This is a genomic window from Pseudomonas nitroreducens NBRC 12694, from assembly GCF_002091755.1.
Taxonomy (GTDB): domain Bacteria; phylum Pseudomonadota; class Gammaproteobacteria; order Pseudomonadales; family Pseudomonadaceae; genus Pseudomonas; species Pseudomonas nitroreducens.
The window spans coordinates 1-56775 of the sequence record NZ_BDAI01000004.1; the positions used below are offsets into that span (position 1 = coordinate 1).

The window sequence follows — 56775 nt, forward strand, 5'->3', positions numbered from 1 at the left end:
CGCGCAGAAGCAACTGGCCGGCAACGGCTTCAGCAACCTGCTGTTACAGCAGCGCCAGACCCGCTGATTCCAAGGCCCGCACCGACGAGTGGCGCGTGAAATGCGCACTGCTCGTCCGGTGCAGGACTTGAACCCCGCCGACCGAGTCCCCATCTGACTCTGCATTCGGGCACATCGCCCCGCTAGTGTGGAGTAAGACCCTTGACCACCATCGTATCTGTCCGCCGCAATGGCAAAGTCGTCATGGGCGGCGACGGCCAGGTTTCCCTGGGCAACACCGTGATGAAAGGCAACGCGAAGAAAGTCCGCCGCCTGTACCACGGTGAAGTACTGGCCGGCTTCGCCGGCGCCACCGCCGATGCCTTCACCCTCTTCGAACGCTTCGAGCAACAGCTGGAAAAACACCAGGGCCACCTGGTGCGCGCTGCCGTCGAGCTGGCCAAGGACTGGCGTACCGACCGTTCCCTGAGCCGCCTGGAGGCCATGCTGGCGGTGGCCAACAAGGATGCCTCGCTGATCATCACCGGCAACGGCGACGTGGTCGAACCCGAGCATGGCCTGATCGCCATGGGTTCGGGCGGTGGCTTCGCCCAGGCGGCCGCCATGGCGCTGCTGCAGAAAGCCAACGACGAGATGAGCGCCCGCGAAATCGCCGAGACCGCGCTGAACATCGCCGGCTCGATCTGCGTGTTCACCAACCAGAACCTGACCATCGAGGAGCTCGACAGCGCCCTCTGAGGCGTTGTCGCTCCGGAGTAACCCGTCAAATGTCCATGACTCCCCGCGAGATCGTCCACGAACTCAACCGCCACATCATCGGCCAGGACGACGCCAAGCGCGCCGTCGCCATCGCCCTGCGCAACCGCTGGCGGCGCATGCAGCTGCCGACCGAACTGCGCGCCGAGGTGACGCCGAAGAACATCCTGATGATCGGCCCGACCGGCGTCGGCAAGACCGAGATCGCCCGTCGCCTGGCCAAGCTGGCCAACGCGCCTTTCATCAAGGTGGAAGCGACCAAGTTCACCGAGGTCGGCTACGTCGGCCGTGACGTCGAGTCGATCATCCGCGACCTCGCCGATGCCGCGATCAAGATGCTCCGCGAGCAGGAAGTGCAGAAGGTCAAGTACCGCGCCGAAGACGCCGCCGAAGAGCGCATCCTCGACGCCCTGCTGCCGCCGGCGCGTACCGCCGGTTTCGGTGACGAGCCGGCCCGCGAGGACTCCAACACCCGCCAGCTGTTCCGCAAGCGCCTGCGCGAAGGCCAGCTGGACGACAAGGAAATCGACATCGAGGTCGCCGACATTCCTTCGGGCGTGGAAATCATGGCCCCGCCCGGCATGGAGGAGATGACCAACCAGCTGCAGAGCCTGTTCTCCAACATGGGCAAGGGCAAGCGCAAGAGCCGCAAGCTGAAGGTCGCCGAGGCCATGAAGCTGATCCGCGACGAGGAAGCGCAGCGCCTGGTCAATGAAGAAGACCTCAAGGCCCGCGCCCTGGAAGCGGTGGAGCAGAACGGCATCGTCTTCATCGACGAGATCGACAAGATCGCCAAGCGCGGCAATGTCGGCGGCGCCGACGTCTCCCGCGAGGGCGTGCAGCGTGACCTGCTGCCGCTGATCGAGGGTTGCACCGTGAACACCAAGCTGGGCATGGTGAAGACCGACCACATCCTGTTCATCGCCTCGGGCGCCTTCCACCTGTCCAAGCCTAGCGACCTGGTGCCGGAACTGCAGGGCCGCCTGCCGATCCGCGTCGAGCTCAAAGCCCTGAGCCCGAGCGACTTCGAGCGTATCCTCAGCGAGCCGCATGCGTCGCTGACCGAGCAGTACACCGCGCTGCTGAAGACCGAAGGGCTGGACATCGAGTTCGCCGCCGACGGCATCAAACGCCTCGCGGAGATCGCCTTCCAGGTCAACGAGAAGACCGAGAATATCGGTGCCCGGCGCCTGCACACCCTGCTCGAGCGCCTGCTCGAAGAGGTGTCCTTCGACGCCGCCGACCTCGCCAGCGAACACAGCGACAAGGCCATCGTGATCGACGCGGCCTACGTCAACGGCCACCTGGGTGAACTGGCCCAGGACGAGGACCTGTCGCGCTACATCCTGTAAGCGGATCGACGCCACAGCGACGGGGCGCCTCAGGGCGCCCCGTTTATTTTCAGCCGGCGCTACAATGCCGGGATCGTCGCTCAGGAGCCGTCCATGCGCATTCCTTCCGCCATCAAGCTGCACAAGGCCTCGAAGAAGCTTTCGCTGACCTATGGCGACCAATCCTACGATCTGCCCGCCGAGTTCCTGCGCGTGCATTCGCCATCGGCGGAAGTCCAGGGCCACGGCAACCCGGTGCTGCAGGTGGGCAAGCTGAATGTCGGCCTGAGCAACCTGGAGCCGGCCGGTCAGTACGCGCTCAAGCTGACTTTCGACGACGGCCACGACAGCGGACTGTTCACCTGGGACTACCTCTATGAGCTGTGCGTGCGCCACGACGAGATGTGGGCCGACTACCTGGCGCAGCTGGAGAAAGCCGGCAAGTCGCGAGACCCGTCGGAGTCCGTGGTCAAGCTGATGCTCTGAGCCTCCCCGCGCCACTGCTCTTCTGCAGGAAGGGGAACGTCCAGTCCTCGTTCGCGAATAGCGCCGCTGCGGAATCGGTTCGCGAGCAAGCTCACTCCTACAGGTCGTTCGCCCCGTTCCCGCTCCACCCTTCGTACCAACCTTCGTCGGGCAATCGCCCAGGGCACGCCATTTGCAACATTCCTCCGGCAGACTGCTGTTCGCGTGGCCGCTGTCAGGGAGTTGGCGAGATCCCCCCGCTCTAGGGCGCGTTTTCTAACTTTTCCCGACATACTTCCAAGAGAAGGCCCACGCTGCACCAGCTTGCGCGGCGAAGGAAACTCGGGTAACCAAGGCAGTGCAATGTACGGAGTTACAGTGCACAGAGCGTGGTCACCTGAAGTTCCAGTGATGCCGCCAAGTAGATGAATCGCGTGGAGCTGTCTCCACGTTCCGCAACCCCGAGCAGTACCTGGCCTCATGTCACGAAGGTGAGCCCCGCCAGTATGCGTCTCAGGACAATGGAGCGTCGCCGATGACCCAGAAGAACAACAGCGATCTACCCCAGCAAGCCGCGGAAAACACACTTGCCCTGAACCCGGTGATCGGGATTCGCGGCAAGGATCTGCTCACCTCTGCCCGCATGGTGCTGCTGCAAGCGATCAAGCAGCCCTTCCACAGCGCCAAGCACGTGACCCACTTCGGCCTCGAACTGAAGAACGTGCTGCTCGGCAAATCCGAACTGAAGCCGTCGGACGACGACCGCCGTTTCAACGACCCGGCCTGGAGCCAGAACCCGCTCTACCGCCGCTACCTGCAGACCTACCTGGCGTGGCGCAAGGAGCTGCACACCTGGATGGGCGAGAGCGACCTGTCGCCCCAGGACATCAGCCGCGGCCAGTTCGTCATCAACCTGATGACCGAGGCCATGGCACCGACCAACACGCTGTCCAACCCGGCAGCGGTCAAACGCTTCTTCGAGACCGGCGGCAAGAGCCTGCTCGACGGTCTCACCCACCTGGCCAAGGACCTGGTGCACAATGGCGGCATGCCCAGCCAGGTGAACATGGACGCCTTCGAGGTCGGCAAGAACCTGGCCGTGACCGAAGGCGCCGTGGTGTTCCGCAACGACGTGCTGGAGCTGATCCAGTACAAGCCGATCACCGAGAGCGTGCACGAGCGCCCCTTGCTGGTAGTGCCGCCGCAGATCAACAAGTTCTACGTCTTCGACCTGTCGCCGGAGAAGAGCCTGGCGCGCTTCAGCCTGCGCAACCAGATCCAGACCTTCATCGTCAGCTGGCGCAACCCGACCAAGGCGCAGCGCGAGTGGGGCCTGACCACCTACATCGAGGCGCTCAAGGAAGCCATCGACGTGGTCCTGAAGATCACCGGCAGCAAGGACCTGAACATGCTCGGGGCCTGCTCCGGCGGCATCACCACCGTCACCCTGCTGGGCCACTACGCGGCGCTGGGCGAGAACAAGGTGCACGCCTTTACCCAGATGGTCAGTGTGCTCGACTTCGAACTGGACACCCAGGTCGCCCTGTTCGCCGACGAGAAGACCCTGGAAGCCGCCAAGCGCCGCTCGTACCAGTCCGGCGTGCTGGAAGGCAAGGACATGGCCAAGGTGTTCGCCTGGATGCGCCCCAACGACCTGATCTGGAACTACTGGGTCAACAACTACCTGCTGGGCAACGAGCCGCCGGCCTTCGACATCCTGTTCTGGAACAACGACACCACGCGCCTGCCGGCCGCGCTGCACGGCGAGCTGGTGGAGATGTTCAAGACCAACCCGCTGACCCGCCCCGGCGCGCTGGAAGTCTCCGGCACGCCGATCGACCTCAAGCAGGTCACCTGCGATTTCTACTGCGTGGCCGGCCTGTCCGACCACATCACGCCGTGGGAAGCCTGCTACCGCTCCGCCCGCCTGCTGGGCGGCAAGTGCGAGTTCATCCTGTCCAACAGCGGGCACATCCAGAGCATCCTCAACCCGCCGGGCAACCCCAAGGCACGCTTTATGACCGGCCCCGACCTCTCCGTCGACTCCAAGACCTGGCAGGAAAACTCCAGCAAGCACGCCGACTCCTGGTGGCTGCACTGGCAACAATGGCTGGCCGAGCGCGCAGGCAAGCTGAAAAAGGCACCGACCGTCCTGGGCAACAAGGCCCACCCGGCTGGCGAAGCCTCCCCCGGAACCTACGTACACGAACGATGAAAACAGAACTCCTCCCGCAAGCCGGCGCCGTGGACGACGCCAACTCCTCAGAATCGTCGACGGCCGTGGAAGTGGCCGCGCCGACGAGCCGGCGCGCACGCAGCAAACGCAGCGGCGAGGAGATCCTGCCGAGCAAGGCGCCGGCGGCGCAGCCCTTCGAGTTCCGCACCATCGAACTCGACGGGCAGACCATCCGCACCGCCGTGCGCCCGGGCAAGAAGCACATGACGCCGCTGCTGATCTTCAACGGCATCGGCGCCAACCTCGAACTGGTGTTCCCCTTCGTCGCCGCGCTCGACCCGGACCTGGAGGTGATCGCCTTCGACGTTCCCGGCGTCGGCGGCTCGTCCACACCCAGCACGCCGTACCGCTTCCCCGGCCTGGCCAAGCTGGCCGCGCGGATGCTCGATTACCTGGACTACGGCCAGGTGACCGCCATCGGCGTGTCCTGGGGCGGTGCCCTGGCGCAGCAGTTCGCCCATGACTATCCCGAGCGCTGCAAGAAGCTGATCCTCGCCGCCACTGCCGCTGGCGCGGTGATGGTGCCGGGCAAGCCCAAGGTGCTCTGGCGCATGGCCAGCCCGCGGCGCTACATCCAGCCGTCCTACGGTGTGCACATCGCGCCGGACATCTACGGCGGCGCCTTCCGCCGCGATCCCAAGCTGGCCATGGCCTTCGCCAGCAAGGTCCGCTCATCCGGCAAGATGGGCTACTACTGGCAGCTGTTCGCCGGCCTCGGCTGGACCAGCATCCACTGGCTGCACAAGATCCGTCAGCCGACGCTGATCCTCGCCGGCGACGACGACCCGATCATCCCGCTGATCAACATGCGCATGCTGGCCTGGCGCATCCCCAACGCCGAGCTCCACGTGATCGACGACGGCCACCTGTTCCTGGTGACCCGTGCCGAAACCGTGGCGCCGATCATCATGAAGTTCCTCCAGGAGGAACGGCAGCGCGCTGTCATCCACCCCCGGCCATTCACTCCCAAGGCCAGCTGACGGATCACGGCTTCGTCACAGTTCGAGGTCATCCTGCCTTGACCGATCGCTGCGCAGGCACTTTTTTTAAAGAGCCGAACAACAAACAGGCGTGTTCACGGGTATCGACACGTAGCGCCTGAATCGGGACAGCGCTGCGGCCACCCTCACCGGTGTCCGCAGGGCAACCCGGCTGCTGATCCGCTGCCCTGTTTTCGGGCAGTTTCCTCTCGCGTCGATACCCGTGCACATCCCTCGAACCGGCGACAAGCGTCTGGAACGGGCTCCTCGCGAGTCCGGTACAGCCCTTGCTTCGCCTTTGGCAGGTCGGACCCTTTACGGAGTGCTGTTCATGCGAGAGAAAGCTGAGCCTGGTAGCGTCCCCGTTCCCACCCAATACATGAATGCGCAGAGTGCGATAGTCGGCCTGCGCGGCAAGGACATGCTGTCCACCCTGCGCATGCTGGCGCTGCAGGGCGTGCGCCAGCCGATGCATTCGGCGAAGCACCTGGCGGCGTTCGGCAAGCAGGTGGGCAAGGTGCTGATCGGCGACTCGCCGCTGCAACCCAACCCGCAGGACGCGCGCTTCCAGGACCCGTCCTGGCGGCTGAACCCGCTGTACCGGCGTACCGTGCAGGCCTACCTGGCCTGGCAGAAGCAGTTGCTGGCGTGGGTCGACGAGAGCGATCTGAAGCCCGACGACCGCGCCCGCGCTCGGTTCCTGCTGTCGATCCTCTCCGACGCCGCCTCGCCGTCCAACACACTGCTCAACCCCCTGGCGGTGAAAGAGCTGTTCAATACCGGCGGACAGAGCGTCCTCAAGGGCGTGCAGCATCTGCTCGACGACCTGATGCACAACGGCGGCATGCCCAGCCAGGTCAACCGCAGCGCCTTCGAGATCGGCCAGAACCTGGCCACCACGCACGGTGCCGTGGTGTTCCGCAACGAGGTACTGGAGCTGATCCAGTACAAGCCGATGGGCGAACACCTGCATGCCAAGCCGCTGCTGATCGTGCCGCCGCAGATCAACAAGTTCTACATCTTCGACCTGTCGCCGGAGAAGAGCTTCGTCCAGTACGCCCTGAAGAATAACCTGCAGGTATTCATGGTCAGCTGGCGCAACCCCGACGCGCGTCATCGCGAATGGGGGCTGTCGACCTACGTCACGGCGCTGGATGAAGCCATCGAGGCGTGCCGCTCCATCAGCGGCAGCCGCAGCGTCAACCTGATGGGCGCCTGCTCCGGCGGCCTGACCATCGCAGCCCTGCAGGGCCACCTGCAGGCGCGCCGGCAACTGCGCAAGATCGCCAGCGCGACCTACCTGGTCAGCCTGCTGGACAGCCAGGTGGAAACTCCCGCCGCGCTGTTCGCCGACGAGCAGACCCTGGAGAGCAGCAAGCGCCGCTCCTACCAGCACGGCGTTCTCGACGGCCGTGACATGGCCAAGGTGTTCGCCTGGATGCGCCCCAACGACCTGATCTGGAACTACTGGGTCAACAACTACCTGCTGGGCAAGCAGCCGCCGGCCTTCGACATCCTCTACTGGAACAACGACAACACCCGCCTGCCCGCCGCGCTGCACGGCGACTTCCTCGACTTCTTCAAGCACAACCCGCTGGCCCGCCCCGGCGCCATGGAGGTCAACGGCAGCGCCATCGACCTGAAGAAGGTGGCCGTGGACAACTTCCACGTCGCCGGCATCACCGACCACATCACCCCGTGGGACGCGGTGTATCGCTCGGCTCAACTGCTGGGTGGCGACAGCCGTTTCGTGCTGTCCAACAGCGGGCATATCCAGAGCATCCTCAACCCGCCTGGCAACCCCAAGGCCTGCTATTTCGAGAACGGCAAGATCAGCTCCGACCCGCGCGCCTGGTATTACGACACCAAGCGCCAGGAAGGCAGCTGGTGGCCGCTGTGGCTGGAGTGGATCCAGCAGCGCTCGGGCGAGCGACGCCCGGTGAGCTTCGAGCTGGGCAACGCCGAGCATCCACCGAAAGAGGCCGCGCCGGGAACGTACGTGCACGTACGCTGAGCGCGGCAACCCGATACGGGTTGCCCGCCCCACCTCCACAGCTGGCACCGTAAAGGCTCTTGCAGGATGGGGGGACGCAGCGCAAAAAACGCTCCGTGCAGAAGTTTGCCGCGCAGCCATTGGCAGCCACCCTCCCCACGGCTATCGTCGGCTCCACCGCGGCTGGAACAAGAACACGGATGAAAACGCGCGACCGGATTCTCGAATGCGCCCTGCAGCTGTTCAACGAGCAGGGCGAGCCCAACGTTTCAACCCTGGAGATCGCCACCGAACTGGGCATCAGCCCGGGCAATCTCTATTACCACTTCCACGGCAAGGAGCCGCTGGTGCTGGCGTTGTTCGAGCGCTTCCAGGACGAACTCGCGCCACTGCTCGACCCGCCCGAAGACGTGCGGCTAGGCGCCGAAGACTACTGGCTGTTCCTGCACCTGATCGTCGAGCGCCTGGCGCACTACCGCTTCCTATTCCAGGACCTCTCCAACCTCTCCGGAAAGCTGCCCAAACTGGCCCGCGGCATGCGCGCCTGGCTCAACCAGCTCAAGCGCACGCTGGCCACCCTGCTGGCGCAACTCAAGGCGCAGGACGAACTGCTCAGCGATACCGAGGCCCTCGGCCAACTGGTCGAGCAGATCACCCTGACCCTGCTGTTCTCGCTGGATTACCAGCGCATCCTCGGCCACGAGGGCGACGTCCGCCACGTGGTGTTCCAGGTGATGATGCTGGTGGCGCCGCACCTGCGCCCCGACTCGCAGCTGATCGCCGAGCGCCTCGCCAAGCGCTACCTCGCCCCCTGACTTTTCCCCGCAAGCTTTTCCCTTGGGAGAATGAAAACGCCCGGCATTAGGCCGGGCGTGGGTGTTGCAACAGACCGGTCAGGCCTGGGACGACGGCGTTGCCGGAGCGGCAGCGGACGGCGTCACGGCCGGCGCGGCGGCAGGGGCCGACGGTGCCGGGGTGGCGGCCGGAGCGGTTGCCGGCTTCGGAGCAGCCGGCTTGGCGGCGGCCTTGGGTGCAGCGGGTTTCTTCACGGCGGGCTTCTTCGCCGCGGCCGGCTTGGCTGCAGGTTTCGCAGCGGCAGGCTTGGCGGCAGCAGCCGGTTTCGCCGCGGGCTTGGCTGCCGGCTTCGCAGCGGCTTTCGCAGCAGCGGGCTTGGCGGCCGGTTTGGCAGCAGGCTTGGCCGCGGCCTTGGCAGCCGGTTTCGCGGCAGGCTTGGCAGCAGGTTTCGCAGCAGCCTTGGCAGCCGGCTTCGCAGCGGTTTTCGCGGCGGGCTTGGCAGCCGGTTTGGCAGCAGGCTTCGCAGCGGTCTTGGCCGCCGGCTTGGACGCTGCGGTCTTCACAGCGGGTTTCGCGGCTGCTTTCGCTGCGGGTTTGGCGGCGGCCTTGGCGGCCGGTTTGGCGGTCTTGACGCTGACGCCGGTGAGTTTCTCGATCTGCTTGGTGAGGCTGTCGACCTTGCTGTGCAGGTCCTTCACTTCACGGCTGCTCGGTACGCCCAGGCGCGAAATCGCGCTGTTCAGGCGCTTGTCGAAGGCCTCTTCCAGCTCGCCCCACTTGCCGATCGCGGCGCCCTTGACGGCATCGACGCGCGCCTTCGCGGAACGGGTGGAAGTCTTCACCGCACCCTCGACTTCGGTCTTGGCCAGTTTCTCAGCCTTCTCGCCGTCCTTGACCAGGGTCTCGAACACCTTGCTGCCGTCCTTGCTGACCTTCGAGTAGGCCCCCAAGCCAGCCAGCCAGATCTGCCGCGAGTATTTCTCGATCTCGCCGATCCAACTGGACTCTTTTTTATCGGTAGTTTTTTTGCCAGCCATCCTGCTCTCCTTATTGGGTTCTCGCGACACGCTCGAGCACTGCGCTCAGCTCATCCAGCTTAGCAGAGAGCGCCTCCACATCACGCCTGGAGGGAATTCCGATTCGATTGAGGGCGGAGGCGACACGCGCATCGAACGCTTCCTCGATCCTGTCGAAGTTGAGCTTGGCTTTGACGCTGTGCAGGCGACCCTTGACGCTGTCGTTGGCGGCGTCGATCTGGGTGTTCACCAGGTCACGGCCTTTCTTCTCCACGGACTCGCCCGACTTGACCAGTTCCTTGAAGTACTCGCTGCCTTCCTGGCCCACCTTGGCGTAGGTGCCCAGGCCCGCGAGCCAGATCTGCCGCGCGTAGTGCTTGGCATCGGAGTAGAGGGAGGATTCGAGTTCTACGACTTTCTTCTTGCTGACAGCCTTGGCCATGGTGGCACCTCACAGGGTTCTGATTCGATGATGTCGAACAGCTGCCCGCGAAGGCGGGACTGTGGGCCAAGGTATCGGGGAAAATTAGAAAACACATACCAGGCTTTGTAGGAAAGCCGGCACCGCCCGAAAGCGGCCTGGCCCCGCAGGGAGCGGGGCCGCAAGGTATCAGGCCAGCGCCTTGTCCAGCGCGCGCTCGATCTCGCCCTTGAGCAGGCCGCCCATGGCCGAGAGCATCAGGCCCAGCTTCACGTCGACCGCGACCTTGTCCGCGCCCACTTCGATGCGCCCGTCCACGCCACTGCGCTTGAACAGCAGGGTGTCGCCCTGCCACTCGCTGCTCACGCCGTGCTCGCGGCCGAGCTTGTCGGCGAGCTTCTCCGCCTTGGCGCGGGCGGCTTCGAGGCCGAGGGAGTGGGAACGTTCGACGTGGATACGGGACATGCTGGAACTCCGCGAGTGACTGACTATCCAGATGATACGCGCCGCGCCGTATCGCCGCACCCCGGCATCCCTCTTGCGGCGGCGAGCGGGGCGGCGTTTTCTTCGCATCCTGTTAGAATGCCCGCCACTGACTTCCAGGGTAGAAACGCCATGAGCGAACCGCGCAAACCCCAAGCCGGCCAGGACAGCGCCGATCCCACCACGCACTTCGGCTATAAGACCGTGCGCGAGAGCGAGAAGGCCGAGAAGGTCGCCGAGGTGTTCCACTCGGTCGCCGCCAAGTACGACCTGATGAACGACCTGATGTCCGGCGGCGTCCACCGTCTGTGGAAGCGCTTCACCATCGAGCTGTCCGGCGTGCGCGCCGGCAACCGGGTGCTGGACATCGCCGGCGGCACCGGCGACCTGACCCGCCAGTTCTCCCGCCTGGTCGGCCCGACCGGCGAAGTAGTGCTGGCCGACATCAACGCCTCGATGCTCAAGGTCGGCCGCGACAAGCTGCTCGACAGCGGCGTCGCCGGCAACGTCAGCTTCGTTCAGGCCGACGCCGAGAAGCTGCCGTTCCCCGACAATTATTTCGACGCGGTAACCATCGCCTTCGGCCTGCGCAACGTCACCCACAAGGACGAAGCCATCCGCTCCATGCTGCGGGTGCTCAAGCCCGGCGGCCGCCTGCTCGTGCTGGAGTTCTCCAAGCCCACCAGCAGCCTGCTGTCCAAGGCGTACGACGCGTACTCCTTCACCCTGCTGCCGCTGATGGGCAAGCTGGTGACCAACGATGCCGAGAGCTACCGCTACCTGGCCGAATCGATCCGCATGCACCCCGACCAGGAAACGCTGAAGTCGATGATGGTGGAGGCCGGCTTCGACCGCGTCACCTACCACAACATGACCGGCGGCGTGGTCGCCCTGCACCGCGGCATCAAGCCCTGATGACCCTGCTCCTGCAGGCCGCCCTGGCCAGCGCCGAAGCCACCGTCAACCGCGTGCTGCGGCTCGATGGCGTGGCGCTGAAGCGCCTTGGCCGGCTCGCCGGCAAGGTGCTGGAAGTGGACTGCCAGGCGCCCGCGCTCACGCTGTTCATCCTGCCCGACGCCGACGGCCTGCACCTCGCCGCGCACCACGAGGCGCAGGCCGACTGCACCCTCGTCGCGCCGGCCGGCAGCCTGCTGCAACTGGCACTGGCCAAGGACAAGACCCGTGTCCTGCACAGCCCTGAAGTGGCCATGGGCGGCGACAGCGCGATGCTGCTGGAGCTGGCCGATATCCTCCAGAGCCTGGAGCTGGACTGGGAGTATGAAGTCTCCCGCTGGCTCGGCCCGGTGCCCGCGCACCTGCTCGGCGCGCGCCTGCGCGGCGGCATGGCCTGGGCCGGCGACAGCCTGGAAAGCCTGCGCCTGAGCCTCGCCGACTACCTCGCCGAGGAGAGCCGCAGCCTGGTCGGCCAGCACGAAGCCGAAGCACGCTTCGCCGAGCTGGACCAGTTGAAGATGTCCCTCGACCGCCTCGACGCGCGGATCACCCGCCTGACCCAGAAGATCAAACCCGACGCATGAAGCTGCTCGCCTTCCGCCGCCTGCTGCGCATCCAGCGCGTAGCCATCCGCTACCGCCTGGACGACATGGTCCTCGAACTGCCCTTCCTGCCGTGGTGGCTGCGCCTGCTGGGCGGTTTGCTGCCCTGGCGCTGGCTGCCGCGCAAACCGCTGGAGCTCAGCCGGGGCGCGCGCATCCGGCTGGCGCTGGAAGACCTCGGGCCGATCTTCATCAAGTTCGGCCAGATACTCTCTACCCGCCGCGACCTGTTGCCCGACGACATCGCCCTGGAGCTGGCCTTCCTCCAGGACAAGGTGCCGCCCTTCCCGCCGGAACAGGCAGTGGCACTCATCGAACAGCAGCTCGGCGCGAAGATCGAGCAGGTGTTCTCCCGCTTCGAGCGCGAACCGCTGGCCTCCGCCTCGGTGGCGCAGGTGCACACCGCGCAGCTGAAGAGCGGCGAGGACGTGGTGGTGAAGGTCATCCGCCCGAACCTCGAGCCGGTAATTCGCTCCGACATCGCCTGGCTGCACATCCTCGCCCGCACCGCCGAGCGCATCTCCGCCGACGCCCGCCGCCTGCACCCGGCCGAAGTGGTCAGCGACTACGAGAAGACCATCTACGACGAGTTGGACCTGCTGCGTGAAGCGGCCAACTCCTCGCAGCTGCGGCGCAACTTCGAAGGTTCGCCGCTGCTCTACGTGCCCCAGGTCTACTGGGACTGGTGCCGCCCCAAGGTGCTGGTGATGGAGCGCATCTACGGCATTCCGGTGACCGACCTGGAAACCCTGCGCGACCAGCGCACCGACTTCAAGGCGCTGGCAGAGCGCGGTGTGGAGATCTTCTTCACCCAGGTGTTCCGCGACAGCTTCTTCCACGCCGACATGCACCCCGGCAACATCTTCGTCAGCACCCGCACGCCCTGGAGCCCGCAGTACATTGCGGTGGACTGCGGTATCGTCGGCAGCCTCACCGACGAGGATCAGGACTACCTGGCGCGCAACCTGATCGCCTTCTTCAAGCGCGACTACCGCAAGGTCGCCCAGTTGCACATCGACTCGGGCTGGGTGCCGGCGGAAACCAAAGTCAACGATTTCGAGGCGGCGATCCGCACCGTGTGCGAGCCGATCTTCGAGAAGCCGCTCAAGGACATCTCCTTCGGCCAGGTGCTGCTGCGCCTGTTCCAGACCGCACGGCGCTTCAACATGGAAGTGCAGCCGCAGCTGGTACTGCTGCAGAAGACCCTGCTGAACATCGAAGGCCTGGGCCGCCAGCTCTACCCGGAGCTGGACCTGTGGACCACCGCGCAGCCCTACCTGGAACGCTGGATGCGCGAGCGCATGAGCCCCGGCACCCTGCTGCGCAACGCCCAGCAACATATCGAGCAGTTGCCGCACCTGGCGCAGATGACCCGCGAGACGCTGGAGCGGCTGTCCCACGATCCCGACCCGGACAAGCGCCTGGTCGTCGAAACCCGCGGCCCCGGCGCGGCCGCCTGGCCGGCGCGGCTGATCGGCGCGGTGCTGGTCGCCGGCGCCGCCGAAACCGGCCTCGCCACCCACAGCCTCGCCGCCTGGCCAGCCTGGGCGATGCTGGCCGGCGGTCTGTATCTGATTCTGCGCCGATAGCCAGTCGCCCCACTGACTGGCACACTTAAGCGTTGTATACAGTGGCTCCGGGCACAGAGCGTGCCCGCTGTACGGAACCCGAGATGAAAGACTGGCTGGACGAAATCAAGTGGAATGCCGATGGACTGGTGCCGGCGATCGCCCAGGACCATCGCACCGGCCGCGTGCTGATGATGGCCTGGATGAACCGTGAGGCCCTGGCCCTCACCGCCGCCGAGAACCGCGCCATCTACTGGTCGCGCTCGCGCGGCAAGCTCTGGCGCAAGGGCGAGGACTCCGGGCACGTGCAGAAACTGCACGAGCTGCGCCTGGACTGCGACGCCGACGTGGTGATCCTGATGGTCGAGCAACTGGGCGGCATCGCCTGCCACACCGGCCGCGAGAGCTGCTTCTACCGGGTGTTCGAGAACGGCGCCTGGCAGACCGTCGACCCGGTCCTCAAGGACCCGGATGCCATCTACTCCCACGTAGGTACAGGAAAACCCCATGAGCACTGATACCCTCGCCCGTCTGGCGGAAGTCCTCGAAGCGCGCAAGAATGCCGCACCGGACAGCTCCTACGTGGCCAGCCTGTATCACAAGGGCCTGAACAAGATCCTGGAGAAGGTGGGCGAAGAGTCGGTGGAAACCATTCTCGCCGCCAAGGACGCCGCCACCAGCGGTGACTGCACGGACCTGATCTACGAAACGGCCGACCTCTGGTTCCACTCCCTGGTGATGCTCGCCGCCCTTGGCCAGCACCCGCAGGCAGTACTGGACGAGCTGGACCGCCGCTTCGGTCTTTCCGGGCATGACGAAAAAGCCTCGCGCCAACCGTCGGCCTGATACGAACAATTCGAGGAGAACAAGATGGGCATCTTTGACTGGAAACACTGGGTCGTCATCCTGATCGTCGTGGTCCTGGTCTTCGGCACCAAGCGCCTGAAGAACCTCGGCTCGGACGTCGGCGAAGCCATCAAGGGCTTCAAGAAGGCGATGAACACCGAGGAAGACGAGAAGAAAGACCCGAACGCCGCTGCCGGCACTCCGCCGCTGAACCAGCCGCACACCATCGACGCCCAGGCGCACAAGGTCGAAGAGCCGGCGCGCAAGGACTGATTCATGTTCGGTATCAGCTTCAGCGAACTGCTGCTGGTCGGGCTCGTCGCCCTGCTGGTGCTCGGCCCCGACCGCCTGCCGGGCACCGCGCGCACGGCAGGCCTTTGGATCGGCCGGCTCAAGCGCAGCTTCAACGCCATCAAGACGGAAGTGGAGCGCGAGCTGGGCGCGGATGAAATCCGTCGCCAGCTGCACAACGAGCACATCCTGCAGATGGAACAGGAAGCCAAGAAGCTGATGGCGCCGCTGACCGACCTGCAGGACCAGGCCCGGGAAGCCTTCAATCCGCAACAGCCGGCCCAGCCCGAAGGCCAGGACGCGCCCGCTGAACCGCCCGCGGCGCCGACCATCGCGCCCAATAGCCGGCTGAACAGCCTGCCGGGCGCGGGTATTGTCCCGCCTGCCGCTACGCAGCCGGCGCCTGCTGCGCCGCAGGCAACGCAAGCCGACCAGCCGAGCCAACCGACTGCCGCAAGCCAGCCGCCCGCTTCTTCCGAGACGCCGCGTACCCCATGAGCGCCGAAAAACCCGACCAGCCCGAACACGACCAGGAAATGCCCCTGGTCTCGCACCTGACCGAACTGCGTACGCGCCTGTTGCGCTGCGTGGTGGCGATCTTCGTGATCTTCATCGGCCTGCTGTACTTCTCGCAGAAGATCTATGCGCTGGCCTCCGAGCCGCTGCGGCGCTTCCTGCCCGAAGGCGCGACCATGATCGCCATCGACCCGGCGTCGGCCTTCCTCGCACCGCTGAAGCTGACCATGATCGTCGCCGTACTGATCGCCATGCCGGTGATCCTAGGCCAGGTCTGGGGCTTCATCGCGCCCGGCCTGTACAAGCACGAGAAGCGCGTCGCCTTGCCGCTGCTGGCCTCCAGCATCGTGCTGTTCTACGCCGGCATGGCCTTCGCCTACTTCCTGGTGTTCCCGTTGATGTTCCACTTCTTCCTCGGCCAGGCCCCGGAAGGCGTGACGCCGATGACCGACATCAACAGCTACCTGGATTTCCTCACCCTGCTCTTCGCCTTCGGCGTGGCCTTCGAGATTCCTGTCGCCACCGTGCTGCTGGTGTGGATCGGCGTAGTCGACGTGGCCTACCTGAAGAAGATCCGCCCCTACGTGATCATCGGCTGTTTCGTCGTCGGCATGATCCTCACTCCGCCGGACCCGCTATCGCAAACCCTGCTGGCGGTGCCGATGTGGATGCTGTTCGAGGCCGGCGTGCTGTTCAGCCACCTGATCCGCAAGCGCGGACCGGAAACCGAGGAAGACGAATCCAAGGGCGACCAGCCGCCGGCTACCCGCCAGTGAATCTGCTGCTGCTCGACGATGCCGACTTCGTCGCGGCGGATCGCGTGATCCTGCGCGACCGCCGCCTGACCCACCTGCAGGAAGTCCACCGCGCCGAAAGCGGCGACCGCCTGCGCGTCGGCCGCCTCGGTGGCCTGATGGGCGAAGGTCGCCTGCTGCGCCTGGAAGCCAACGAAGCGGAGTTGCAGGTCAGCTTCGATCAGGCTCCGCCGTCCAAACTGCCGCTCACCCTGCTGCTCGCCCTGCCCCGCCCGAAGATGCTCCGCCGTGTGCTGCAGACCGTCGCCGCCATGGGTGTGCCGCGCCTGGTGCTGCTCAACAGCTACCGGGTGGAAAAGAGCTTCTGGCAGACGCCCTTCCTCGAACCCGAAGCAGTGCGCGAGCAACTGATCCTCGGCCTCGAACAGGCACGCGACACCGTGCTGCCCGAAGTGATCATCGAGAAGCGCTTCAAGCCCTTCGTCGAGGATCGCCTGCCCGCCCTCGCTGCCGGCAGCCTCGGCCTGATCGGCCACCCGGGCCCGTGGCCGGAATGCCCGCGGGCGCTGAGCGAACCGGTGACCCTGGCCATCGGCCCGGAAGGCGGCTGGATTCCCTATGAGGTGGAGAAGCTGCGCGAGGCCGGTTTGAACCCCGTGCAACTGGGCGAGCGCATCCTGCGCGTCGAGACTGCCGTGACCGCACTTCTGGCACGCCTGTTCTAACTTGAAATGGCTACAGGCCAGTAACCACGCGGCCTCCAGCGTGAACCACCAGTCAGAAAAGTAACTCGAAACACTTCAGTTCCAGGCAATCGAGCCGATATCTGGGCTACCGGTCGTCCCCCACTCTGCGCATTTCCCGCTCAGCCATGCGTACCGGCCTCGTACAACCCCTGGAGCGCCGCCTTCATGTTTCGCTGGTTCAACAACCTCAGTGTCAAACTCAAACTGGCATCGGGCTTCGGCCTGGTGCTGCTGCTCACCCTGCTGATCGCCCTCACTGGCTGGATCAACTTGAGCAATGTGATCAACCGCGGCGACAAACTCGGCGAGATTTCCGAGCTGGTGGCCATCGCCAAGGACCTGCGCATCGCCCGTCTGAAATTCCAGTCCACTCGTGCCCCGGAAGACGCCAAGGCGGTGCTCGATACGCTGGACAAGCTGGACCAGCGCCATCGTTCGCTGAGCGATAAGTTCACCGAGGCCGAGGACCGTCGCGTCATCGACCAGCAGCATGAACTGAGCATGGAGTACCGCAAGCTCTACGCCCAACTGCTGAAGTCGTTCGAGGAGCGCGACGCCGCCAAGCAGGTGCTGGTCAGATCCGCTGGTGCCGTCAGCGAAGGCCTGCAGAAGGCCGAGCAGAAGCTGGTCACTGGCGGCAGCGCCGAGAGCCTGCAGCACCTGCAAGACCTCGCCGGCATTGGCCGCGCCGTCATGCAGGCGCGCCTGCAGGTCATGGCCTACACCAGTACCGACGCGCAGAACCTGGAGCAGCCGGCCTTCTCCGGGCTGCAGAAGCTGATCGACGGCGTGAAGAGCGACATGAGCACTTCGCCGGCCGAGCTGAACGACGAGTTCCGCGCCACCCTCGATGCGCTGGAGACTTACCGCAACGCGCTGACCAACTACCGCAACGAAGTCAACGACAGCCAGGCTGCCCGTGACCGCATGCGCGACAGTGGCCAGCAGATCGAGAAGCTGAGCAACGAGCTGACCACCACCCAGACCGCCAAACGCGACGCCGGCGTTGCCACCGCCAAGACTCTGCTGGGCCTGGCCACGCTGGTCGCCCTGGTGCTGGGCAGCATCGCCGCCTGGATCATCACCGGGCAGATCGTCAATCCGCTGCGCGACGTGCTGGGCCACGCCGAGCGCATCGCCGACGGCGACCTCTCCCGCGATATCCCCACCAACCGCCACGACGAGCTGGGGCAGTTGCAGAAGAGCATGCAGCGCATGAACCTGTCCCTGCGCGAGCTGATCGGCCGCATCCACGATGGCGTGACGCAGATCGCCAGCGCCGCCGAGGAGCTGTCCGCGGTGACCGAGCAGACCAGCGCCGGGGTGAACAACCAGAAGACCGAGACCGACCAGGTCGCCACCGCCATGAACGAAATGGCCGCCACCGTGCAGGAGGTCGCGCGCAACGCCGAGGAGGCTTCCGAAGCGGCCGCCACCGCCGACCGTGAAGCCCGCGAAGGCGAAGGCGCTGTCAAGGAAGCGGTGGGCCAGATGGACCGCCTGGCCAACGAAGTCGACCGCACCAACGATTCGGTTCTCAAGGTCAAGCGCGAAAGCGAGAAGATCGGCAGCGTGCTGGATGTGATCAAGGCCGTGGCCGAGCAGACCAACCTGCTGGCGCTCAACGCCGCCATCGAAGCCGCCCGTGCTGGCGACGCCGGGCGTGGTTTCGCCGTGGTGGCCGACGAGGTGCGCGGCCTGGCGCAGCGTACCCAATCCTCCACCGAGGAGATCGAAGAGTTGATCGCCGGCCTGCAGAGCGGCACCCAACAGGCCGTGCAGATGATGGAGACCAGCCGCGACCTGACCGTCAGCACCGTCGACCTGACCCGCCGCGCCGGCGAGCGCCTGGGCGCCATCACCCGCACCGTGTCGACCATCCAGTCGATGAACCAGCAGATCGCCGCCGCTTCCGAGCAACAGAGTGCGGTGGCCGAGGAGATCAACCGCAGCGTGATGAACGTGCGCGACATCTCCGAGCAGACCGCCGCCGCCAGCGAGGAAACCGCCGCCTCCAGCGTCGAGCTGGCGCGCCTGGGCAACGAGCTGCAAGTGCTGGTCAGCCGCTTCCGCGTCTGATCCGGCCCGCCACGAAAAAGGCCCGCGCAATGCGGGCCTTTTTTATTTCTCCCTACCGGACATCGGCATCGGGGCTTCCCCCTCAGCTCCCCCCCCTGGGAGAGCTAAGGGCAATCCCGAATCCGTAGGAGCGAGCTTGCTCACGAACAAACCCTGCTGCGGGATCGGTTCGCGAGCAAGCTCGCTCCTACAAGAGCTCCCGCGCCACGCGACAAACCCCGCGGCGAATTCGCGCCTTCAGTTTCTGCAGCTCCCGCCGATAGCCTCTGACGCACGAAGATGCGTCCCGACAATTCCACCTCGCCTCTGCACACCTGTTCTTGCCAGCCACGGGCCGTCGATCCCGTGGCAACGCCTGCCTGGAGTATTCGACATGTACGATTGGCTAGTAGTACAGCTGGGACGCCTGAACGTCAGCCTGAAGCTGGTGGTGGGCTTCGGTATTCTCCTCTTCCTCACCCTGCTGGTCCTGCTCAGCGGCCTGCACAGCCTGGACAACCAGGCCGGGCGCGGCGAGCAGATGGCGACCATTACCGAACTCAACGACCTCAGCCAGCAGGCCAACCTCGCCCGCCTGCAGTTCGAACTGGGCGGCGATCGCAGCCAGGCCGAGCGCGTCGAGCAGCACAGCACGAAGATGCTGGAGCTGATCGAGCGGCGCCTGAAAGGCAGCGATATCGATGCCAGACAATTGAGCGCCGCACGCCAGGCGGTGAGCGAATACCGCGAGGCTTTCAGCGCCCTGACCCGCGCCGTGGACCAGCGCACCCAGGCCCGCAGCACCCTGGTGGGCAGCGCGCAGAGCGCCCTGCAGGCCTTCGAGGCACTGGACAAGCAGCTCTTCGACCTGCTCGCCGAGCAACCCGGCGATAGCCAGTTGCTGCACAGCGCCCAGGCCGTCGGCCAACTGCACCAGCAACTGCTGGTGGTGCGCTACCAGGTGCGCGGCTACGTCTTCGAGCAGTCTGCCAATGCCGAACAGGCCGCCTTCGCCGCCTTCGACAAGCTGCGCGACACCGGCTCCGCGCTGCAGAACCAGTTACCAGCCATCGCCGCCGACGGTCTGAATACGGCCCTGAAAGACCTGCAGAACTACCGCAGCGGCATCGAACAGTTCCGCGACGGCGTCAACGCCACGCTGCAGGCACGCAAGGGCCTGAACGGCGCCAGCGAAGCGCTACTTGCAGCCGCCAGCCACCTTTACGACGACACCCTTGCGCGCAACGACGCCGAGACCGCCGCCGCCAGGACCCGGCAGATTCTCATCGCCCTCCTGGCGCTCGCCTTCGGCATGCTGTCGGGCTGGGCCATCAACCGCCAGATCGTCCGCCCGCTGCATGAGGCGCTGGAGCTGGCCGGGCGCATTGCCCAGGGCGACCTGTCCCAGGGCCTTTCCCGTGACCTCAACCTGCAGCGCAGCGACGAGCTGGGCCAATTGCAGCGCGTGATGATGCGCATGCGCGAAAGCCTGTCGCAGCTGCTCGGCCACATCGGCGGCAGCGTCAGCCAACTAGCCACCGCCGCTGACGAACTCTCCGCCGTCACCGAGCAGACCCGCGCCGGGGTGAACAGCCAGCGCGTGGAAACCGAGCAGGTCGCCAGCGCCATCCATGAAATGGCCGCTACCGTGCAGGAAGTCGCGCGCAACGCCGAGCAGGCCTCCGCCGCCGCACAACAGGCCGACCAGCAGGCGCGCCAAGGCGACCAGGTGGTACGGGATGCGGTGAACCAGATCGACCGCCTGGCCATCGAAGTGGATCGCTCCGCCGAGGCCATGGAGCTGCTGCGCAAGGAAAGTGAAAAGATCGGCAGCGTGCTGGATGTGATCAAGTCGGTCGCCGAGCAGACCAACCTGCTGGCGCTCAACGCCGCCATCGAGGCCGCCCGTGCCGGCGAGGCCGGGCGCGGATTCGCCGTGGTCGCTGACGAGGTACGCGGCCTGGCCCAGCGTACCCAGTCCTCCACCGCCGAGATCGAGGGCCTGATCGCCGGCCTGCAACGCGGCGCCCAGGAAGCGGTGACGCGCATGGACGACAGCCGCCGCCTGACCGGCAGTTCGGTGGAGCTGACCCGCCGCGCCGGCGAGGCGCTGGGGGTGATCGCCCGCACCGTGGCCGACATCCAGGGCATGAACCTGCAGATCGCCTCCGCCGCCGAGGAGCAGAGCAGCGTCGCCGAGGAGATCAACCGCAGCGTGGTGCAGGTGCGCGAGATCGCCGACCAGTCGGCTGCCGCCAGCGAACAGACTGCCAGTTCCAGCACCGAATTGGCGCGCCTGGGCAACGAGCTGCAGCTGCAGGTAGGGCGCTTCCGCCTGTGAGGCCTCGGCTGGCCGGTGCGTCCGCACCGGCCAGCGGGACAATTGTCATGCGCATGGCGTAGGATCGGTCACTCGCCATATAGGGAGAGTGACCATGCGCCCGCTGACCATCGACCTCGACGAACTCGCCTTCGCGCTCGACACCCAGGGTATCGATCACTACCTCGACCTGTTCAGCGGCCAGGTGCTGCTGATTCCCGAAGAAGACCCCGATCCCGAACTGGCCGAATTGCTGCACCGCGAGCCGGAACGCCTGCTGCCCATCGAACCGCTGAGCAGCGGCCAGTCGCTGGAGCTGATGCGCGAGTTCCTCCGCGAAGTGCCACAGCCGCACGCCTATTCCGCCCTGGCCAACGCCATCGAGGGGCGCAAGCCGTTCAAGGCTTTCCGCCATGTGCTGATGGGTTATCCCGAGCTGCTGCAGGCCTGGTATGTCTACCAGGGTGAGCGACTGCGCGAGTGCGCGCTGGATTGGCTGGCAGACAACCAGATCCAGCCGGCCGCTCAAGGCGCGATGCTGTAGCCCGCGGGTTCGCGAGCAAGCTCGCTCCCATGGCAAGCAACCTTTGGCCGGTAGGAGCGGGCTTCGTCCGTGATCGGCCACGCCCACGCAGCGGACCATGCCCCGCCGCCCAAACAGAAACGCCGCCCCAAGGGGCGGCGTTTCTGTTCTCGATCAGAACAACCGGCCTTCGGGGGCCTCGCTGGAGATCGGCTTGGCCTGAGCTGCCGTGGCCTGCCAGCCGCCGCCGAGGGCCTTGTACAGGTTGACCTCGCTGGTCAGCTGGTTGAGGCGGTCGGAGATCAGCTGTTGCTGGGCACTGAACAGCGAGCGTTGCGCATCGAGCAGGGTGAGGTAGTTGTCCACACCGGTGCGGTAGCGCTTGTCGGCCAGGCGGTAGTACTCGCTGCTGGCGTCCACCAGCGCGCGCTGCGCCTGCAGTTGCTCGTTGAAGGTGCCACGGGCGGCAAGACCATCCGCCACCTCGGAGAACGCAGTCTGAATGGCTTTCTCGTACTGCGCGACGTTGATGTCCTTCTGCACCTTGGCCAGGTCCAGGCTCGCGCGCAGGCTGCCGGCGTTGAAGATCGGCAGGCTGATCGACGGCTTGAACAGCCAGGTGCCGGAACCGCCGTCGAACAGGCCACCGAGGTCCGGGCTGATGGTGCCGGCGTTGGCGGTCAGGCTGACGTTCGGGAAGAACGCCGCGCGCGCCGCGCCGATGTTGGCGTTGGCCGCCTTGAGCTGGTGCTCCGCCTGGAGGATGTCCGGGCGGCGCTGCAGCAGGTCGGAGGGCAGGCCCGCCGGCACGGTGGCCAGCAGTTCGTCACCCAGGCCACGGCCTTGCGGCAGGTCCGCCGGCAGGCCGGAACCGAGCAGCAGCACCAGGGCATTCTGGTCCTGCGCCACCAGGCGGGTGTATTGCGCCAGAGTCGCCCGTGCGCTTTCCACCGAGGTCTGCGCCTGGCGCAGGTCCAGCGCCGAGGCGACACCGACGTCGTAGCTGCGCTTGGTCAGGTCGTAGCTCTTCTGGTAAGTGCCGAGGGTGTCGCGGGTCAGCTGCAACTGGGCCTGGTCGGCGCGCAGCGTCAGGTAGGCGTTGGCGACGTTGGCCACCAGGCTGGTCTGGGTGCTGCGACGCGCCTCTTCGGTGGCGAAGTACTGCTCCAGCGCCTGATCACGCAGGGCGCGCAGGCGGCCGAACAGGTCGATTTCCCAGGACGTGATGCCCAGGGTCGCACCGTACTGGCTGCTGATCATCGAACTGCCGGTCTGCGACAGGTCCGCCGGCAGGCGCTGGCGCGAGCCGTCGAAGCTGGCATCCACCGCCGGGAACAGGTCGGCCCGCTGGATGCGGTACTGCGCCCGGTAAGCTTCGATGTTCAGCGCGGCAACGCGCAGGTCGCGGTTGTTTTCCAGCGACACTTCGACCAGTCGCTGCAGTTGCGGGTCCTTGAAGAACTCGCGCCAGCCGATGTCGGCGCCGGCGTTGGCCGGTTGCGCCGCATCGTAAGCATCGCCCTGCGGGTAAGCCGCGGCCACGGGCGCCTCGGGGCGCTCGTAATCGGGGATCAGCGAGCAGCCGGACAACACACCGGCCGCTATCGCCAAATGCAAAGAGGGCAACAGTAAGGACTTTCTCATATCAATGCCCCTTCTCAATGGCTTCCTGTTCCTTGGACAGCTTGTCCTTGAACAGGGTACTGACCACCACATAGAACAGCGGTACCCAGAAGATCGCGAGGATGGTCGCGGTGATCATGCCGCCGATCACGCCGGTACCGATCGCGTGCTGGCTGCCGGAGCCTGCACCGGTGGAGATCGCCAGCGGCAACACGCCGAGGACGAACGCCAGGGAGGTCATGACGATCGGGCGCAGACGCATCCGGCACGCCTCGATGGCGGCCGCGACGATGGGCTTGCCCTCGCGCTCGTGCAGCTCCTTGGCGAATTCCACGATGAGGATCGCGTTCTTTGCCGACAGGCCGATGGTCGTCAACAGGCCCACCTGGAAGAACACGTCGTTGGACAGGCCGCGCATGGACGTCGCCAGCAGCGCACCGATGACGCCCAGCGGCACCACCAGCATCACCGAGAACGGGATCGACCAGCTCTCGTACAGTGCCGCCAGGCAGAGGAACACCACGATCAGCGACAGGGCATAGAGTGCCGGAGCCTGCGAGCCGGACAGGCGTTCCTCGTAGGACAGACCGGTCCAGGAGTAGCCGACGCCCTTGGGCAACTGCTTGACCATCTCCTCGACCGCGGCCATCGCCTCACCAGTGGAGCGGCCCGGGGCCGGCTCACCGAGGACTTCCATGGCCGGGACGCCGTTGTAGCGCGCCAGCTTCGGCGAGCCATAGCTCCATTCGCCGGTGGCGAAGGCGCTGAACGGCACCATCTCCCCGGAGCTGTTGCGCACGTACCACTTGTCCAGGTCTTCCGGGCTCATCCGCGAATTCGGGCGGCCTTGCAGATAGACCTTCTTCACCCGACCGCGGTCGATGAAGTCGTTGACGTAGTTCGAGCCCCAGGCAATCGACACGGTGGTGTTGATGTCCGCCAGCGAGACGCCCAGCGCACTGGCCTTCTCGTCGTCGATCAGCAGCTTGTACTGCGGCTCGTCGTTCAGGCCGTTGGGACGCACGCGCTGCAGAGCTGGGTTCTGCGAGGCCATGCCGAGGAACTGGTTGCGCGCCTGCATCAGCACTTCATGGCCGACGCCAGCCTGGTCCTGGAGGAAGATGTCGAAGCCCACGGCGTTACCCAGTTCGAGTACCGCCGGCGGGGCGAAGGCGAACACCATCGCATCCTTGAAGCTGAAGAAGTGCATCTGCGCACGCTGGGCCAGCGCGAACACGCTGTTCTCCGCGCCCGGACGCTCTTCCCAGGGCTTGAGCATGATGAACGCCATGCCCGAGCTCTGGCCACGGCCGGCGAAGTTGAAGCCGGTCACGGTGAACACCGAGGCCACCGAGCTGCTTTCCTTCTCCAGCAGGTACTCGCGCATCGAGTCCACCACCACCTGGGTGCGCTCGGCGGACGAACCGGCCGGGGTCTGCACCTGGGCGAACAGCACGCCCTGGTCCTCGTCGGGGAGGAACGCCGTGGGAATGCGGGTGAACAGGTAGACCATGCCGCCGAGGATCAGCACGTACATCAGCAGGTACGGCATGCGGTGATTGAGGATCGAGGTGACGCCGCGCTCGTAGCCATGGGTGGTGGCGAGGAACTTGCGGTTGAACCAGCCGAAGAAGCCGCGCTTGTGCTCGCCATGGTCGCCCTTCTCGATGGGCTTGAGCATGGTGGCGCAGAGCGCCGGGGTGAGGATCAGCGCCACGATCACCGACAGGGCCATGGCCGAGACGATGGTGATGGAGAACTGCCGGTAGATCACCCCGGTGGAGCCGCCGAAGAAGGCCATCGGCAGGAACACCGCCGACAGCACCATGGCGATACCGACCAGCGCGCCCTGGATCTGGCCCATGGACTTGCGCGCCGCCTCGCGGGGCGACAGGCCCTCCTCGGCCATCACCCGCTCGACGTTTTCCACCACGACGATGGCGTCGTCCACCAACAGGCCGATCGCCAGCACCATGCCGAACATGGTCAGGGTGTTGATCGAGAAGCCGAAGGCGGCGAGTACGCCGAAGGTGCCCAACAGGACCACCGGCACGGCGATCGTCGGGATCAGCGTGGCGCGGAAGTTCTGCAGGAACAGGTACATCACCAGGAACACCAGCAGGATCGCTTCGCCCAGGGTCTTGACCACCTCATGGATGGAGGCGGAGACCACCGGGGTGGTGTCGTACGGGTAGACGATCTTCATGCCCTGCGGGAAGAACGGCTCCAGCGTGGCCAGGGTGGCGCGGATCGACTTGGCGGTGTCCAGCGCGTTGGCGCCGGTAGCCAGCTTGATCGCGATACCGGAAGCCGGCTTGCCGTTGAACTGGGCGTTGATGCTGTAGTCCTGGCCGCCCAGGGCCACGTCGGCAACGTCCTTCAGGCGAACCTGGGAACCGTCGGCGTTGACCTTGAGGAGGATTTCCTTGAACTGCTCGGCGCTCTGCAGGCGGGTCTTGCCGATGATCGTGGCGTTGAGCTGCTGGCCCTTGACCGCGGGCAGGCCGCCCAGCTGGCCGGAGGAGATCTGCACGTTCTGCGCCTGGATCGCCGTCTTCACGTCGCCCGGAGTCATCTGGAAGCTGTTGAGCTTCGCCGGGTCCAGCCAGATACGCATGGCGTACTGCGAACCGAACACCTGGAAGTCGCCCACACCGGCAGTCCGCGACAGCGGGTCCTGGATGTTCGAGACGATGTAGTTCGACAGGTCTTCCTTGGTCATGCTGCCGTCTTCGGAGACGACGCCGACCACCATCAGGAAGTTCTTCACCGCCTTGGTCACGCGGATGCCCTGCTGCTGTACTTCCTGCGGCAGGAGCGGGGTGGCCAGCTGCAACTTGTTCTGCACCTGGACCTGGGCGATGTCAGGGCTGGTGCCCTGGTCGAAGGTCACGGTGATGGTCATGCTGCCGTCGGAGTTGGACTCCGAGGAGATGTAGCGCAGATGGTCGAGACCGTTCATCTGCTGCTCGATCACCTGCACCACGGTGTCCTGCACCGTCTCGGCGGAAGCGCCCGGGTAGCTCACCTGGATGGCGATGGCCGGCGGGGCGATAGCCGGGTACTGGTTCACCGGCAACTTGAGGATCGACAGACCGCCCGCCAGCATGATCACCAGGGCGATTACCCAGGCGAAAATGGGCCGGTCAATGAAAAACTTCGACATGACGAATCCCCTTGATTAACCCTGCTTGGCCGGTTCAGCGGCGGCGGGCTTGTCGGCGGCACCAGCGGTGGGCGCCACGTTCTTCGCGGGTACGGCCTTGGCCTGGGCGCCCGGCTGGACGTACTGCAGGCCTTCGGTGATCAGGCGGTCGCCGGGCTTGAGGCCATCGCTGACCAGCCAGTAGGCGCCAACGGTGCGCTCGGCCTTGATAGTGCGCAGCTCGACCTTGTCTTCGCCATTGAGCACCAGGGCAGTCGCCATGCCACGGAAGTCACGGGTGACGCCCTGCTGCGGCGCGAGGATGGCCTGTTTCTTGATGCCCTCCTCCAGCTGCGCATGGACGAACATGCCCGGCAGCAGTTCCTTCTTCGGGTTGGGGAAGATGGCGCGCACGGTCACCGAGCCGGTGCCCTGGTCGACCGAAACCTCGGAGAACTCCAGCTTGCCCTCGATGGGGTATTCGGAGCCGTCTTCCAGGTACAGCTTGACCTTGGCGGCATTGTCGCCGGCCTTCTCCAGTTGCCCGGCGGCCATCTCGCGGCGCAGGCGGATCAGCGCGGTGGAAGACTGCGTGACGTCGACATAGATCGGGTCCAGCTGCTGCACGGTAGCCAGCGCGGTGGCCTGGCCGTTCTGCACCAGGGCGCCCTCGGTCACGCTGGAGCGGCCGATGCGGCCGGAAATCGGCGAATACACCTTGGTGTAGCGCACGTTGATCTTGGCGGTGTCGACGGTGGCCTTGGCCTGCAGATAGGCGGCCTGGGCGTCGGCGTATTGCTGCTTGCTCACCGCCTCGTCTTTCACCAGTTCCTTGTAGCGCTCGGCCTGCTGCTGGGTGGACACCAGGTTGGCCTGGGCACTCTGCAGGGTAGCGTCATAGGTGGCCGGGTCGATCTGGTACAGCTGCTGGCCTTCCTTGACGTCGCTGCCTTCCTTGAACAGGCGCTTGAGGATGATGCCGTTCACCTGCGGGCGAACTTCGGCGATGCGATACGCAGTGGTGCGGCCCGGCAGTTCGGTGCTCAGGGTCACTTCCTGCGGCTGCAGGGTTACTACACCGACTTCGGGGATCTGCTTCTCCTGCGGGGCCTGGGCTTTGTCGCAGCCGGCAAGAGTGGCCATGGCGACGAGCAGGGCCGGGACCAGGGCGCGCATGGCTGGCTTTCGTTGCATATCGTTGTCCTCGTGAGCAAAGCATCCGGTTTGGCTGTGGGCTTGCCGGTCCGGAAAAGCTGGCAAAAATACTTACATTCAGCTGTGTTTGTAAACGTCCGAAAGCCCTGAGGGAAAACTACTGAAACGTTTTAGCCAAAGGCCGATATCGCAGTAGGTTTCCCGCAAGGCAGTCGCGGCGACGAACAAAGTTGATAACATCAACTAAAATACGAAAAAATGGTTGAGCTGATCAACCTGATTTACACAAGGTTTACCGTGACCGAGCCGATGACCCATACCCTGAATCCCGACCTGCCACAGACCCTGATGAAGGTGCTCGATCATTTGCGTGAGAGCCTCCAGGACGAACTGTGCGCCGAGGGCATCGACCTCACCCCGCCGGACATCCGCCTGCTCGAGCTGATCGGCGCCGATGCGGGCCAGAGCCTGCAGAGCCTGGGGCGCAAGATGTGCCGCGACAAGGCGCTGGTGACCCGCAAGATCCGTGAAATGGAGACGCTCGGCCTGGTTCGCCGCGAGCGCAACCCGGACGATCAGCGCAGCTTCCAGCTGTTCCTCACCGAGGCCGGGAGCCGCATCGACGAGCGCACCCAGGCCATCCTCGCACGAACCCATGACAGTCTGTTCGCGCCGCTGGACGACGAAGAACAGCGCACCCTCACCCAGCTGCTGCGGCAATGCCTGCAAGGCCGGGGAGACTAAGGCCACAAACGAAAACGCCGGCATTCGCCGGCGTTTTCGCAGTCCTGCGTCTTACTGACGCACCCCTTCGACCGACAGGGTCAGCTCGACTTCCTGGGAAGCCGGGCCGAGGTCGCGCTGGATATTGAAGTCCTTCAGCTTGAGGGTGGTGGTGCCGAGGAAGCCGGCGCGGTAGCCGCCCCACGGATCATCGCCCTGGCCGATCAGTTCAGCCTTGATGGTGACCGGCTTGGTCACGCCATTGAGGGTCAGGTTGCCGGTGATCTCGGCATTCTTGCCATCAGCCTTCACGGCGGTGGATTCGAAGGTTGCAGTCGGGTTCTTCGAGACGTTGAGGAAGTCCGGGCTGCGCAGGTGCTTGTCACGCTCGGCGTGGTTGGAGTTCACGCTGTTGGTGTTGATGGTCACCTTGACCTTGTCGGCGGACGGGTTCTTCTCGTCGAAGGTGAAGGCACCGTCGAAATCGTCGAAGCGGCCGTACAGCCAGCTGTAACCCAGGTGCTTGATGCGGAATTCGATGAAGGCATGCTGGCCTTCCTTGTCGATCTTGTAGTCCGCGGCCATGGCCTGGCCAGCGGAGAACAGTGCGGTACCCAGCGCCAGCGCGGCGAACGTCTTCTTCAGCATTGAAGCAATCTCCCTTTGGGGTGAGGTGTTATTTCGCAGCACGACCGAGCATGCGCACCAGCGTGGCATCGCGGTCGAGGAAATGGTGTTTGAACGCCGCCAGGGCGTGCAGCACGGCCAGGACGACCAGGGCCCAGGCCAGGTACAGGTGGATCGCACCGGCGATGTCGGCCTGGTCGGTGATGCCGCTCAGGGTGGCGGGCACGTCGAACCAGCCGAACACGCTGATGGGTTTGCCTTCGGCGGTGGAGATCAGGTAGCCGGCGATGATCACGGCGAACAGCAGCGCGTAGAGCGCCAGGTGGCCGAGCTTGGTGGCCAGGCGGGTGAGATTGCCGTGGTTGGCCGGGGTCGGCGGCGACGGGCTGATGAAGCGCCAGAGCACACGCACGATCAGTGCGATGGCCAGCAGGATGCCGATGCTTTTGTGGATTTCCGGGGCGCGGTGGTACCAGGTGTCGTAGTAGTCCAGCTCACGCATCCACAGGCCCAGGCCGAACAGGCCGAAGACCACCAGCGCGCTGCCCCAGTGCAGGAACAGGCTGACCAGTCCGTAGCGTGCGGGGGAATTACGCCATTGCATCGATACACATCCTTGAAAACGGGAATTCAAGACTAGCGGCTAATCCATCGAAGAAAAGCAGAAAAATCTGCTTTGAAACATCGACTGACAAGATAGGTCATCTCCTGAAACGGCCGTGCCAGAGCCAGAAACGACAATGCCGGCTTTCGCCGGCATTGTGGATGGAGCGCGCTGGATCAGAACGGCAGCCAGGACATGATGCCCTTCTTCTCGCCCTTCTCGGCCGGCTTGTCGCTGGCCGCCGGCTTGTTGTCGGCAACCAGCGCCGCACCTTCGAGCACCGGAGTCTTGCCGGCGTACAGGTCACGGACCTGGCTGGCGGCGCGCTTGCCGCTGCGCAGGGCGCCTTCGATGGTGCCCGGATAGAGCGCGTCGGTGTGCTCGCCGGCGAAGGCGACGCGGGAAACCGGGGTTTCCCAGACGCGCCAGAAGCGGCTGATCTGGCCCGGACCATAGGCCAGGTAGGAGCCGCCGGTTCCGACGTCGGTGCTGTAGCGGCGCATTTCATAGCCGTCGTATGCGCCGCGCATCTTCGGGTAGTACTTGTTCATGCGGATCAGCACCTGCTCCGACAGCTGGCGGTCACCGAAGGCCTGCATCACGCGGGCATTGTCGCCGGACAGGTTGATCAGCACGTTGGCGCCGCCCTTGGTCGCGGGCTCGACCCAGATCATGCCCAGGCCCTGGTCGCTGTAGATCTCGCCGGACAGGCGCGACTTGTCGTCCCACACCGGGCGCTTGAACTTCATCAGGATCTGGTCGCGCCAGCCGTAGTTGGTGCCCTTGAGCGCCGCCAGCTGCTTCTCGTTCAGGCCCGGGGTCAGGGTGATATTGCCCAGGGCGCGCAGCGGTACGGCCAGTACCAGGTAGTCGGCGCTGTAGCCGGTGGGGCCGACCTTGACGGTCACGCCGTCCTTGTCCTGGCTGATCGCGGTGACCTTGGCGTTGGTCTTGATGGTCTTGATCTGCTTGACGAAGGCCTGGGCCAGCACCTGGCTGCCGCCGGGCAGGCGTGCCGCGCGCAGATCACGGTCGTCGACGCCGCGGTACACACGGCCCTGCTGGGCGAGGTAGAGCAGCGACAGGCGCGACGGTTCGTCGTAATGCGAACGGATGCGCTGGTTGACCAGCAGGCGCGCGGTCGGCGACAGGTTCAGCTTGTCCAGCCAGCGTGCGGCGGTGAGCTGATCGAGGGCGAACAGAGTCTTGTTCGCCAGCGGGTTGAGCGGGTCGTCGATCGAGGCGGACAGATCGTTCAGCGACTTCTCGAAGCGCTCGAGGTCCGCGGCGACGGCCGGCATCTTGGTCTTCAGGTCGGCGCTGCTGTAGTAGAGGCCGTCGATCAGGTAGCTCGGGGTACGGACGAATTCCGGCGCCGGCACCGAGTTCACTTTCAGGGTATCCAGGTAGCCGTTGAGGGTCGGCTGGGCCTTCTTGTTGCCGATCCACTCGCTGGTGGCCAGGCCCGAGCGGCCACCCACCTGCGGCTTGGCTTCCAGCAGGGTCACCTGCCAGCCCGCCTGCTGCAGCTCGTAGGCCGCGGAGAGGCCGGCGAGTCCGCCGCCGACCACGATGGCGGTCGGTTGTTTGTCCTTGCCCAGCGCCACTACGCTGAACACGCCCAGAGCGAGCAGCGCGGCAGCGCGCAGCCATCCCATTTTCATCGCCAGACTTCCCCGAATTGGTGCAAAGGCGCGAAGCATACGTCAGCGCCCGAAAGCCGAATAGCTGTCTTGGTCGGCTGCCTACAACATGTGTCGTAGGACGTGTCCTTGTTCATCTCAGGAGCATTGAATAGGCTTGCCGACCAGAGCGAGCCGACCGTCAGAAGAGCCATCAATTTAAGGAGCCGGCCATGGGCCTGAATGCCGAGTGGATGCAGCGCGATCTCGAGGTGCTGTGGCACCCCTGCACCCAGATGAAAGACCACGAGCGCCTGCCGGTCATCCCGATCCGCCGCGGCGAAGGCATCTGGCTGGAGGACTTCGAAGGCAAGCGCTACCTCGACGCGGTCAGCTCCTGGTGGGTCAACGTCTTCGGCCACGCCAACCCGCGCATCAACCAGCGCGTCAAGGACCAGGTCGACCAGCTGGAGCACGTGATCCTCGCCGGCTTCAGCCACCAGCCCGTCATCGAACTCTCCGAGCGCCTGCTACGCCTGGCGCCGGCCGGCTTCTCCCGGGTGTTCTATGCCGACAGCGGCTCGGCCGGCATCGAAGTGGCGCTGAAGATGAGCTACCACTACTGGCAGAACCTCGGCCAGCCGGAGAAAAAGCGCTTCATCACCCTGACCAACAGCTACCACGGCGAAACGGTGGCGGCGATGTCGGTAGGCGACGTGGCGCTGTTCACCGAGACCTACAAGTCGCTGCTGATGGACACCATCAAGGTGCCGACTCCCGACTGCTACCTGCGCCCCGAGGGCGTGAGCTGGGAAGAGCACTCGCGGACGATGTTTGCCGCGATGGAGCAGGCGCTGGAGCAACACCACAAGGAAGTCGCGGCGGTGATCGTCGAGCCGCTGGTGCAGGGCGCCGGCGGCATGCGCATGTACCATCCGGTCTACCTCAAGCTGCTGCGCGAGGCCTGCGACCGCTACGGCGTGCACCTGATCCACGATGAAATCGCCGTCGGCTTCGGCCGCACCGGCACCATGTTCGCCTGCGAACAGGCTGGTATCACCCCGGACTTCCTCGTCCTCTCCAAGGCGCTGACCGGCGGTTATCTGGCAATGAGCGCGGTGCTGACCACCGACAAGGTCTATCAGGCGTTCTACGACGACTACAGCACCCTGCGCGCCTTCCTCCACTCGCACACCTATACCGGCAACCCGCTGGCCTGCGCCGCCGCCCTGGCGACCCTGGACATCTTCGAGCAGGACAACGTCATCGAGGCCAACAAGGCCCTGGCGGCGAAGATGGCCAGCGCCACCGCGCACCTGGCCGACCACCCGCACGTTTCGGAAATCCGCCAGACCGGCATGATCCTCGCCATCGAGATGGTCCAGGACAAGGCGACGAAAACCGCCTATCCCTGGCAGGAGCGCCGCGGCCTGCAGGTCTTCCAGCACGGCCTGGAACGCGGCGCGCTGCTGCGCCCGCTGGGCAGCGTGGTGTACTTCCTGCCGCCGTACATCATCACCCCCGAGCAGATCGACTTCCTTGCCGAGGTCGCCAGCGAAGGCATCGACATCGCCACCCGCGACAGCGTGAGCGTGGCGGTCAGCGAACGCTTCCCCGATCACCGCGATCCGGGCTGATCGGCTACAAGCGGCAGGCCGAAAGCTTTAAGCTTGCCGCTTCCCCCTTTATCTGCCCGATATCGCCATGCGCCTCTCCCGCTTCTTCATCGACGCCCCGCTCTCCCTCGGCCAGCACGAGCTGCCCGAAGCCCAGGCCCATTACATCGGTCGCGTGCTGCGCCACAGTGTCGGCGATGCCGTGCAGCTGTTCGACGGCTCCGGCCAGGAATACCTGGGCGAGTTGATCGAAGTGGGCAAGAAGAACGTCCGCGTGGAGCTGCGCGAAGCCTTCGCCGGCCAGGACGAGTCGCCGCTACGCGTGCACCTCGGCCAGGGCCTGTCCCGTGGCGAGCGCATGGACTGGGCGATCCAGAAGGCCACCGAACTGGGCGCCAGTGAGATCACCCCGATCGTCAGCGAGCGCTGCGAAGTGCGCCTGAAGGACGAACGCGCTGACAAGCGCATGGCCCACTGGCGCCAGGTGGCGATCAGCGCCAGCGAGCAGTGCGGCCGCTCGGTGCTGCCGGTGCTCAATGCACCGGTCACCCTCGCCGAATGGCTGGAGAGCTGCGAAGCGCAGCTCAAGCTGGTGCTGCACCCGGTGGCCGAACCGCTGACCAGCCATGACCGGCCGTCGAGCCTGGCCTTCCTGATCGGCCCAGAAGGTGGGTTGAGCGATGCGGAGGTGGAACAGGCGAAATCGGCTGGATTCCATGCCGCGCGACTGGGGCCGCGCGTGCTGCGGACCGAGACGGCGCCCGTGGTGGCGCTGAGCGTGGCGCAGCAGTTGTGGGGCGACTTCTAGGTCGAGGCTTCGCGCCGGCCCGCTCTCGAAGAGAGAGGGTAAGCCGGCAACTCCGATGCCATGCGGGTTCGCGAGCAAGCTCGCTGCTACAGGTGCCGGTAAGCAGGGTGTGCTCTTCGCAGGAGCGAGCTTGCTCGCGAAGAGCCCAGGCGCCCGGCGACTCAGATTCCCCGCAACGCCAATCCCGCCAGCACCAGCAACACCACACCACAAAGCGCATGGCTCACCCGGTGCCAGCGCGGCGAGGCGTTGCGCCGCAACCAGTCGACCAGGCCGGCGCAGAGGAAGCAGCAGAGCACCGAGGCAGTCATGAAGCCGGCGAAGAACACCAGCGAATCCGCCAGAGACGGCACGCCATCGACCAATCCGGCCATGGCGCCGCCGAGGGCGCCCCAGTAGACGATGTTCTTCGGGTTGGACAGCGACAGCATGGCCCCGGACGCGAAAGCCCCGGCGTTGTGCTCGCCGGTATCGCCCTCTTCCACCACGCCGACCTCGCTTGCATCGCGCAGGCTCTGCACACCCAGCCAGGCCAGGTACGCGGCGCTGGCCAGGGTCAGCGGCAGGCGCAAGGTTTCATGGCCGAACAACAGCGCCAGCCCGGTCAGGCCGATCAGCGCCCACACCGCATCACCGATCAGCGAGCCGAACTGCACCAGCAGCGCTGGGCGAAAGCCGCCCTTCAGGCCACGGCGCAGGGTTTCGGCGAGCACGGCGCCGGGAGACAGGCAGAAGACGATGCCGAACAGCAACGCGGCGAAGAACAGGGTCATGGATCAGCTCTCGAACAGGGTGACGTTGAGGCAAGTTTGCCTGGGCACCGGCCCTCGCACTTGAACCGGATTGCTCAGCGCAGGGCGCGCTGGAAGCTGCCCGGCGACACACCGTAGGCCGCGCGAAAATGCCGGTTCAGGTGGCTCTGGTCGGCAAAGCCCAGCTCGTGGGCCACTTCGGTGGCCGGCAGGCCAGCACGCAACAATGCCTGGGCCCGGCGAGTGCGCAGTTGCATTGCCCACTGCCGGGGGCTCAGGCCCACCTGCTTCTGGAAGCTGCGCAGCAGGTGGAAACGCGACAGGCCGAGGTAGGTCGCCATCTCGTCGAGGCTGGGTTGCCGCGCCAGGTCGGCCGCCAGCCAGCCCTGCAGGTCCGCGATCCGCCCACCGCTCTCGACAGCAGGCTGCGGCAGGCGCACGCCCATGGCACGGGCGATCTCGGCGAGCAGCAGCGTCAGGCGTTCCTCGCCGCGCTGGCGAACGAAGGTGTCGTCGCCCAGCGCACGCGCCACCGCATCGGCCATGGCGCCGGCAAGGGCCGGCAGGCGCCCGGTGGGGCGTTCGAACTCCAGGCGCTGCAGGCCGAGCATCGCCGCCAGCTGGTCGGGGGCCACATAGAGGCTGACGAATTGCCAGGGCTGGTCTTCGGCAACGCCGCCGCCCTGGATCTGTCCGGGGTTGTAGCAGGTCACGCAACCGGGGCCGGCGTCGAAGGTTCGGCCATCCAGCCAGACGTTTTCCTCGCCGCGCAGGTTGGCGCTGATGACGAATTCGTCGTGGCTGTGGCGCTCGAAACGGTGACCGCCAAGGGTGGCGCCGGCGACCTCGAAGCCGGGTTGATCCCCCAGCTGGGCAAGGTGCAGGCCACCGCTCATGGCCGGCTCAGATCAGGCCGGAGTCGGCCAGCTTCTGCTCCAGCGCGACCAGGTCGGGGATGCGCGCCTGGGCATCGCCCAGGTCCACGGCGTCCAGCTCCAGCGGAGCCAGCGGCACGTCGAGACGCTTCAGGTCGCTGCCGACCTTCAGCGAACGCGGGATGCCCTGCACCAGCAGCGCGAAGAACTTCACATTGGCTCGGCCGCCCAGGGCGTTGACGACGATCACCCGCGCGCCGGAACCGACTTCGGCCTGACCGTCGGAGGCCGCCTCGAAGGACAGCAGCGGCAGACGCAGGTCGCGCCAGGCCACCTGGCCCAGGTACCAGGACGGCAAGCCGTCCACCGGGTGCGGGGCGCGGTAGGTGATCAGCTCGGCCACGGCCACGTTGGGCAGCAGCAGGTTGCGGTCGGCCAGCGGCACCAGCAGGCCGGTCAGGCTGCTGGGGGCGGCATTGGCAACGCCGGCATTGGCGACGGGGAGATCACTCATCGGGCCTTATCTCACTGCGTGACTGCGCCGACGCATTGCTCGGCGAGGTGATTGACCAGCGCCGCCGCGAGTTCGCGCGGGTCGCCGGAGAGGGTGCTGTAGCCGCCTTCGCGCAGGCTGTCGGGCATGCTGGAGCAGGCGCAGCTGTCGGCGCGCTGGGTCCAGATCGGCGCGCCCTGGCGGCGCACGTAGGCCGCGGCGGCGCTGCCGTCGCTGCACATGCCGCTGAACACGATCACGCCGCAGCGCTCACCGTATTGCTGCGCGAGATTGAGCATCATCTGGTCGATGGACGGGCTGTAGGGTTCCGGCCAGCTGCGGTCCTGCACGTGCATGCGCGCCGAATCGTCGAAGCCCAGCTCGCGGGAAATCGGCACCACCACCACTTCGCCGCAGCGCACCGGATCGCCGTCGCGCACGCTGTTGACGTGCCACTGACTGTGGCGACCGACAGCTTGGGGCAGGTTCGCCTCGAACGAGGCATCGATGTGCTGGGCATACAGGAAGCCCACCGGCAGGCCGCCGGGCAGCGCGTCGAGGAAGGTCTTCACCGCCGCCGGGCCGCCCAGCGAGGCGGCGAGCAGCCAGACCTGCGCGGCGGGTTCACCGGCCTTGAGCGGTGAGGCGGCGAGGTCATCGGGCAGCGTCACGCGGGTGGGCCGCTGCGCTTCGTCGAGCAGCGCCGCGAGGCTGCGGCCCACGCCGGCGCTGGGGTCACCCACCAGCTTGCGCAACTTGGACACCAGCCGGCGTTCCCAGCGCGGGTAATGTTCGGAATGCCGCTCCGGCGCGTGGCCTTCGCCGAACAGCACGGGTACGCGCGACTGCTCCAGCAGGTTGTCCACCAGCGGCGAGTCTTCCTGCTGCGCCAGGTCCACCAGCCACAGGTCGGTCTCGCAGGCGTCCAGCTGGTCGCTCTCAAGGCGCGCCGGATCGGCGTTGAGCACCACCTGGTAACCGTGGCCGGCCAACGCCTGTGCCAGCACGTGGCGCTGCAGGGAGGTATCGGCGATCACCGCAATGCGCGGCGTGCTCTGCTCAGACATGGGCCTTCACCAGCTTGTGGATATTCTCCAGCAGCTCGGACTCCTGGTACGGCTTGCCCAGGTACTGGTTGACGCCGATGGCCAGGGCACGGTCGCGGTGCTTCTCGCCGGTACGGGAGGTAATCATGATGATCGGCAAGTCCTTCAGCTGTTCATCGTGGCGCACCAGGGTGGCCACCTCGAAGCCGTCCATGCGCGGCATCTCGATGTCCAGCAGCATGATGTCGGGCTTGTGGTCCTGCAGCTGGGCGATGGCGTCCACCCCGTCCTTGGCGGTGAGCACGTTCATGCCGTTGCGTTCCAGCAGGCGGCTGGTGACCTTGCGCACGGTGACCGAGTCGTCCACCACCATGACCAGGGTCGGGCGCTGGTGCTCGATTTCCGCCACGCTCGGGCCTGCCAGCTGGCGGCGCGGTGCGTGCTGGATGAGCTGGGCGTGGAGCACGCGGATGGTCGCCAGCAGGTCGAGAATCACCACCACGCGACCGTCGCCGAGGATGGTCGCGCCGGAGATGCCGCTGACGCCGGCGAACTGCGCACCGAGGCTCTTCACCACGATCTCGCGCGAGCCGGCCAGGGCGTCCACCTGCACTGCCACGGCGTGGTCCGCCGAGCGCACCAGGATCACCGGCAGCGGCAGCGACTGGCCGACCAGCTTGGGATGCTGGCCGTTGTTGAGCAGGTCGCCGAGGTACTTCAGTTCATAGCTCTGGCCGGCGTATTCGAAGCTCGGCGCGGCGCCGGACTCGTCGGCGGCGGCCTGTTCGTAGAGTGCCTCCAGCTCGTACGGGGAGACCCGCACGATACCTTCGATGGTGTTCAGCGGCAGGGCGTAGAGGTCCTCGCCGGAAAGCACCATCAGCGCGCGGTTCACCGACACGGTGAACGGCAGGCGGATGTCGAACTTCGTCCCTTCGCCGACGCTGGACTGGATGCTCATGGAGCCGCCGAGCTGTTTCACCTCGGAGTTCACCACGTCCATGCCGACGCCCCGGCCGGAAATCTGCGTGACCTTTTCGGCGGTGCTGAAGCCGGCCTCGAGGATGAACTGCAGCACCTCGTGGTCGTTCAGCTCGCTGTCATCGGTCATCAGGCCGCGCTCGATGGCCTTGCGGCGCACCGCTTCCAGGCGGATGCCGGCGCCATCGTCGGCGAGGGTCAGGAGGATGTCGCCACCCTCGCGGCCCAGGGTCAGGCGGATGGTGCCCTGCTCCGGCTTGCCGGCGATGCGGCGCGCCTCGCCGGACTCGATGCCGTGGTCGACCGCGTTGCGCAGCATGTGCTCCAGCGGCGCGACGATGCGTTCGAGCACGCTGCGGTCCATCTCGCCTTCGGCGTTGCTGACCACGAACTCGACCTGCTTGCCCAGCTCGCTCGCCACCTGGCGGACGATCCGCCGCAGGCGCGGCACCAGGCGGTCGAACGGCACCATGCGGGTGCGCATCAGGCCTTCCTGCAACTCCGTGTTGACCCGCGCCTGTTGCAGCAGCAGGGTCTCGGCGTCGCGGTTCTTCGCGGCCAGGGTTTCCTTGAGGTCGAACAGGTCGGAAGCGGACTCGAACAACGCACGGGAGAGCTGTTGCAGCTGCGAGTAGCGGTCCATTTCCAGCGGGTCGAAATCTTCGTAGCCGGCGCGCTCGGCGTCGGCCTGGTGGCGCGAGAGGATCTGCGCCTGGGTTTCGGTATCCAGACGCCGCAACTGGTCGCGCACCCGCTCGATGGTCGCGTCCATCTCGCCCAGGGTCGAACCGACGTCGCTCACCTGCTGCTCGACGCGGCCACGGAAGATGGAGGTCTCACCGGCGAGGTTGACCAGCCCTTCGAGCAGTTGCGCGGGTACCTTCACCAGTTCCTGCGGCGCACGGCGCGCAGCGGCTTCCTGGGCGGCTTCCTGGGCACGGCGAACGAAGGGCAGCACCACCGGCGCATCGAGGCGCTGCGGTACGGCAGCGGCCATGATGGCTTCCGGCAGCACCGGCAGGTTCACCGGAGCCGGCTGTTCGGCGACCGGTTCTTCATCGATGGCTTCCTCGAACTGGCTTTCGGCACTCTCGACTTCACCCAGGTGCAGGCGCAACTGGTCGACCTCGGCCTGCAGGCCTTCGAAGCCGGACTGCACGTCCAGCAACAGGCTTTCCGGCCAGGGCGCGCCCTGCTGCTGGGCTTCGCCCAGGTGCTGTTCGAGGTCGTGGGCCAGGTCGCCGAGGCTGGTCTGGCCGGCCAGGCGCGCACCACCCTTGAGGGTATGCAGAATGCGCAGCAGCTCATCCAGCGCGCCGTTCTCGCGCTCGGCGTCCCAGCGGCCCAGTGCCTGCTCCATGCCTTCGAGCAGGTCGTCGGCCTCTTCCAGGAAGATATCCAGGATGTCGGCTTCCGGGCCCTCGGGCGCGGCGGGCTGGGAGCTGATCGCGTGCAGGCTGACGCTGCTGGGGATGCTCAGCTGCTCTTCGGGGTTGGCACGAAATCGGTGGATCGCGTCAATCAGCGATTCACCTCCCGGCACCCGGCGGTGCTGTTGGACGGCCTCGAGCATTTCGGCGAGACGGTCGTGGCAACGCTGCAGCAATTCGAAGAGCGTCGGGCTGGCGCGCAGGCGCCCGCCGCAGAGGCCCTCGTAGAGGAATTCCAGTTCGTGGGCGAGGTCGCCGATGGGGCGAATCTCGGCCATCCGCGCGCCGCCCTTGAGGGTGTGCAGGTCGCGTTGCAGCGCTTCCAGCTCGACGCTGTTGTCGGGGTCGGCCATCCAGCGCGTCAGTGCGCCGGAGGAGCTTTCGAGGATGTCGAAGCCTTCCTCGAGGAAGATTTCCACCAGTTCCTGGTCGCGGTCCGGGTCAAGCTCGTACTCGCTGTCCTGCACGCCTGTCGCCTCGGGGGCAGGCGCCGCGGCGGCGGTGACAGGCTCGATGGCAGCCGGCTCCTCGGCGGGCTCAGCTTCGGCCTCTTCGAGGAAGCTCTGCAGGTCGATCTCTTCGGGCGCAGCGGCCGATTCCGGCTCGGCTTCGGATTGCAGCTCGGTGCCTTCGAGATCGATGTTCTCAAGTTCGGTGCTTTCGAGATCGGTCGCTTGAAGCTCGGCGCTAGCGGCCAACGGCTCGGCCTCGGCGGGCAGTTCCAGCTCGATATCGGCATCGTTCGGGGCAGTAGTTTCCAGTAGCTCCTCGGCCTCGCTCTCATCCGCCGCAGCGTCCAGCTGCGGCTGCGCAGCCAGCGCCTGCGGTGCGTCCAGCCCGGCGGCCGGATTCTGGCGGAAGGTGCGGATGGTCTGCACCAGGTCGGCCGGATCGGTCAGCGCCTGGCCGGCCTGCAGCTGATCGAGCTGGGTCGCCAGGCGGTCGTGGCAGGTGCGCAGCAGGTCGCCCAGCGGCTGGCTGTGCTGGAAGCGATGGTCCAGCAGGCCTTCGTAGAGTGATTCGAGTTCGTGGGACAGATCGCCGATCTCGCGGATTTCCGCCATGCGCGCACCGCCCTTGAGGGTGTGCAGGTCGCGTTGCAGGGTCGAAAGCGCAGCGAGGCCCTCGGGCGAAGCCAGCCATTGGTCCAGCGCCTGGCCGGCGTTGTCGAGGATGTCGACCGCCTCTTCGAGGAAGATCGCCACCATTTCCTCGTCCAGCGCACGCGGCGGTTGCTGCGGGGCGGGATGGGCGTGCGGGGTTTCGGCGGTGATGACGTCATCGTCATCGTCGTCGGCGGCACCACGCGGGGCACCGTCGTTATCGCTGCGCGGCGACCAGCTCAGGCCGTCGGGCAGGTTGTCGTCGTCCACCGGGCGGCTGTCGAGGAGGAATTCCTCGTCTTCGGCGGGGAAGTCATCGGCGGTCAGGCTTTCCAGGTCGACGAACTCGACATCCGGGGCCTCTTCCGATGGCTCGTCCTGGACGGCGGGCACCGGTGCGTCCAGCAGGCGGTGCAGCGCTTCGACCTGTTCCGGGCGGGCACTGACCTGCAGCGCTGCAGCCACCTGGTCCATCATGCCGATCAGCGCCTCGTGGGCGGTTTCGGCGGCGGAGAAGAAGGCGTCGCCGGTTTCCAGGCGACCCTGGCGCACGGCGCCATAGACTGCCAGCAGCGCATCGGCGAGTTCCGCCATCTGCGGCAGCTCGGCCATCTGCGCACCACGGCTGAGGGTTTCCAGCTCGTCGTAGAGGGCGCCCAGTTCGTGGCGCTCCTGCGGGTGCTCGCGCCAGCGGCGCAGCAGATCCTCGGCGTCGAGCAGGATGTCCATGCCCTCGGCGAGGAACATGCCGATCAACTGCGGATCGTTGCCGCTGCCCTCGCCGCTTTCACCGCGGCGCTTGGCCTCGGCAGCCTCCAGGCGTTCCTGGTGAACCTGCGCGATGCGCGCCAGGAGTTCCGGGCTGCCTTCGATGGGCGCCAGCGGGCGACCTTCGACGAGCTGGTCGAGGCCGACGCGGAACAGACCTTCGGCGGCGTGCAGCAGTTCCGCCTCACGCAGATCGACCTGCAGCAGGTTGGTCTTGAATTCCTTCACCAGCCGCTCCAGCGGCGTGGCGATTTCGGCGATCGGCAGGATGCCGGCCATGTGCGCGCTGCCCTTGAGGGTGTGCAGGGCGCGTTGCAGGTCGTCGGTCACCGGTTGCGGCAGCTGCTGCGCGCAATCGGCGAGGAAGCCGACCAGGGTTTCCAGGTGGGCTTCGGCTTCGTTGCGGAAGATCTCCAGCAACTGCGGATCGAGGCTCTCGTCGAGCCCTTCGTTGGCAGCCTGGGCAGCGATCTCCTCGACCTCTGCCAGCTCGGGGGTGATGTCCTCGACCTGCGGCGCCGACTCCGGCAGCCCGCCACCGGGCGGCGGCACCGGCTGCCCCTTGGCCAGGGCATGGGCGGTAGCGGCCAGGCGGTCGACGTCGTCGCGCTGGCGCTGGGCGCTGGCAGCGTACTCCTCGACCAGTTCAGGCATCAGCGCGACCACATCCTGGACCACCTGCAGCACGGCAGGCGAGGCGGCAATGCTGCGGTCGAGCACGCGGTTGAGCAGGTTCTCGATGGACCAGGCCAGCTCGCCGATCACCAGCGCGCGGACCATCCGGCCACTGCCCTTGAGGGTATGGAAGGCACGGCGAATCTCGGTCAGCGAGTCGCGGTCGTCGGTGTTGGCCAGCCAGGTCGGCAGGTGCTCGCCGATGGTTTCCAGCACTTCGCCGGCTTCTTCGATGAAGACTTCGCGCAGCTCTTCGTCGATGGGTTCTTCATCGGCGGGCGGCGGCAGCAGGCTGGGCGGTACGTCCTGGGCCGGCGGGTTGATCGCCGATACCGGGGCGGCCATGACTTCGGCCAGGGACAGCGGCTTGGCCGGTGCCTCGGCGACGACTTCGGGCTCGGCCGGCGGGCTGGGCAGCTCGACTTCCGGCAGGTCCAGCTCGGCGATGTTCTCGTCGCTCCAGGCTTCGGCCTGGACGGCGGGCGCCTGGGGCTCGACCAGCGGTTCCAGCGCTTCCAGCTCAAGTGGCGCGTCGAGGCTGAAGTCGACGCCAGCGTCCAGCGCGGTCGGTTCGCTCAGCTCACCCAGGGTCCAGTTGTCATCGCTGACCAGCGAGGTTTCGGCGCTGGACGGTTCATCGCTGGCAGGCTGGGCGGCGAAGCTCAGGTCGTCCAGGGCTGCCAGCGGTGCGGGTTCGACCGTTTCCAGGCTGGCGAAGCTTTCGTCCAGCTCCAGCGACGGTGCGGGCGACTCGGCAGTCGGCTGGCTCAGGTCGATGCTGAACCAGTCTTCCTCGGCGGGCTTGTCGCCGGCCGGGGTCAGCGACTGCATGTCCCAGGTCAGCTCCTCCACCGGGGCCGGAGTGGCCTCCAGCGTCGGCAGGCTGGCGAAGTCGTCGAGCAGTTCCGGAGTGGCCGGGGCTTCGCTTGGGGTGCCGGACAGGTCCGGCGATTCCCAGGATTGTTCGGTCGTTGCCGGCTCCGCCTGCGCGGGCTCGTCGAATCGCGGCGTCTCGGCCAGCGGGAGGGCATCGTCCAGGCTCCAGCTCAGCTCATCGGCCAGCGGTTGCGCGGGCGCCTCTTCCAGCGTTTCGAGAGTGAACTCGATGCTGTCGGCCCTGTGGCTGTCGTCCAGCGACCAGCCTTCATCGGCCAGGGTGGTGTCGGTGATCGGTGCGGCCGGCTCCAGTTCGATATCCCAGCTGAGGCTTTCCGGCTCCAGGGTCGCACCGGGCAGTTCAGCCGAGGCAGCCAGCGGCGTGGCCTCGTCGAGAGTCCAGGCGCCCGGTTCGGCGCTGGGCTCGGCAGCGGGCAGGCCGGAGTCCAGCTCCAGGGGTTCGAAGGTGAAGCTCGCTTCGGCTTCGCCAGCAGGCTGGGCGTCGAGTTCGGTCGGGAGGCCGAAGTCGGCCGGCAGTGCGGGCTGCTCCCCGGCGACAGGCTCGACAACGGGCTCCAGCGATTCGAAGGTGAAGCTCTCTTCAGTGTCCGCAACAGGTTGGGGCGTATCGAGGTCGGCAAGGTCCAGGACCGGTTCGTCCACCGGAGCCAGCTCTTCTGTCGGGGCAAGCTCGGCAGGCTGTTCGAACGCCAGCTCCTCGGTCGGGGTGATATCGAGGCTCGCGGGCTCGAAGCTGTCGGCGATTTCCACCGGCGCGGCCAACTCGGGGACGTCTTCCACCGGGACCGCTTCGCTCGGCTCGGCCAGCGGCTGCGCCGCCAGTACGTCGATCTCGTCGAGCGGGTTGTCCAGGGGCGCAGGGACGTGGGCGCTCGGCTCGGCGTCGAGGATCGACGGGCGCGGCTTGAGCGAATAGCCCAGGCTGTCCAGGCTCTCCTCGGCCACGTCGAGGATCATGTCGCCCTGGGTGTTGTGGTCTTCCGACAGGCGCTCTAAGTAGTACTCGACGCTGGTGATGGCGTCGGCCAGGGTGTCGAGGCTGTGCCAGTCCGGCACGGCCTGGCGCACCAGCAGTTGTTCCTGGATGTAGCGGTTGCAGTTTTCCAGCAGTTTCGCAGCGCGTTCCTGGGAGATCATCGCCAGTCCGCCGCGAACCTGGGTCAGCAGCTCCGGCACGCGGGCCAGGTGCTCGTGGTTCCATTGCGAGGCGATGAACTCGATGATCGCGTCCTTGGCCAGTTCCAGGCCATTGCGCGCTTCCTTGATCACCACCTGGTGGATCTGCTCGACATCGGTGGTCGGCAGGACGTTTTCTTCGCTGCCCGGCTCTTCGCTCGGGCCGACCATGCCGGCCAGGGTCGCTTCGACATACAGCAGCGCACCGGCGACATCCATCAGGGTGGCGTCGTTGGGCTGGCGCTGGCCGTGGGCGAGCGCGCTGACCACCTCGATCTGGTCGAGGATGACCTTGCGCGGCTGGCCGAAGCCCAGCACGGCGAGGGTGTCGGCGATCTGCTTGAGTGGCGCCAGCAGGCTACCCAGTTCGTTCACGCCGCTGCGGTCGCTGCGCACGAAGAGGTCGAGGCTGTCCTTGACCCGCACCAGCTCCTCGCACAGAGCGCCAACCACCGAGCGCATGGCGTCGCGGTCAGGGCCGGCGAGACGGGCACGCTCCTCGTCCACCAGGGCGGCACCCGGCAGGGCGTCGTCGAGGCGGTACTCGTCCTTCACCGCACGCACGCGCGGCGACTGGTCGGAGGCCTTGGCGACGTAGAACAGCAGGTTCTTGATCAGTTCTTCCGGCGCCGCCTGGTTCATGGCGTCGGCGCCCTGGTCGACCAGGCGCTTGAATTCGCGGTCGACCTGGCGCAGCAGGTTACGTACCGAGGTGCCGTTGGCGATGCTGCCGTTGGCCAGGCCTTCGATCATCGCCGAGGCGATCACCCACAGGCGGCCCAGCGGGGCGTCCTTGCACAGCGATTCCAGGCGGGCGAACACGCGCGCCAGGTAGCCCAGGTTGGTCGGCAGGTCCTGGTTGCGGATGACGCCGACCAGGGCGACCTGCAGCATCTGCCGCAGCTTGCGCAGCAGCGCCGGCAGTTCGGCGGTGCGCAGGCGCGCCAGGGCGTCCACCGGCAGCACCGGCGAGGACTGGGAAAGGTCGGGGGAGAACAGGCTGGTTTCCGACAGCAGCTTCTCGCCGCGAGCGGTGCGCAGGTCGTTGAGCAACGGCAGCACGACCAGCGGCAGGTCGCGGCGGGCGCTCTGGATGCGCTCCAGGTACGCCGGCAGCTGCAGGATGGCCTGCATCAGCACTTCCAGCGCTTCGCTCTGGCTGGAGACCTTGCCGTCGATCAGCGCCTGGGTCAGGTACTCCATTTCCTCGGCGAGCAGGGCCGCGCCGTAGAACTCCACCATCTGCAGGGTGCCACGCACCTGGTGGATGTAGGCCAGGCAAAAGCCCATCCGCGTCGGGTCCTGGGGGTTCTCGACGTAGGATTCGAGGGCTTGCCGCGCCTGCTTGAGCGTTTCGGCAATCTCGCCTTTTACCCATTCCAGGGCGACATAATCGTGCCGATCACCCATAGCCACTCCACTCATGTGTCTGTGTCATCCCTTCCGGGTAAAGGCCAGAACGCGCTCATCGGCGACCGGTTCGAGCAGCGGGTGGTGCCAATCGGCCACCTCACCCACTCCGATCACCAGCAGTCCCCCAGGCGCCAGCCGCTCGGCCAGGCGATTGAGGATGTCCCGCCGCCGCCAGCGGCGGAAATAGATCAGCAGGTTCTGGCAAAAAATCACGTCCATGCCGGACATTGGCGCCTTGGCCAGTTCCAGCACATTCAGCCGGGCGCAACAGACGCGCTCGGCGAGATCGGGTATCACTGCGTATCGACCGTCATCCTGCGCGCTGAAGTAGCGCGTGGCCAGTTCCGGGTCGATGTCCTCCAGCTTGCGTGCCGCGTAGCGCGCCTCGCGCGCCCGGGTCAGGGCATTGAGGCTGATGTCGGTGCCGGTCACGCCGAACAGCGGCGCCAGACCTGCGTCTTCGAGTACCTTGGCGGCCACCATGGCGAGGGAGTACGGCTCCTCGCCACTGGAACAGCCGACGCTCCACAAGGCCAGCGGCCGGCTCGGGCCGACCTGTTCGAGGCGCTGACGGAGGAAGCCTTCCAGCACTTCGAATGAAGCCTTGTGACGAAAGAAACGGGTTTCCTGAACGGTGAGGCGGTCCAGCAGGTTCGACCACTCGACGGCGCCGCGCGGGCCATCGGTGACCTGTCGGTAGTAGGTGCCGTAGTCGGCGATGCCCAGTTCGCGCATCCGCGCGCCCAGGCTGGTCTGCAGGAAGGCGCGGCGTTGTTCGTTGACGACGACACCGGTCCGGTCTTCCAACAGTGCCTGCCAGTCGCGGAAGTCCGCGGCCGACATGTCGGCCAACGGCTGCAACGACCAGACGCCACTTGCCTGCATGTCGCGCCCCTCGCTCAAGACTGTCATGCGCTACCCGGTGAAGAGCAGCGCACCTCCTCTGCTCAGGCCTGTTCGGCGATGTCCGGCAGTTTGAAGCCGGATACGGAGTGACGCATCTCGCCGGCCATCTTGGCCAGGTTGCCAATGCTGCGCGCGGTGGCGGTGGTACCGGCGGAGGTCTGCGAGGTGATCTCCTGGATCACGTTCATGGTGTTGGAAATGTGGCCGGCGGAGGAGGCCTGCTGACGGGCGGCGTTGGAAATGTTCTGGATCAACGCTGCCAGGGTCTTGGATACCTTCTCGATCTCTTCCAGAGACACACCGGCGTCCTGCGCCAGGCGGGCACCGCGTACCACCTCGGAGGTGGTCTGTTCCATCGAGATCACCGCTTCGTTGGTGTCGGTCTGAATGGTCTTCACCAGCGCTTCGATCTGCTTGGTCGCCGCGGAGGAACGTTCCGCCAGTCGCTGTACTTCGTCCGCTACCACGGCGAAGCCGCGGCCCGCGTCGCCCGCCATGGACGCCTGGATCGCGGCGTTCAGTGCGAGGATATTGGTCTGGTCGGCAATGTCGTTGATCAGGCTTACGATGTCACCGATCTCCTGGGACGATTCACCCAGGCGCTTGATCCGCTTCGAGGTGTCCTGAATCTGCTCACGGATGTTGTCCATGCCGGTGATGGTGTTGTGCACCACTTCGTTGCCCTTGTTGGCGATGGCTACGGAACGTTCCGCTACCGCCGAGGACTCGGAGGCGTTCGCCGATACCTGGTCAATGGACACGGCCATTTCGTTGATCGCGGCGGAGGCGCCGGCGATTTCCTGGGCCTGGTGCTCGGAAGCCTCGGCCAGGTGCATGGCGGTGGCCTGGGTTTCCTGGGCGGCGGCGGCCACCTGCACGGCTGTCAGGTTGATGGTTTCCACCAGCTCGCGGAGCTGGTCGATGGAGTAGTTGATGGAGTCCGCGATCGCACCGGTGAAGTCCTCGGTCACGGTTGCGGCCACCGTCAGGTCACCGTCGGCGAGGTCGGCGATTTCGTCGAGCAGTCGCAGAATCGCCGCCTGGTTACGTTCGTTCTTCTCGGCGGTCTCGGCCAGTCGGCGGTTGGTTTCACGCACCATCACCAGGCCGATGAGGATGATCGCGCCGAGGGCGAGAATGCCCAGCGCCACGCTGGCGACCTGGTTGAACACACGGCCTTCGGCCAGGTTCTCGAAGCCGTTGGCGAGGTTGGAGGCCTTGTCGAGCAGGGTCTGCGAACCGCCGAAGATGGTGTTGGCGGCCTCACGGACCTGGAACAGTTCCGGGGAGGTCTCGAGGATCTCGTCCACCGAGCCGGAAACGAATTCGAACAGCTCGGCAATCTCGTTGAGGCGGTCAACGGCCTCGGCGTTGGTCACCTTGGAGATGCTCATCGCCGCGTTGCCTTCCTTCATGCCCTTGAGTACGCGACCGAAGAGGCTGGCGTCACGGCCGAAGCTGTCGGCGGCCTGCACGGAGTTCTCGTCACCGGCGAGCACCTTGTTCACCGAGCCGAGAATACGTTCGGCCAGCAGCGACTGGCGCTGGGCTACCGCGACCTGGTCGGCCGGGGCGCCGTTCTCCAGCAGGATGTCGACGACCTCTTCGTACTCCACCTGCAGCTGCGGGATGGTTTCGGCGAGAGTCGCGGCCACCTGGTGCAGGGACAGTACGGTCTGTTCGCTGGCGAGGATGGAGTCGGTGTTCTTGCGCAGGGTGTCCCAGTCCTTCTGCACATCCGCCATCTGCGGTTGTACCGAATCCGGGCTCGGCGGCAGGCCGGTGCTTTCGTCACCCTTGGAAAGGATGTTCCAGCGCTTCTCGAAGTCGTTGCGTGCTTCCTTGAGCAGCTTGAACGCCTCGCCCTTGCCCGCCGCGGCTTCCGTGGCGTTCTTGGCGATACGCTGGGACAGCACGCGCAGTTCGCCGGCATGGCCGATGTACTGCTTGTCGTGGTCCGCCTGCTTGTTCAGGTAAGCGAAGTTGGCGAACAGCAAGACGATCGCCACGATCAGGACCACGAAGAGTCCGAGGATCAGCGAGCTGCTACGCGCCCCCGAGAAAAGACTGCCTGCCTTTATATTTTTCATATTCGGCCCCCGCCTGGACCCACCACGATTACGGTTTCCATGTCACAACAAGGGCCGGCAATGCCGGCCCAACCGGTCAAACTCTAGCTGGCGACATCCAGGAACCCCGGGTGCTGAGCCAGCGCATGCGGGCTGAACACGAGCCAGGGTTGCTCCCGATGGAAGACGCCATGAATAAAGGGCTGCAGGACCGCTTCGAGGGGCGGCAACTGCTCGGAGAAGGTATCCACCGGGAAGTGCTGCATGCCGAACACCTCATCGACGATGAGGCCGGCGAAGACTTCCTGGTGTTCCACGACGAGCACGCGCCGCTGCTTGCGCAGAGGCGACAGCTCCGCGCCGAGGAAGCCGCACAGGTCCATGATCGGCAGCAGGCGGCCGCGCACGTTGGCGACCCCCTTCACCCAGTCACGGACACCGGGCAGCAGTGTGTAGCGCGGCTCATGAAGAACCTCGCCGACCTCCCCCATGGGCGCTACGAACAGGCGCCCAGCCATGCGAAAGCCGATGCCGTTCCAGCTCTGCACCACCTCGCGCTGGGCGGGCAGGCCCGCAGCCAGCTGCCGACAGCGCTGATCGATCTGGACGAGAACCTCGAAAGGACTCTGGACTTCCGCCATGCCGGCCCTGGCCTTCTCTAATAATTATGTTCGGTACGTGCAGGTACGGCTGTATCAGCCGGCCAGCACCGAATTGATGGTCTTGAGCAGTGTTTCTTCGTCCACCGGCTTGGTCAGGTAGTCGCGAGCGCCCTGGCGCTTGCCCCAGACCTTGTCGGTTTCCTGGTCCTTGGTGGTGACGATGATCACCGGAATGGCGCTGGTTTCCGGGTCCTTGGACAGCTGACGAGTCGCCTGGAAGCCGTTCAGGCCGGGCATGACGATGTCCATCAGGACGACGTCCGGCTTTTCCTGGCGAGCCAGGGCCACGCCGTCGGCGCCGTTTTCGGCCTTGAGTACCTGGTGCGAGTGCTTTTCCAGCATCGCGGTCAGCTTGTACATCTCGGTCGGCGAGTCATCAACAATCAGAATTCGAGCCATTGTGGTCCCCATACGGAATAGGCGTCACCGGCGCTCGCGCCGGACTTCAGGAAGCGTGCTCCACCGGGGTGAAGTCGGGCACATGGGTCTTGATCGCGCCGAGCAGTTCTTCCTTGCTGAAGGGCTTGGTGAGGTACTGATCGGAACCGACGATGCGACCCTTGGCCTTGTCGAACAGGCCGTCCTTGGAGGACAGCATGATCACCGGCGTGGATTTGAAGGCACTATTGTTCTTGATCAGGGCGCAGGTCTGATAGCCATCCAGGCGCGGCATCATGATGTCGACGAAGATGATGCTGGGATGGGTATCGGCGATCTTGGCCAGCGCGTCGAAGCCGTCGATGGCTGTAATGACATCGCAGCCAACCTTCTTCAGCAGGGTTTCAGCCGTGCGACGAATCGTCTTGGAATCGTCGATCACCATTACTTTCAAACCGTCGGAATGCTGTTCCATGTTCGCCCTTACCATCTTCGGTGAGTCGTTTTTCCGCTTTTTATTTCAGTGCGCAAGCGCCCTGCCACCGTCGGGCTGCGACCCAATCGTGGGAACCTTTTACCACAATCGTCAGAATCTTTACCACGCCCAGCAAATTCAGGCCATAAGACCCGGAACACGCAGGCTTTTTCCTTGACCGAGCGCACATCCAGCGCCACCCTGAGCGTCCATTTTCAGCCTTTTCGGCGCGGCTCTGCGTCGCAGCCCCAAGCCCAACAGACTCCCCCAGGAGGACATCCCATGAGCGTACGCCTCGGGATCGTGATGGACCCCATCGCGCAGATCAGTTTCAAGAAGGACAGCTCGCTGGCCATGCTGCTGGCAGCCCAGGCCCGTGGTTGGCAGCTGTTCTATATGGAACAGCAGGATCTTTACCAGAAAGAGAACGTCGCCCGCGGTCGCATGCGCCCGCTCAAGGTGTTCTACGATCCGGCCCACTGGTTCGAACTGGAAGAGGAAGTCGACCAGCCGCTGTCGGAACTGGACGTGATCCTGATGCGCAAGGACCCGCCCTTCGACAACGAGTTCGTCTACTCCACCTACCTGCTGGAACAGGCCGAAGCCGCCGGCACGCTCATCGTCAACAAGCCGCAGAGCCTGCGTGATTGCAACGAGAAGTACTTTGCCACGCTCTTCCCGCAGTGCGCGCCACCGACAGTGGTGAGCCGCCGGTCCGATATTCTGCGCGAGTTCGCGGCGGAGCATCGTGACATCATTCTCAAACCCCTGGATGGCATGGGTGGATCGATGATCTTCCGCCACCGCGAAGGCGACCCGAACCTCTCGGTGATCCTCGAGACCCTGACTCGCCACGGCCAGGAGCAGGTCATGGCGCAACGCTATTTGCCGGCCATCAAGGATGGCGACAAGCGCATCCTGATGATCGACGGCGAGCCGGTGGAGTACTGCCTGGCGCGCATCCCGGCGCAGGGCGAGACCCGCGGCAACCTTGCCGCCGGTGGCCGTGGCGTGGCCCAGCCGCTGACCGAGCGCGACCGCTGGATCGCCGCCCAGGTCGGCCCGGAGCTGCGCAAACGCGGCCTGCTGTTCGTCGGTTTGGACGTCATCGGCGAGAACCTCACCGAGATCAACGTCACCAGCCCGACCTGCATCCGCGAGATCGATGCGGCCTACGACACGCGCATCGGTGAGAGACTGATGGCAGTCATCGACGAAAAGCTCAAGGCGCGCAGTGCGTCATAGACTTTTATAAGCCTCGTCGGCAGACTTCCGCCCCACCCTGGCCTACGCGACCCGCAATGAACGCTGCAACCCACCAAGACTTCCCCGTGTCCTCCGGCGTCCGTCCGGCGGACCGGCTGGGTTTCACCCTGTTCGTTGCGGCCATCCTGCACGTGGCCGTGCTGCTGGGCGTGGGCTTCACCATGCCCATGCCCAGCCAGCTGAGCAAGACGCTGGAAATCACCCTGGCCAGCTTCAAGAGCGACAAGGCGCCGGAGAAAGCCGACTACCTTGCCCAGATGAACCAGCAGGGCAGCGGTACCCTGGAACACAAGGCGGTCCCCAAGACCACCGAGCAGGCGCCGTTCCAGGACACCGAAGTCAAGAAGGTCGCCCCGCCGGCCACTCCGCGCCAGGCCAAAAGCCCGGAAGCGCCCAAGGCCGCCGTCGCCACCCGCACCCCGCGCCCGGACAAGGTGCAGACCAAACAGCAGACGCCCAAGGCCGAGACCGTCGCCAAGCCGGCGCCGCAGTTCGACTCCAGCCAGCTCTCGGCGGAAATCTCCAGCCTCGAAGCCGACCTTGCCCGCGAGCAGCAGGCCTACGCCAAGCGCCCGCGCATCCACCGCCTGAGCGCCGCCTCGACCATGCGCGACAAGGGCGCCTGGTATAAAGAGGAATGGCGCAAGAAGATCGAGCGCATCGGCAACCTCAACTACCCGGACGAAGCCCGCCGCCAGCGCATCTACGGCAGCCTGCGCCTGCTGGTGTCGATCAACCGCGACGGCTCCCTGTATGAAGTCCAGGTGCTCGAGTCCTCCGGCCAGCCCACCCTGGACCAGGCCGCCCAGCGCATCGTGCGCCTGGCCGCACCCTTCGCGCCCTTCTCCGGCGACCTGAACGACATCGACCGCCTGGAAATCATCCGTACCTGGCGCTTCGAGCGCGGCGATCGCCTGTCCAGCAACTGATCCGACGCCCCCGCCGACCTCTGCCGGCGCTTTCAAGTCTTGTCCCTTTGGCCCCCAGGCCTGAAACTAGCCGGCATGAAAAGCACAGCCGCCAGCTACCTCAAGCACCATTTCCTCATCGCCATGCCGCACATGGCGGACTCCAACTTCGCCCAGACGGTCACCTACCTCGTGGAACACAACGAGCAGGGCGCCATGGGCCTGGTCATCAATCGCCCCAGCGGCCTGAACCTCGCCGATGTGCTCGAACAGCTGCGCCCGGACGAATTGCCGCCGGTACGCTGCCAGGGCATGACCATCTACAGCGGCGGGCCGGTGCAGACCGACCGCGGCTTCGTCCTGCACCCCGCCGGACGCAGCTACCAGGCCACCCTGGAACTGGGCGAGCTGTCGCTGTCCACTTCCCAGGACGTACTGTTCGCCATCGCCGACGGCAGCGGCCCGGCCCAGCACCTGATCACCCTCGGTTACGCGGGCTGGGAAGCCGGCCAGCTGGAAGCCGAACTGGCCGACAACGCCTGGCTGACCTGCCCGGCCGACCCTGCGGTGCTCTTCGAGGTGCCGGCCGAACAGCGCCTGTCGGCGGCCGCCGAGCGCCTGGGGATCAACCTCAGCCTGCTCACCGCCCAGGCCGGGCACGCCTGATGAGCAGCAAACCCCTGCGCCTGCTCCTGGGCTTCGACTACGGCACCAAGCAGATCGGCGTCGCCGTCGGCCAGGCCATCACCGGCCAGGCCCGCGAGCTCTGCGTGCTCAAGGCACAGAACGGCGTGCCGGACTGGAACCGCGTGGAAGCCCTGATCAAGGAATGGCAACCCGACGCCATCGTCGTCGGCCTGCCGCTGAACATGGATGGCACCCCCAGCGAGATGAGCGAACGCGCCGAAAAGTTCGCCCGCCGCCTGAACGGCCGCTACAACCTGCCGGTGCACACCCATGACGAACGCCTGACCACTTACGCCGCCAAGGGCGAACGCCTGGCCCAGGGCCAGACGGGCGGCTACCGCGAGCGCCCGGTGGACGCCCTGGCCGCCGCCCTGCTGCTGGAGGGCTGGCTGGCGGAGAACACCCCTGCTTGACCTGCGGCAGAGCCCCTTGGGCCAAAGCCGCTAAGCTTGCCGGACCACTCCTTCCCGGAACGGTCCGCCCCGATGGCCGCCCGTGCCGGGTGGCCTCGCCAACCGAACCGGAGACGTCATGACCCTGCCAAGCCCCGCCGAACTCATCCCCCGCATGGCCACCGACCTGCGCAACTACCTCGCGCAGCGCGGCATCGACTCGCCACGCTTCGTCGGCATCCACACCGGCGGCATCTGGGTCGCCCAGGAACTGCTCAAGGCACTGGGCAGCGACGAGATCCTCGGCATCCTCGACGTCTCCTTCTACCGCGACGACTTCACCCGCAGCGGCCTGCACCCGCAGGTCCGTCCGTCGGAACTGCCCTTCGAGATCGACGGCCAGCACCTGATCCTGGTGGACGACGTGCTGATGAGCGGCCGGACCATCCGTGCCGCGCTGAACGAGCTATTCGACTATGGCCGCCCGGCCAGCGTGACCCTGGTCAGCCTGGTGGACCTGAACAAGCGCGAACTGCCGATTCGCCCGGATGTCGTCGGCGAAACCCTGTCATTGGCACCCAACGAGCGGGTAAAATTGCGCGGTCCCGCACCACTCGTCCTCGAGCGCACGCTTCTCAGCCCCGCGCTGTAACCCCGCGCGCCCGGACCTCCACCCCCAACTTTCAGGGCCTGCCACATGCCGACCGACGCCAAGCGCCCGCTGCAGCTCAACGACCTGGGCCAGCTGCGCCACTTCCTCTCGCTCGACGGGTTGTCCCGCGAACTGCTGACTGAAATCCTCGATACCGCCGACTCCTTCCTCGAAGTCGGCGCCCGTGCAGTGAAGAAGGTCCCGCTGCTGCGCGGCAAGACCGTGTGCAACGTGTTCTTCGAGAATTCCACGCGCACCCGCACCACCTTCGAACTGGCCGCCCAGCGCCTGTCCGCCGACGTCATCTCGCTGAACGTGTCGACCTCATCGACCAGCAAGGGCGAGACGCTCACCGACACCCTGCGCAACCTCGAGGCCATGGCCGCCGACATGTTCGTCGTGCGCCACAGCGACTCGGGCGCCGCGCATTTCATCGCCGAGCACGTCAGCCCCAACGTCGCCGTGATCAACGGTGGCGACGGCCGCCACGGCCACCCGACCCAGGGCATGCTCGACATGCTCACCATCCGCCGCCACAAGGGAGACTTCGAGAACCTCTCGGTGGCCATCGTCGGTGACATCCTGCACTCGCGGGTGGCGCGCTCCGACATGCTGGCGCTGAAGACCCTCGGCTGCCCGGACATCCGTGTGATCGCCCCGCGCACCCTGCTGCCGGTGGGCCTGGAAGAGCAGTACGGGGTGAAGGTCTTCACCAACGCCGACGAAGGCCTGAAGGACGTCGACGTGGTGATCATGCTGCGCCTGCAGCGCGAGCGCATGGCCGGCGGCCTGCTGCCCAGCGAAGGCGAGTTCTTCAAACTCTACGGCCTGACCCAGAAGCGCCTGAAGCTGGCCAAGCCCGATGCCATCGTCATGCACCCCGGCCCGATCAACCGCGGCGTGGAGATCGACTCCGCCGTGGCCGACGGTGAACAGTCGGTGATCCTCAACCAGGTCACCTACGGCATCGCCATCCGCATGGCCGTGCTGTCCATGGCCATGAGCGGCCAGAACGCCCAACGCCAGCTGGAACAGGAGGACGCGCAATGACCGTCAGTATTCGTGGCGCCCACCTGATCGACCCGGCCAGCGGCCTGGACAAGGTCTGCGACCTGCACATCGAGGCCGGCCGCATCATCGCCATCGGCGACGCCCCCGAAGGCTTCCACGCCGCCCAGGAAATCGACGCCGCCGGCCTGATCGCCGCGCCCGGCCTGGTAGACCTGAGCGTCGCCCTGCGCGAGCCGGGCTACAGCCGCAAGGGCAGCATCGAAAGCGAAACCCGCGCCGCCGCCGCCGGGGGCGTCACCAGCCTGTGCTTCCCGCCGCAGACCAAGCCGGTGCTGGACACTTCCGCCGTCGCCGAGCTGATCCTCGACCGCGCCCGCGAAGCCGGCAACGCCAAGGTCTTCCCCATCGGCGCACTGACTAAAGGCCTCGCCGGCGAGCAGTTGTCTGAACTGGTCGCGCTGCGCGATGCCGGCTGCGTGGCCTTCACCAACGGCCTGGCGCCGATGGCGAGCAACCGCGTACTGCTGCGCTCGCTGGAGTACGCGGCGACCTTCGACCTCACCGTGATCTTCACCTCCCAGGACCACGACCTGGCCGAAGGCGGCCTCGCCCACGAAGGCCCGACCGCCAGCTTCCGCGGCCTGGCCGGCATCCCGGAAACCGCCGAGACCGTGGCCCTGGCGCGCAACCTGCTGCTGGTCGAACAGTCCGGCGTGCGTGCGCACTTCAGCCAGCTGACCAGCGCCCGCGGCGTCGAGCTGATCGCCCAGGCCCAGGCCCGCGGCCTGCCGGTGACCGCCGACGTAGCGCTGTACCAGTTGATCCTGACCGACGAAGCACTGGCGGACTTCTCCAGCCTCTACCACGTGCAGCCGCCGCTGCGCTCGCAGAAGGACCGCGAAGCCCTGCGCGAAGCGGTGAAGAGCGGCGTGATCCAGGCCATCGCCAGCCACCACCAGCCCCACGAGGCAGACGCGAAGAACGCCCCGTTCGCCGCCACCGATCCGGGCATCAGCAGCGTCGAACTGCTACTGCCGCTGGCGATGACCCTGGTGCAGGACGGCCTGCTCGACCTGCCGACCCTGCTCGCACGTCTGTCGTCCGGCCCGGCTGCCGCCCTGCGCCTGCCGGCCGGCAAGCTGGCGATCGGCGCGGCCGCCGACGTGGTGCTGTTCGAAGCCGACGGCCAGACCCTGGCGGGCGAGACCTGGCACTCCCGTGGCCAGAACTGCCCGTTCCTCGGCCACTGCCTGCCGGGCGTGGTGCGCTGCACCCTGGTGGACGGGCATATCGTCCACGCGGTCTGACGCCTCACCGCATCATGAAAAAGCCCGCCGATTGGCGGGCTTTTTCATGATGCAACAGTCCGCCATGAGCAGAGAAGCAGCTCCCTCTCCCTTCAGGGAGAGGGTTGGGGAGAGGGTAGAACTGCCATACAGCTCAATCGCTGACCTGGGCCCCCTCCCTAGCCCTCCCCCTGAAGGGAGAGGGGACAGTTCGGCGCGGATAGGGATTCACAGGCAGCCGGATATCTCAGAAAGGATTAGATCATTGCCAGCGCCTTGGCGAGGTCAGTACGCAGGTCTTCCACGTCTTCCACACCCACCGATAGCCGGATCAGCGAGTCCCCGATCCCCAGCGCCGCACGGTTCTCCGCCGGGATGCTGGCGTGGGTCATGATCGCCGGGTGCTCGATCAGGCTTTCCACGCCGCCCAGGCTTTCTGCCAGGGCGAACAGCTGGACGTTCTCCAGGAAGCGCCGCGAGCCGGCCAGGTCGGTATCCAGGTCCAGCGAGATCATCCCGCCGAAGCCCTTCATCTGCCGGCGCGCCAGCTCGTGCTGCGGATGCGACGGCAGGCCGGGGTAGTAGACGCGCTTCACCTGGGGCTGCTGCTCCAGCCACCTCGCCAGGTCGAGTGCATTGGCGCAGTGCCGCTCCATGCGCAGGGCCAGGGTCTTCACCCCGCGCAGGGTGAGGAAGGCGTCGAACGGCCCGGCGATGGCGCCCACCGAGTTCTGCAGGAAGCCCACCCGCTCGGCCAGGTCGGGGTTGTCGCCGACGATGGCGATGCCGCCGATGACGTCCGAATGGCCATTGAGGTACTTGGTGGTGGAGTGCACCACGATGTCAAAGCCCAGCTCCAGCGGCCGCTGGATCCACGGGCTGGCAAAGGTGTTGTC

Annotated in this window: 49 protein-coding genes and 2 pseudogenes (1 of these 51 only partly in view); 31 read left to right on the forward strand and 20 right to left on the reverse strand. The window is 66.0% G+C overall.

Annotated features, from left to right (window positions below; genetic code table 11):
• Positions 1 to 201 precede the first annotated feature (201 nt).
• From hslV to PNI01S_RS12295, 7 genes are all read left to right on the forward strand, one after another.
• The gene (gene hslV / locus PNI01S_RS12265) at positions 202 to 738 is read left to right on the forward strand and encodes an ATP-dependent protease subunit HslV (RefSeq protein WP_037013407.1); all 537 of its coding nucleotides are present in this window, start codon (positions 202 to 204) and stop codon (positions 736 to 738) included.
• A 29-nt stretch (positions 739 to 767) separates the two neighbouring features.
• Entirely contained in the window at positions 768 to 2108 is a 1341-nt protein-coding gene (gene hslU / locus PNI01S_RS12270; protein ID WP_084358347.1) for an ATP-dependent protease ATPase subunit HslU, read from the forward strand.
• A gap of 93 nt (positions 2109 to 2201) precedes the next feature.
• Entirely contained in the window at positions 2202 to 2573 is a 372-nt protein-coding gene (locus PNI01S_RS12275; RefSeq protein WP_024766503.1) for a gamma-butyrobetaine hydroxylase family protein, read from the forward strand.
• A 514-nt stretch (positions 2574 to 3087) separates the two neighbouring features.
• Positions 3088 to 4767, forward strand: coding sequence for a class II poly(R)-hydroxyalkanoic acid synthase (gene phaC, locus PNI01S_RS12280; protein WP_084358348.1), 1680 nt, complete (start codon positions 3088 to 3090; stop codon positions 4765 to 4767).
• Positions 4764 to 5768 (forward strand): poly(3-hydroxyalkanoate) depolymerase, encoded by a 1005-nt coding sequence (phaZ, locus tag PNI01S_RS12285; protein WP_256576622.1) that lies wholly within the window; start codon positions 4764 to 4766, stop codon positions 5766 to 5768. Before phaC (PNI01S_RS12280) ends, phaZ begins: the two co-directional genes overlap by 4 nt.
• Positions 5769 to 6099: 331 nt before the next feature.
• Positions 6100 to 7782 carry a class II poly(R)-hydroxyalkanoic acid synthase gene (gene phaC, locus PNI01S_RS12290; RefSeq protein WP_084358349.1) on the forward strand — a complete coding sequence of 561 codons (1683 nt, stop codon included), beginning with the start codon at positions 6100 to 6102 and terminating at the stop codon, positions 7780 to 7782.
• 179 nt (positions 7783 to 7961) lie between these two features.
• On the forward strand, positions 7962 to 8576 hold the full coding sequence (locus PNI01S_RS12295) for a TetR/AcrR family transcriptional regulator (RefSeq protein ID WP_024766499.1): 615 nt from the start codon (positions 7962 to 7964) through the stop codon (positions 8574 to 8576).
• A gap of 78 nt (positions 8577 to 8654) precedes the next feature.
• Here PNI01S_RS12295 and PNI01S_RS12300 read toward each other — a convergent pair whose 3' ends face one another.
• The 3 genes from PNI01S_RS12300 to PNI01S_RS12310 all read right to left on the reverse strand — a co-directional run bounded on the left by PNI01S_RS12300 (position 8655) and on the right by PNI01S_RS12310 (position 10458).
• A complete protein-coding gene (locus PNI01S_RS12300; protein ID WP_038803501.1) occupies positions 8655 to 9593 on the reverse strand; it encodes a phasin family protein in 939 nt (312 codons plus the stop codon).
• Between the two features lie 10 nt (positions 9594 to 9603).
• The gene (locus tag PNI01S_RS12305; protein ID WP_024767450.1) at positions 9604 to 10014 is read right to left on the reverse strand and encodes a phasin family protein; all 411 of its coding nucleotides are present in this window, start codon (positions 10012 to 10014) and stop codon (positions 9604 to 9606) included.
• Positions 10015 to 10182: 168 nt separating this feature from the next.
• A complete protein-coding gene (locus PNI01S_RS12310) occupies positions 10183 to 10458 on the reverse strand; it encodes a polyhydroxyalkanoic acid system family protein (RefSeq protein ID WP_024767449.1) in 276 nt (91 codons plus the stop codon).
• Between the two features lie 150 nt (positions 10459 to 10608).
• Between PNI01S_RS12310 and ubiE the strand changes: the two genes are divergently transcribed.
• The 14 genes and pseudogenes from ubiE to PNI01S_RS12370 all read left to right on the forward strand — a co-directional run bounded on the left by ubiE (position 10609) and on the right by PNI01S_RS12370 (position 21676).
• Positions 10609 to 11391, forward strand: coding sequence for a bifunctional demethylmenaquinone methyltransferase/2-methoxy-6-polyprenyl-1,4-benzoquinol methylase UbiE (gene ubiE / locus PNI01S_RS12315; protein WP_037008118.1), 783 nt, complete (start codon positions 10609 to 10611; stop codon positions 11389 to 11391).
• Positions 11388 to 12014, forward strand: coding sequence for a ubiquinone biosynthesis accessory factor UbiJ (locus PNI01S_RS12320; RefSeq protein ID WP_256576649.1), 627 nt, complete (start codon positions 11388 to 11390; stop codon positions 12012 to 12014). The genes ubiE and PNI01S_RS12320 overlap by 4 nt, the downstream gene beginning before the upstream one ends.
• Complete coding sequence (gene ubiB / locus PNI01S_RS12325) at positions 12011 to 13621, forward strand: ubiquinone biosynthesis regulatory protein kinase UbiB (RefSeq protein WP_038803500.1); 1611 nt, start codon at positions 12011 to 12013, stop codon at positions 13619 to 13621. Before PNI01S_RS12320 ends, ubiB begins: the two co-directional genes overlap by 4 nt.
• Before the next feature lie 83 nt (positions 13622 to 13704).
• Positions 13705 to 14118 (forward strand): phosphoribosyl-AMP cyclohydrolase, encoded by a 414-nt coding sequence (gene hisI, locus PNI01S_RS12330; protein WP_024766215.1) that lies wholly within the window; start codon positions 13705 to 13707, stop codon positions 14116 to 14118.
• A complete protein-coding gene (locus PNI01S_RS12335; RefSeq protein WP_024766216.1) occupies positions 14108 to 14446 on the forward strand; it encodes a phosphoribosyl-ATP diphosphatase in 339 nt (112 codons plus the stop codon). Before hisI ends, PNI01S_RS12335 begins: the two co-directional genes overlap by 11 nt.
• 24 nt (positions 14447 to 14470) lie before the next feature.
• Positions 14471 to 14719: a twin-arginine translocase TatA/TatE family subunit gene (locus PNI01S_RS12340; RefSeq protein WP_024766217.1), complete on the forward strand. Its 249-nt coding sequence runs from the start codon at positions 14471 to 14473 to the stop codon at positions 14717 to 14719.
• Between the two features lie 3 nt (positions 14720 to 14722).
• Positions 14723 to 15235, forward strand: a complete 513-nt coding sequence (gene tatB / locus PNI01S_RS12345) for a Sec-independent protein translocase protein TatB (RefSeq protein ID WP_084358351.1) — start codon at positions 14723 to 14725, stop codon at positions 15233 to 15235.
• Positions 15232 to 16029 carry a twin-arginine translocase subunit TatC gene (gene tatC, locus PNI01S_RS12350; protein ID WP_084358352.1) on the forward strand — a complete coding sequence of 266 codons (798 nt, stop codon included), beginning with the start codon at positions 15232 to 15234 and terminating at the stop codon, positions 16027 to 16029. The genes tatB and tatC overlap by 4 nt, the downstream gene beginning before the upstream one ends.
• A complete protein-coding gene (locus tag PNI01S_RS12355; protein WP_024766220.1) occupies positions 16026 to 16733 on the forward strand; it encodes a 16S rRNA (uracil(1498)-N(3))-methyltransferase in 708 nt (235 codons plus the stop codon). The genes tatC and PNI01S_RS12355 overlap by 4 nt, the downstream gene beginning before the upstream one ends.
• A 186-nt stretch (positions 16734 to 16919) precedes the next feature.
• Positions 16920 to 17912 (forward strand): annotated as a pseudogene (locus PNI01S_RS28820) (methyl-accepting chemotaxis protein); the annotation flags it as partial.
• A gap of 216 nt (positions 17913 to 18128) precedes the next feature.
• Complete coding sequence (locus PNI01S_RS28825) at positions 18129 to 18833, forward strand: methyl-accepting chemotaxis protein (protein ID WP_420902800.1); 705 nt, start codon at positions 18129 to 18131, stop codon at positions 18831 to 18833.
• A 373-nt stretch (positions 18834 to 19206) separates the two neighbouring features.
• Positions 19207 to 20295, forward strand: a pseudogene (locus tag PNI01S_RS28830) (methyl-accepting chemotaxis protein); the annotation flags it as partial.
• Positions 20290 to 21153, forward strand: coding sequence for a methyl-accepting chemotaxis protein (locus PNI01S_RS28835; RefSeq protein ID WP_414602898.1), 864 nt, complete (start codon positions 20290 to 20292; stop codon positions 21151 to 21153). The pseudogene PNI01S_RS28830 and the gene PNI01S_RS28835, both read left to right, overlap by 6 nt.
• A gap of 94 nt (positions 21154 to 21247) precedes the next feature.
• Positions 21248 to 21676, forward strand: coding sequence for a UPF0158 family protein (locus PNI01S_RS12370; RefSeq protein ID WP_024766223.1), 429 nt, complete (start codon positions 21248 to 21250; stop codon positions 21674 to 21676).
• 153 nt (positions 21677 to 21829) lie between these two features.
• On the opposite strand, the gene PNI01S_RS12375 is transcribed toward PNI01S_RS12370, so the two are convergent.
• From PNI01S_RS12375 to mexA, 3 genes are read right to left on the reverse strand one after another with little or no spacing between them, the layout of a single operon-like run.
• Positions 21830 to 23299, reverse strand: coding sequence for an AdeC/AdeK/OprM family multidrug efflux complex outer membrane factor (locus tag PNI01S_RS12375; RefSeq protein WP_084358354.1), 1470 nt, complete (start codon positions 23297 to 23299; stop codon positions 21830 to 21832).
• A gap of 1 nt (position 23300) precedes the next feature.
• Positions 23301 to 26444 carry an efflux RND transporter permease subunit gene (locus PNI01S_RS12380; RefSeq protein ID WP_084358355.1) on the reverse strand — a complete coding sequence of 1048 codons (3144 nt, stop codon included), beginning with the start codon at positions 26442 to 26444 and terminating at the stop codon, positions 23301 to 23303.
• Positions 26445 to 26459: 15 nt separating this feature from the next.
• Positions 26460 to 27617, reverse strand: a complete 1158-nt coding sequence (gene mexA / locus PNI01S_RS12385) for a multidrug efflux RND transporter periplasmic adaptor subunit MexA (RefSeq protein WP_038803498.1) — start codon at positions 27615 to 27617, stop codon at positions 26460 to 26462.
• Positions 27618 to 27887: 270 nt separating this feature from the next.
• On the opposite strand from mexA, the gene PNI01S_RS12390 reads away from it, so the two are divergent.
• Positions 27888 to 28322, forward strand: a complete 435-nt coding sequence (locus PNI01S_RS12390; RefSeq protein WP_037013774.1) for a MarR family winged helix-turn-helix transcriptional regulator — start codon at positions 27888 to 27890, stop codon at positions 28320 to 28322.
• Between the two features lie 51 nt (positions 28323 to 28373).
• Here the strand turns inward: PNI01S_RS12390 and PNI01S_RS12395 are convergent, their stop codons facing one another.
• From PNI01S_RS12395 to PNI01S_RS12405, 3 genes are all read right to left on the reverse strand, one after another.
• Positions 28374 to 28949, reverse strand: a complete 576-nt coding sequence (locus PNI01S_RS12395) for a YceI family protein (RefSeq protein WP_017520144.1) — start codon at positions 28947 to 28949, stop codon at positions 28374 to 28376.
• A gap of 28 nt (positions 28950 to 28977) precedes the next feature.
• Positions 28978 to 29532: a cytochrome b gene (locus PNI01S_RS12400; RefSeq protein WP_037013760.1), complete on the reverse strand. Its 555-nt coding sequence runs from the start codon at positions 29530 to 29532 to the stop codon at positions 28978 to 28980.
• A gap of 176 nt (positions 29533 to 29708) precedes the next feature.
• Positions 29709 to 31196 carry a flavin monoamine oxidase family protein gene (locus PNI01S_RS12405; RefSeq protein WP_024766227.1) on the reverse strand — a complete coding sequence of 496 codons (1488 nt, stop codon included), beginning with the start codon at positions 31194 to 31196 and terminating at the stop codon, positions 29709 to 29711.
• Positions 31197 to 31387: 191 nt separating this feature from the next.
• Between PNI01S_RS12405 and PNI01S_RS12410 the strand changes: the two genes are divergently transcribed.
• Together PNI01S_RS12410 and PNI01S_RS12415 are read left to right on the forward strand one after the other, a co-directional pair.
• Entirely contained in the window at positions 31388 to 32791 is a 1404-nt protein-coding gene (locus PNI01S_RS12410; RefSeq protein ID WP_084358356.1) for an adenosylmethionine--8-amino-7-oxononanoate transaminase, read from the forward strand.
• A 67-nt stretch (positions 32792 to 32858) separates the two neighbouring features.
• Positions 32859 to 33578 (forward strand): 16S rRNA (uracil(1498)-N(3))-methyltransferase, encoded by a 720-nt coding sequence (locus PNI01S_RS12415; protein ID WP_065086249.1) that lies wholly within the window; start codon positions 32859 to 32861, stop codon positions 33576 to 33578.
• Between the two features lie 161 nt (positions 33579 to 33739).
• Here PNI01S_RS12415 and PNI01S_RS12420 read toward each other — a convergent pair whose 3' ends face one another.
• The 10 genes from PNI01S_RS12420 to pilG form a co-directional block, all read right to left on the reverse strand.
• Positions 33740 to 34351 (reverse strand): LysE family translocator, encoded by a 612-nt coding sequence (locus PNI01S_RS12420; protein ID WP_084358357.1) that lies wholly within the window; start codon positions 34349 to 34351, stop codon positions 33740 to 33742.
• 74 nt (positions 34352 to 34425) lie between these two features.
• Positions 34426 to 35226: an AraC family transcriptional regulator gene (locus tag PNI01S_RS12425; protein WP_084358358.1), complete on the reverse strand. Its 801-nt coding sequence runs from the start codon at positions 35224 to 35226 to the stop codon at positions 34426 to 34428.
• A gap of 7 nt (positions 35227 to 35233) precedes the next feature.
• Positions 35234 to 35719 carry a chemotaxis protein CheW gene (locus PNI01S_RS12430; protein WP_024766232.1) on the reverse strand — a complete coding sequence of 162 codons (486 nt, stop codon included), beginning with the start codon at positions 35717 to 35719 and terminating at the stop codon, positions 35234 to 35236.
• Positions 35720 to 35730: 11 nt separating this feature from the next.
• The gene (locus PNI01S_RS12435; protein WP_054907836.1) at positions 35731 to 36765 is read right to left on the reverse strand and encodes a chemotaxis protein CheB; all 1035 of its coding nucleotides are present in this window, start codon (positions 36763 to 36765) and stop codon (positions 35731 to 35733) included.
• A complete protein-coding gene (locus PNI01S_RS12440) occupies positions 36758 to 45184 on the reverse strand; it encodes an Hpt domain-containing protein (protein ID WP_084358359.1) in 8427 nt (2808 codons plus the stop codon). Before PNI01S_RS12440 ends, PNI01S_RS12435 begins: the two co-directional genes overlap by 8 nt.
• 24 nt (positions 45185 to 45208) lie before the next feature.
• The gene (locus PNI01S_RS12445) at positions 45209 to 46072 is read right to left on the reverse strand and encodes a CheR family methyltransferase (RefSeq protein WP_024766235.1); all 864 of its coding nucleotides are present in this window, start codon (positions 46070 to 46072) and stop codon (positions 45209 to 45211) included.
• A gap of 62 nt (positions 46073 to 46134) precedes the next feature.
• Positions 46135 to 48183: a methyl-accepting chemotaxis protein gene (locus tag PNI01S_RS12450; protein ID WP_024766236.1), complete on the reverse strand. Its 2049-nt coding sequence runs from the start codon at positions 48181 to 48183 to the stop codon at positions 46135 to 46137.
• An 83-nt stretch (positions 48184 to 48266) separates the two neighbouring features.
• The gene (locus PNI01S_RS12455; protein WP_017520132.1) at positions 48267 to 48803 is read right to left on the reverse strand and encodes a chemotaxis protein CheW; all 537 of its coding nucleotides are present in this window, start codon (positions 48801 to 48803) and stop codon (positions 48267 to 48269) included.
• 54 nt (positions 48804 to 48857) lie between these two features.
• Positions 48858 to 49223, reverse strand: a complete 366-nt coding sequence (gene pilH / locus PNI01S_RS12460) for a twitching motility response regulator PilH (RefSeq protein WP_024766237.1) — start codon at positions 49221 to 49223, stop codon at positions 48858 to 48860.
• A 46-nt stretch (positions 49224 to 49269) separates the two neighbouring features.
• On the reverse strand, positions 49270 to 49677 hold the full coding sequence (pilG, locus tag PNI01S_RS12465) for a twitching motility response regulator PilG (RefSeq protein ID WP_015475142.1): 408 nt from the start codon (positions 49675 to 49677) through the stop codon (positions 49270 to 49272).
• A 282-nt stretch (positions 49678 to 49959) separates the two neighbouring features.
• On the opposite strand from pilG, the gene gshB reads away from it, so the two are divergent.
• The 7 genes from gshB (at position 49960) to PNI01S_RS12500 (ending at position 55900) form a co-directional block, all read left to right on the forward strand.
• Positions 49960 to 50922 (forward strand): glutathione synthase, encoded by a 963-nt coding sequence (gshB, locus tag PNI01S_RS12470; protein ID WP_024766238.1) that lies wholly within the window; start codon positions 49960 to 49962, stop codon positions 50920 to 50922.
• Between the two features lie 56 nt (positions 50923 to 50978).
• Positions 50979 to 51872 carry an energy transducer TonB gene (locus PNI01S_RS12475; RefSeq protein ID WP_024766239.1) on the forward strand — a complete coding sequence of 298 codons (894 nt, stop codon included), beginning with the start codon at positions 50979 to 50981 and terminating at the stop codon, positions 51870 to 51872.
• 75 nt (positions 51873 to 51947) lie between these two features.
• A complete protein-coding gene (locus PNI01S_RS12480) occupies positions 51948 to 52517 on the forward strand; it encodes a YqgE/AlgH family protein (RefSeq protein ID WP_024766240.1) in 570 nt (189 codons plus the stop codon).
• Complete coding sequence (gene ruvX / locus PNI01S_RS12485) at positions 52514 to 52951, forward strand: Holliday junction resolvase RuvX (RefSeq protein WP_089285805.1); 438 nt, start codon at positions 52514 to 52516, stop codon at positions 52949 to 52951. The genes PNI01S_RS12480 and ruvX overlap by 4 nt, the downstream gene beginning before the upstream one ends.
• Before the next feature lie 118 nt (positions 52952 to 53069).
• A complete protein-coding gene (pyrR, locus tag PNI01S_RS12490; RefSeq protein WP_024766241.1) occupies positions 53070 to 53582 on the forward strand; it encodes a bifunctional pyr operon transcriptional regulator/uracil phosphoribosyltransferase PyrR in 513 nt (170 codons plus the stop codon).
• Positions 53583 to 53627: 45 nt separating this feature from the next.
• Positions 53628 to 54632 carry an aspartate carbamoyltransferase catalytic subunit gene (locus tag PNI01S_RS12495; RefSeq protein WP_037013504.1) on the forward strand — a complete coding sequence of 335 codons (1005 nt, stop codon included), beginning with the start codon at positions 53628 to 53630 and terminating at the stop codon, positions 54630 to 54632.
• On the forward strand, positions 54629 to 55900 hold the full coding sequence (locus PNI01S_RS12500) for a dihydroorotase (RefSeq protein WP_024766242.1): 1272 nt from the start codon (positions 54629 to 54631) through the stop codon (positions 55898 to 55900). Before PNI01S_RS12495 ends, PNI01S_RS12500 begins: the two co-directional genes overlap by 4 nt.
• A gap of 236 nt (positions 55901 to 56136) precedes the next feature.
• Here the strand turns inward: PNI01S_RS12500 and PNI01S_RS12505 are convergent, their stop codons facing one another.
• On the reverse strand, positions 56137 to 56775 hold the 3' portion of the coding sequence (locus PNI01S_RS12505) for a trans-sulfuration enzyme family protein (protein ID WP_084358360.1). It continues 531 nt past the right edge of the window; the window shows 639 of its 1170 coding nt (coding positions 532–1170); its start codon lies beyond the right edge, outside the window; the stop codon is at positions 56137 to 56139.

Coding starts and splice junctions, on each gene's coding strand:
- PNI01S_RS12450 (WP_024766236.1), bottom strand. CDS start 48,183: ATGAAAAATATAAAGGCAGGCAGTCTTTTCTCGGGGGCGCGTAGCAGC.
- phaC (WP_084358348.1), top strand. CDS start 3,088: ATGACCCAGAAGAACAACAGCGATCTACCCCAGCAAGCCGCGGAAAAC.
- PNI01S_RS12305 (WP_024767450.1), bottom strand. CDS start 10,014: ATGGCCAAGGCTGTCAGCAAGAAGAAAGTCGTAGAACTCGAATCCTCC.
- PNI01S_RS28835 (WP_414602898.1), top strand. CDS start 20,290: ATGCGCGAAAGCCTGTCGCAGCTGCTCGGCCACATCGGCGGCAGCGTC.
- PNI01S_RS12455 (WP_017520132.1), bottom strand. CDS start 48,803: ATGGCGGAAGTCCAGAGTCCTTTCGAGGTTCTCGTCCAGATCGATCAG.
- PNI01S_RS12395 (WP_017520144.1), bottom strand. CDS start 28,949: ATGCTGAAGAAGACGTTCGCCGCGCTGGCGCTGGGTACCGCACTGTTC.
- PNI01S_RS12410 (WP_084358356.1), top strand. CDS start 31,388: ATGGGCCTGAATGCCGAGTGGATGCAGCGCGATCTCGAGGTGCTGTGG.
- PNI01S_RS12370 (WP_024766223.1), top strand. CDS start 21,248: ATGCGCCCGCTGACCATCGACCTCGACGAACTCGCCTTCGCGCTCGAC.
- tatB (WP_084358351.1), top strand. CDS start 14,723: ATGTTCGGTATCAGCTTCAGCGAACTGCTGCTGGTCGGGCTCGTCGCC.
- hslU (WP_084358347.1), top strand. CDS start 768: ATGTCCATGACTCCCCGCGAGATCGTCCACGAACTCAACCGCCACATC.
- phaC (WP_084358349.1), top strand. CDS start 6,100: ATGCGAGAGAAAGCTGAGCCTGGTAGCGTCCCCGTTCCCACCCAATAC.
- mexA (WP_038803498.1), bottom strand. CDS start 27,617: ATGCAACGAAAGCCAGCCATGCGCGCCCTGGTCCCGGCCCTGCTCGTC.
- ubiE (WP_037008118.1), top strand. CDS start 10,609: ATGAGCGAACCGCGCAAACCCCAAGCCGGCCAGGACAGCGCCGATCCC.
- PNI01S_RS12390 (WP_037013774.1), top strand. CDS start 27,888: ATGACCCATACCCTGAATCCCGACCTGCCACAGACCCTGATGAAGGTG.
- PNI01S_RS12475 (WP_024766239.1), top strand. CDS start 50,979: ATGAACGCTGCAACCCACCAAGACTTCCCCGTGTCCTCCGGCGTCCGT.
- PNI01S_RS12440 (WP_084358359.1), bottom strand. CDS start 45,184: ATGGGTGATCGGCACGATTATGTCGCCCTGGAATGGGTAAAAGGCGAG.
- PNI01S_RS28825 (WP_420902800.1), top strand. CDS start 18,129: ATGGCCGCCACCGTGCAGGAGGTCGCGCGCAACGCCGAGGAGGCTTCC.
- PNI01S_RS12430 (WP_024766232.1), bottom strand. CDS start 35,719: ATGAGTGATCTCCCCGTCGCCAATGCCGGCGTTGCCAATGCCGCCCCC.
- PNI01S_RS12405 (WP_024766227.1), bottom strand. CDS start 31,196: ATGAAAATGGGATGGCTGCGCGCTGCCGCGCTGCTCGCTCTGGGCGTG.
- PNI01S_RS12340 (WP_024766217.1), top strand. CDS start 14,471: ATGGGCATCTTTGACTGGAAACACTGGGTCGTCATCCTGATCGTCGTG.
- ubiB (WP_038803500.1), top strand. CDS start 12,011: ATGAAGCTGCTCGCCTTCCGCCGCCTGCTGCGCATCCAGCGCGTAGCC.
- hisI (WP_024766215.1), top strand. CDS start 13,705: ATGAAAGACTGGCTGGACGAAATCAAGTGGAATGCCGATGGACTGGTG.
- PNI01S_RS12495 (WP_037013504.1), top strand. CDS start 53,628: ATGCCGACCGACGCCAAGCGCCCGCTGCAGCTCAACGACCTGGGCCAG.
- PNI01S_RS12300 (WP_038803501.1), bottom strand. CDS start 9,593: ATGGCTGGCAAAAAAACTACCGATAAAAAAGAGTCCAGTTGGATCGGC.
- PNI01S_RS12420 (WP_084358357.1), bottom strand. CDS start 34,351: ATGACCCTGTTCTTCGCCGCGTTGCTGTTCGGCATCGTCTTCTGCCTG.
- phaZ (WP_256576622.1), top strand. CDS start 4,764: ATGAAAACAGAACTCCTCCCGCAAGCCGGCGCCGTGGACGACGCCAAC.
- PNI01S_RS12295 (WP_024766499.1), top strand. CDS start 7,962: ATGAAAACGCGCGACCGGATTCTCGAATGCGCCCTGCAGCTGTTCAAC.
- PNI01S_RS12500 (WP_024766242.1), top strand. CDS start 54,629: ATGACCGTCAGTATTCGTGGCGCCCACCTGATCGACCCGGCCAGCGGC.
- gshB (WP_024766238.1), top strand. CDS start 49,960: ATGAGCGTACGCCTCGGGATCGTGATGGACCCCATCGCGCAGATCAGT.
- PNI01S_RS12380 (WP_084358355.1), bottom strand. CDS start 26,444: ATGTCGAAGTTTTTCATTGACCGGCCCATTTTCGCCTGGGTAATCGCC.
- tatC (WP_084358352.1), top strand. CDS start 15,232: ATGAGCGCCGAAAAACCCGACCAGCCCGAACACGACCAGGAAATGCCC.
- PNI01S_RS12415 (WP_065086249.1), top strand. CDS start 32,859: ATGCGCCTCTCCCGCTTCTTCATCGACGCCCCGCTCTCCCTCGGCCAG.
- PNI01S_RS12275 (WP_024766503.1), top strand. CDS start 2,202: ATGCGCATTCCTTCCGCCATCAAGCTGCACAAGGCCTCGAAGAAGCTT.
- PNI01S_RS12375 (WP_084358354.1), bottom strand. CDS start 23,299: ATGAGAAAGTCCTTACTGTTGCCCTCTTTGCATTTGGCGATAGCGGCC.
- PNI01S_RS12425 (WP_084358358.1), bottom strand. CDS start 35,226: ATGAGCGGTGGCCTGCACCTTGCCCAGCTGGGGGATCAACCCGGCTTC.
- pilG (WP_015475142.1), bottom strand. CDS start 49,677: ATGGAACAGCATTCCGACGGTTTGAAAGTAATGGTGATCGACGATTCC.
- PNI01S_RS12480 (WP_024766240.1), top strand. CDS start 51,948: ATGAAAAGCACAGCCGCCAGCTACCTCAAGCACCATTTCCTCATCGCC.
- PNI01S_RS12335 (WP_024766216.1), top strand. CDS start 14,108: ATGAGCACTGATACCCTCGCCCGTCTGGCGGAAGTCCTCGAAGCGCGC.
- PNI01S_RS12310 (WP_024767449.1), bottom strand. CDS start 10,458: ATGTCCCGTATCCACGTCGAACGTTCCCACTCCCTCGGCCTCGAAGCC.
- PNI01S_RS12400 (WP_037013760.1), bottom strand. CDS start 29,532: ATGCAATGGCGTAATTCCCCCGCACGCTACGGACTGGTCAGCCTGTTC.
- pilH (WP_024766237.1), bottom strand. CDS start 49,223: ATGGCTCGAATTCTGATTGTTGATGACTCGCCGACCGAGATGTACAAG.
- PNI01S_RS12445 (WP_024766235.1), bottom strand. CDS start 46,072: ATGCAGGCAAGTGGCGTCTGGTCGTTGCAGCCGTTGGCCGACATGTCG.
- PNI01S_RS12435 (WP_054907836.1), bottom strand. CDS start 36,765: ATGTCTGAGCAGAGCACGCCGCGCATTGCGGTGATCGCCGATACCTCC.
- pyrR (WP_024766241.1), top strand. CDS start 53,070: ATGACCCTGCCAAGCCCCGCCGAACTCATCCCCCGCATGGCCACCGAC.